Here is a 46220-nt window from a genome sequence, read left to right as displayed (position 1 = left end):
GAGACAGCGGTGAGAACGAGGACATCGGTGCGCGTAAAGCACTCGATCTCAAGGATCTTTCCTGCGAAGTTGCCGACTGGTTCATCCTGGCCTTCAATCCGCACCGACTGTGAGATATCAATGCCACTCTCCCGACGCGAGTCACGTCGCGTCGGCGGCCTGCCGGGATGTGCTGCCAGCTTCGGTCCGTCGCCGCAGGTGGTTGCGGCGGCGGGATGTGACCGCGATACCCAGCAGGCCGAGCGTCGCGCCGAGGGCCGCAGTCGCGATCCACCACAGGTGGCCGTCCGCCCGCAGGCTGTTCCAGAACGGCAGCAGCACCACCAGGGCGACCAGCCACAGAATCGTACCGACAGTCACTGACGCCACACCGTCATAGGGCAACGGTTCCAGCTCCCGGCGTCCAGCCGGCGGGGTCACGCTCATATCTGCTGACGCTACCCGCCGCTCCGCACGAACTCCCCGGGCCGCGAGCCATCCAGATCATGATCTACACGCCCGAATCATGATCTGCGCGAGTTTGTCGCTAGGTACGCGTATCAGGCCCGAAAGCGTACCGTCCGACAAACTCACGCCGATCTTGTGGCAATCCGGGATGCTCAGTCCAGCAGGTCGGGCTGTTCCTCGACGATGATCTGGTATAGCGCCTCAAACGACCAGCGGGCGCCCGTCTCGCTGGAGAGCTGGCCGGCGGTGAGCCGGGCCGTCTCGTCGTCGAGAATCCGCAACGTGCCGGCGGCCGAGGCGATGAGCTGTGCCTTGGCCGCGCGTTCCGCAGCGATGAACCAGTAGGCGGCCGATTCCACCGAGGTACCGACCGACAGCAACCCGTGGTTCGCGAGGATCGCGAGTTTGCGCCCACCGAGTGTCTCGGCGATGCGACGTCCCTCGTCCGGGCTGAGCACCACGCCGTTGAAATCTGCGAAGATCACATGATCCTCGAAGAAGGCGCAGGCGTCCTGGCTGATCGGGTGCAGCGGTTCACCGATGGCCGACAGCGCCTTGCCGTACAGGGCGTGCGTGTGTGCGGCGGCGACGACGTCCGGGCGGGCCGCGTGGATCTGGGAGTGGATGGCGAACGCGGCCGTGTTCAGCGGCCCGGTCCCTTCGACGATCTCACCGACGTCGTTGACCAACAGCAGACTGGACACGGTGATCCGCCGGAAGTCGATGCCGAGACGGTTGACCCAGAAGTGGCCGGGCAGCTCCGGGTCACGCGCGGTGATGTGGCCCGGCAGTCCTTCGCCCAGACCCAGCTGACCGAAGATCCGGTAGGCGCCGGCGAGCCGCTGCTTGCGGTACAGGCGTTCCTCGACGACGGTCCGTTCCGCTTCTGGCCGCGGCCAGGGTCCACCGACCGCGGGCGCGACGATGTTCGACTGGTCCCAGCTCGATCGGTCCGACGAGCCCGCTGCCCGCGCGTCCGTGAAGATGCTGATGTTCTCGCCACTGATGTTCTCGCCACTGATGTTGTCCGTGCCGATGTTCTCGGTACTGATGCTCATCGTCTGGTCCTCTCTGCCGAACGAAATGTGCGTTTAACGGGCCAGCAGGGCTCGGCCGGCCGCGGCGTGGACGGCATCGTCCTGCGGGGTGTGCACGCGTCCACAGAGCACGTTTCGATAATTACGCTCCAACGGGTTCGCGCGGGTCAGGCCGGGATTTCCAATCAATGCGACCGCCGCGCCGACCGCGCGGATCGCCGCATTCGTGACCGTCGACTTCACCGCGTTCGCGCGGGCGGCGGCAGCCGCATCCCCGGCATCAACCCCATTCGCGGTCGTTTCGACCAGCACCCGGGCTGTCGTCAGCGTGACGTCGATCTCGCCGACGGCGGCTTGGAAGCGTGGCAGGCTCGCCAAGGGCTTACCCAGGTTGGACGGCACCCGCTCATGCAGAAAACCGACGAGCCAGTCGCGGGCGGCCTCTGCGACGCCGAGATAGATCGTGGAGATCGCCAGGCCACCCCAGGCGACGATCGAGGGGTCGATCGTCAGGTCGCGCAACGCGCTGACCGGCCTGAGCCCCAACCCGGCGTCGGCGCTCAGACGGACCCGGTCAAAGACCACGTCATGGCTTTCGGTCGCCCGCATCCCGAGGTGGTCCCACGTACGGACGATCTCGATGCCCGCCGCGTCGGCCGGTACCAGGAAGTTTCCTACCCGTGGTTCAGCGGACGCCGGCCCGGCGGGGTCGGCGGCGGGGTCGGTCGCCGCCCACACCAGCATCCAGCGCAGCACCGGCGCACCGGTCGAATAGATCTTGTGACCGGTGAGCTCCCAGCCGTCCCCGGTCCAGCGGGCCGTCGTGGCCGGCAGCCCACCACGTGCGGGGGTGCCGAGGTCGGGCTCCACCCGCAGATGGTTGACCATCGCACCCTCCGCCACGGTGGAACGCGCGACCCGCGCGTACGCCGGCTCGGGCCATCCCGCGCTGCGGCTCGGACGCGCGTGGGCCAGATAGGTCATCGCGAGGACGAGCGCGGTCGCGGGGTCGCCACGGGCGATCGTGCCGAGCACGTCGACCACGGTCGAAAGATCCGCGTCCTCACCACCGTAGGCGACCGGAACGGTGAGCCCGACCAGCCCCGCCTCATGCAGCCGCACAAGGTTCGCGGCCGGGAAGGTCCCCGTCCGGTCGTGTTCGGCCGCGGTCGTGGCGAACTCCGCGGCCAGATCGGCCAACAGGTCCTGACGGGGTGGAACAACGGACGCCGACGCGCCGGGACTCGACATGGGTGACCCTCCGGTGGAAGAACATGGTTTGCCGGCGTCAGGTGCCGAATTTCTCGATCTCGGCGTTGAACGCCGTGCTGAAGTAGTCGGCCACGTTCACCTTGGACTTCAGCAACTCCGCCTTGATGAAGACGTCCGCGACATCCTGTGCCGAGGCTGTGGTGGCCGGTGAGGTGGGGACGAGCCTGGTCGGCCGCTGCGCTTCGCCGTTGTTGAAGGTTTCCAACGCCTGGGCCACCGGTTGCTTCGTCTGCTCGGCGGTGATCTTCGCCCAGTCGTCGGGGTGCGCCCGGGACCATGCGTAGGCCTTCTGCTGCCGGCCGAGGAAGTCTGCGATGGCGGCGTGCACGGCCTGGTCTGCGATCGCCTTCGGTGTGGCCTCGTAGGCGTAGTTACCAGAAAGAATCTTCTCGCCGCTACCCAACGTCGTCGCACCGCGCTGCTTGGCGGTGATGACCGCATTGCCATAGGTGGCCAATGCGTCGACGTTGCCCGACAGAAGCGCGGTGACACCGTCGGGAACGGTGAGCTTCACCGGCTGGATGTCGTTCCAGCCCAGGCCCGCCTGCTCCAGCAGTTTGAAAAGAAAGTAGTGGGCGGTCGTGCTGGCGACGTACCCGACCTTCTTCCCCTTCAGGTCGGCGATGCTCTTGAGTGACGACCCCTTGGGGATGAGCACCTCCTGCAGCAGAGTCGTCGCCTGCATCACCGCTACGACCCTGAAATTGCCGCCACCCGCCGACTGGCTGGCGAAGATGGGCGGGATCTCGCTCGATTGCGCCAGGTCCAGATTCCCGGCGGCTATCGCCTGGAGCTGGAGAGTGCCGCTGTCAAACGTCGCGTACTCGACCTTGTACGGCGTGTTCGCCAGACCCGCGGCCTCCAGATAGAGTCGCTGCCGCTGATACCCGGTCTCACCGACTCGCAGCGTCACGCCACTGAGATCCGGCGTGCCCGTTGCACTCGCGGCAGCGGTGGTGGACGTACCCGAACTCCCCCCGCAGGCGACCGCGGTAGCCGTCAGGACGAACGCTGCAATCACCGCCGAAACAGCACTGAAGCGAAATCCATGCCGTTCAGCAGATATTCGCCCTGCTTTCTTGTGATTCACGCTTTCGCCCCCAGATAAGACTGGACAAGATGGTTCGCATACATTCGCTTCAACGGCCCCGGTGACTCATCGGAAATTATTTGTGCCAAGAGTCCCGTAGCGACCGTTGTGATAGATCAGCGGCGGCGCGTCGTCCTTCTCGACGTGCGCCTGCAACACGCGGGCCACCAGCAGACGGTGGTCGCCGGTGTCTATCCGATGTTCGAGCCGGGCCCGCACCCAGGCCGCTACCTCGACCAGCAGCGGCTCACCGGTCGGCAACCGTGTCCAGTTGGTGGGCGCAGCGAACCGGTCGACGCCCTTGGCCGCGAAGCGTTGGGCGGTGTCGGCCTGGCCGTCGGACAGCAGGTGCACGACCACGGTGTCGGCGTGGAGCAACGCCGGCCAGCTTGACGAGACCGATGACACCGACAGTGATATCAGTGGCGGTTCGAGCGACAGCGACACAACGGAAGTCGCGGTGAAGCCGACCGGCCCGGATGGGCCGTCCAGGGTCACCACCGTGACCCCGGCCGCGTGCCGACGGAAGACCCTTCGGTAGGTGTCGCGATCGACGCCCGCGCCGACTTGATCCTTCGCGGAAGTACCTGCGGGAGGGGCAGCCAGGAGCCGGACGACCGGGGCTTGCGCCACACCGTGCTCGTCCGATCCAGGGTCGGCGGGGTGTCGGGCGGGGTGGCTCATCGCGCGAGCTCCGCTTCCGTGGCGAGCTCCGCTTCGGTGGCCGCCGATGTGGTGGCGAGCACCGCGGCCGAGGCCCGGACCAGCCGGCTGTTCGCCGTGACCCAGCCCTCGACCTCGGCACCGAGGTCGAACAGCTGAGCCTCGACGATCGAGAATGCCGGCGTGGGAACGGTCGCACCGAGTTCGGCGAGGACCGGACGCAGGTGCAGCTCGGCGACGGCCTGATGCGCCGGCGCGGCCGCGAGAATCACCGGCACGGCGACTACTCCGGTCAGACCACCTGAGGGCAACAGATCGAGGAACACCTTGAGCAGACCCGTGTAGCTACCCTTGTAGACCGGCGTGGCCACCACGAGCACGCCCGCCGCCCGCGTGGACTCCAGCGCGGTGGCGGCCGAACCATGGGTGTCGGCGAACAGATCCTGGGCGATCAGGGCCAGGTCGATGTCGATGTCGATGTCGATGTCGATGTCTTCGGGGCGTGCGGTCGGTCGTGCGTCGAAAGCCGGGTCGGCGGCGAGTCCGTGCGAAATCCGTTGGGCGACGGCCCGGGCGACCGCACGCGTCCGGGAGGCTGGACGTGGGTTCCCGGTCAGCACGACGATGCGCGGAAAGGTCTGCGGCATGACCAGCCTCCATGGTTTTGGTGGAGCAGATGTGACAGGCAGTAACGACCGGTCAGGAAGTCAGCGAGCGGACGAAGTACGGGGCGACATCCAGCTTGTGATCGATCACGCCGGCTTCGGTGTACACATCCGCCGTCTCCTGCAGTTTCTTGATAATTACGTCGTCGATCGGGGGAGATTCCACCGTGCGGCGGTTGGCCACCACCGTGGCCACCGGCTCTGGCAGTTTGGTCAACGAGGCGAACAACGCGGCGAAGTCCGCTTTGTTGGTATTGGACCAGTCGAACGCCTTGGTCTGGCGGGCCAGGAAGTCCGCGATGGCTGCGCGCTTGGCGCTATCCCCGGCTGCCTGGTCCGACGCGACGGTGAACCCGAGCCCGGAGCTGATGCCGACCCCGTCGCGGATGATGTGTGCGCCCTTCTGTTCCGCAAGCGCGACATATGGGTCCCAGGTCGTCCATGCGTCGATCTGCTTGGAATCGAACGCGGCGCTGGCGGCCTGCGGAGTCAGAAAGGAGATCGTGACGTCGTCCGGGCGCAGCCCCGCTTCCTTGAGGGCACCGAGCAACAGATAGTGCCCGACGCTGCCCTTCGTGGTCGGCGAGACGGTCTTGCCCTTGAGGTCCGCGACGGTGTGGATCGGCGAGTCCTTCGGGACAAGCACCGCGACTGCCCTGGCAGAGCTTCGGGTCACGCCGACGATCTTCAAGGGCGCGCCGGCACCGATCGCATTGAGGGTGGGTGCATCACCCGCAGGGCCGATGTCCACGGCGTTCGCCCGCAGTGCCTGTAGCAGCGGGGCGGCTGCCGAGAAGTCCGACCATTCGATCTTATACGGAGCGTCCTTCAGAACACCGGCCGCCTCGAGAATCGCCTTGGTCTGACCGACCTGGTCGGCAACGCGAAGAGTCACCCCGGAAAGATCAACCTTGGCGCTGGTCACGGCAGCCTTCGGGCTCGCGGAGTCGGACCCTCCACCGCAGGCGGCCAGCAGCGACACGGCCACGAGTGCGGTGACGCCCGCGAGCAGCCGGGGTCTGGGTCTGACATGGATGAACAAGCGTGACATCAGGCAACTCCGAGGCGCGGGTATTTCCCGTCCGGAACCGGTACGGGCTGTGACGGACGGGATAGAAATGATCAATAGTGGATGACCGGAGCCGAGGAGCGCATCCACGCCCTCCTGGTCACCGGGAATTTCAGTCACGGAAAGTCAGACGATCAATGGACAACCAATGGAGCGCCGATGAGGTAGGGGCACGAACACCCTCGCCCGGGGTCACGGGGGAACCTGGGGCGGTCATCGACAGCGGCTGCTCCAGGCCCGGGCGTAATCCACGCAGCGGCGCCGCGTCAGGATCGTCTCAGCAGGCACGAAACAGCACTCTGCGTATTAACACCTTGTTCAGTCAAGTAGTGGGAAAGTAATATGCGTCACACTACCTAGCCGGTTGACGCAGGTAGAAGCCGTGTGATTCCGTTGATCTCATGTTGAAGTCGGCGTTTCTTGTTACCCGGGGTCACATCGACCTTCTCCGGGTGAAGTCCGCCGCATGTCCGGCCTACTGACCGACATGTGACGCGGAGCGCCGCACCCACCTGCACAGGTACTCCGCAAGCACGCAGTGTGATCAAAAATCACCCGAATTGACCGGGACAAACATCGGGTCCCGGCGGATCGTCCGCGACTCATGCCGCCATCCCGCCCGCCGCGTTTGGCGAACGCCAGCCCCTGCGCCGCCGGCGGCGCACAGGAACAACGATCGCGCCGCCTTTGGCGAACGCCAGCCCCAATCACCGCGGAGAACCTGTGACAACCCAGACACTTCCTGTCGAGAAGGACGCGGCGGCACGAGCGCCCGGCCCGACTGCGGCAGACGTCCCGCACGCGCCAGCCACCGGCGCATCGTCCGCATCCACCCCGACGTTGGTCACGGTCACCCCGTCAACCGCCGGGCGGCGCGGTGTGCCCCGGTGGATCCGCCGGCCGGTAGGCCCGCTGTTTTTGCTGGTGTTGTGGCAGATCGCGAGTTGGAGCGGCAGTACGTCCACCGAACTGCTCGCCTCCCCATGGACGGTGGTCACCACATTCGGCGATCTCGTCAGCAACGGAGATCTTCCAAAGGCGATCGGAGTGTCGCTGCAACGGGTCGGCAGCGGCCTGCTGCTCGGCGGGTCCGTCGGGATCTTCCTGGCGCTGCTGGCCGGTTTGTTCCGGCTCGGTGAGGATCTCATCGACGCGGCGGTGCAGATGATCCGGACAGTGCCGTTCATCGGTCTCATCCCGCTGTTCATCATCTGGTTCGGCATCGGTGAGACGCCGAAGATCGCTCTGATCGCCTTCGGTGTCGCCTTCCCGCTCTACCTCAACACCTACGCCGGCATCCGCAACGTCGACTCCAACCTGGTCGAGGCCGCGCGCACGGTCGGGCTGGGCAGGTTGGGCCTGATCCGACACGTCATCCTGCCGGGTGCGCTGCCCAACGTCCTGGTCGGCATCCGCTTCTCCCTGGCCATCGCATGGCTGGCGCTCATCTTCGCCGAACAGGTCAACGCCAACCGCGGCCTCGGCCAGCTCATGAACGACGCCCAGGAGTACCAGCGGACCGACATCATCGTGGTCTGCCTCGTGGTCTACGCCTTCCTCGGGCTCGCCGTCGACGCCTTCGTCCGACTTCTCGAAAGGGTGCTGCTGTCGTGGCGACCAGCCTTCAGCGGAGCGTGAGCACGCTGCTCGCTCCCGCCGCTCCCGCTCCGCCCCGTACGACAGCACCGGAGGGCACCCCACTCGCGGTAGGGGTCCGCAACCTACGACGCGCCTTCGGTACCAACACTGTGATCGAAAGCCTCGACCTGGATGTACCGGTCGGACAGTTCGTCGCGCTGCTCGGCGCGAGTGGCTGCGGGAAGAGCACGCTGCTGCGCATCCTGGCCGACCTCGACACCGAGATCAGCGGGGACGTCCGGGTGGCGTCCCGGCGAGCCGTGGCCTTCCAGGCACCGCGCCTGCTGCCCTGGAAACGCGTATGGCGCAACGTCATCCTCGGCCTGCCCGGACGACCGGACAAGGCCCGCGCGATCGCGGCGCTGGAAGAAGTGGGCCTGGCCCACCGCGCCGAGGCCTGGCCCAAGACGCTGTCCGGCGGCGAGGCACAGCGGGCGTCGCTGGCTCGGGCGTTGGTGCGTGATCCTGAGCTGATGCTGCTGGACGAGCCGTTCGGCGCTCTCGACGCCCTTACCCGGATCAAGGCCCAAAGCCTTGTCGAACAGCTCTGGCAGCGCCACAACCCGGCGATCCTGCTGGTCACGCACGATGTCGAGGAAACGCTCCTGCTGGCCGACCGTGCGATGATCATGAAAGATGGAGTGATCGCCCACAGCATTGACGTCACCCTGCCCAGACCCCGAAGCGTCACCGACCCGGCCTTCGTCGAACTACGGGCCGAACTGCTCGCCTGGCTCGGGGTCACCCATGACCCGCATCGGGGCACGAACGAGTCATGACCGCCGAGCGTGCACCCGCATTCGGCCCACCCGAATTCGGCCCACCCGACTTCGGCGATGTGGATCCCTTCCACCGCCGGCTCCACCAGATCACCCAGGCGAACCTGTGCCCGGACACCGCGCAGACCGGCGGAATGCTCCGGTTCTCAGCTATCAGCGGCACGACCGTCGGCTCGTCCACACTGTGGATGGGGCAGGTCCATGTCGCCCCGGCGACCGCATCCGGCGACCATCACCACGGCGACTCCGAGACAGCGATCTACGTGGTGAGTGGCCACCCGCAGTTCGTCTTCCTGGACCAGAACCTCGACGGGGAACCGGGGCCGAGCGCCGGGCGGGAGGTTCGCGTGCGGACCTCACCCGGCGACTTCATCTTCGTGCCGCCGTGGATCCCCCATCGCGAGGAGAACCCCGACCCCGACATCGAGGCCATCGTCGTGATCGCTCGAAGCACCCAGGAAGCGATCGTGGTCAACCTTGCGGGCCTGCAATGGGCCGGACCGGTCCTGACCAATGGCTCGGACGTCGACGGCTGTTCGTAGACCCCTCGCCGCTCGCATTCAGCTCGCACCCAGTTCGCACACCCATCCCCCGCTCGCAAGGAGTTCCACCATGCCCGTCGAGTTCATCGGCCTCATCTCCACCGCCCAAGGCTCGGAGACCCACCAGACATCAGGACCGGCCGTCGACCGCGACTATGTCCGCCGGATCGCGCGAGCGCACGAGGACGCCGGCTTCGACAAGGTGCTCATCGGCTACGGTTCCAGCTCACCTGACAACATCCAGGTAGCCGCCTACGCGGCCGCCAACACCGAGCGGCTGGGCTACCTGATCGCCCACCGGCCGGGTGTGGTCTTCCCGACCGTGGCGGCCCGGTACTTCGCCACCCTCGACCACTTCTCCGCAGGCCGGATCGCCGTCCACATCATCACCGGTGGCAACGACGCTGAGCAACGGCGTGACGGCGACTACCTGACCAAGGACGAACGCTACGACCGTACCGACGAGTACCTCGACATCGTCAGAAAGGCCTGGACGTCGACCGAACCGTTCAGCCATGACGGCCGGTACTACAAGCTGGACGACCACCTGGCCACCGTTCGTCCGGTCCAGCAGCCGCACATCCCGCTCTACTTCGGCGGCTCGTCGCCGGCGGCCTACCGGGTCGGTGGCAGACAGGCGAACGTGTTCGCGCTGTGGGGTGAGCCGTTGGCCCAGACCGCGGAGCAGATCGCCGCGGTCAACCAGGCCGCGGCGAAGGCTGGCCGCCCCCGGCCCGGGATAAGCGTGTCGTTCCGGCCGATCCTCGGCCCCACCGAGGAGCTGGCCTGGGAACGGGCCCACCACATCCTGACGACCACGCGTGCCAACATCGACGCGCCCAACAGCATCTTCCGGCAGTTCCGCGCGCGCTACAGCCCCGATGTGGCGCCGCAGAACGTCGGGTCACAGCGGTTGCTCGCCGCGGCTGCCGCCGGCGAACTGCACGACCGGGCCCTGTGGACGCCGCTCGCCGCCGCTACCGGCGCCGCCGGCAACTCGACCGCGCTGGTTGGAACGCCCGACACCGTCGCGCAGGCGCTGCTCGACTACGTCGACATCGGCGTGACGACCCTGTTGATCCGTGGCTACGACCCGTACAACGACTCCATTGACTACGGCCGCCACCTCATTCCGCTCGTCCACGAGGAGGTCGCCCGGCGTGAGCGCGGTGAAGCCGCGAACCGCACCGCGATCGAGCCGGTACCCGCGGCACTCGCGGCAAACGGCGCCACGGCGAGCGCGGGCTGAAAGGAAACACGACCATCAGCGAATTCGAGGGCAAAGTAGCCATTGTCACCGGTGGAGCCCGTGGCCAGGGAGCCGCTGAGGCACGTGCGTTCGCGGCGGCAGGCGCTGCGGTGATGATCGGCGACATCCTCGATGCCGAGGGACAGCACCTGGCCGCCGAGATCGGCGGCCAGGCTACCTATCACCATCTGGATGTCACCGACGAGTCTGCATGGATCGGCGCGGTGGCCGAGTGCGAACGGCGCTTCGGTCGACTCGACGTGCTGGTGAACAACGCCGGCATCGTCTCGTTCAACCGGATAGCCGACACCTCGCTCGAGGAATTTCAACGTGTCGTTGGAACAAATCTCACCGGAGTCTTCCTCGGTATCAAGTCGGCCTGCGGGCTCATGGGGCGGTCCGGTGGCGGCGCGATCGTGAACATCTCGTCGATCAACGGAATACGTGCCGGTGGTCGAACGCATGCCTACACATCCAGTAAATGGGGCCTTCGAGGCCTGACGAAAGCAGCCGCGGTCGATCTCGCAGATCAGAACATCCGGGTGAACGCCATCCTGCCCGGTGTGATCGACACTGCGATGGTGCATGGCGGGGACGCCAGTACAAGCGAGATCGAGGCACGATGGCTGCCCAATCTGCTCGTCAAAAGGCTGGGGGCTGTCGAGGACATCGCGCAGGCCGTTCTCTTCCTTGCCGGTGATCGGGCAGGTTTCATCACCGGAGCCGACCTGGTCGTCGACGGCGGCTGGACCGTTCCGGTACGACCCGGCGAAGGCTGACCGCACGACTGTCCGGCTTCCTTCGGCGAAGCCGCGCGACGACGGGACATGTGACGGACCATCAGCTGCCGACCAGCTACCGACCAGGTCGGCGCTGACCCGCCCACCACGCACCTGAACGAGGCACCTGAACGAGACACGGGGAAGGTCCAACCGCACTGGAACTTAGCGTCGCTAACAAGGTACCTTGACCTGATGGACAGTGCCACCGAAGCTCAACTCGCGTCGGTCCTCCGCCTGTCCGTGATGCGCCTGTCGCGTCGGTTGCGCCAGGAACGCTCGAACACACTGACTCCCACCCAGATCGCCGCCCTTGCGACACTGAAGCGACATGGCTCCATGACCCTTGGTGAGCTCGCGGCGCACGAACGGGTGCAGCCGCCGTCGATGACCCGGGTGGTCGCCCATCTCGCCGATGCCGGCCTGGTTGCTCGAAGCGCGCATCCCACCGACGGCCGCCAGGTCATTGCCGGGATCACCGCGGCCGGCCTCGACCTGCTTGAAGCCGACCATCGGCGCCACGACGAGTGGCTCGCCGAGCGGCTCGCGTCGCTGAGCCCGGACGAGCTGGCCGCCCTCAGCCGAGCCGCGCCCATCCTCGACGCCCTGGCCGGTTCGTGATGGCCGCGCCGCATCGGACACCCGACGCGGTCAGGGTCGGGGGTCGGGGGTCGGGTCGGCCTACAGCTCCACCCAGCCGCCGCCGGCCCGGGAGGCGTCGGCGGCGGCGAGCAGCCGGCCGATCGTCAGAAGATCGTGGAAGGTCGCGCCGCGCACCAGACCGGAGTCGTTGAGCTCCGTGACCCGCACGACGTCGTAGGTCGCCTCGACCAGACCGGGACGCGCGCCCGGCACATCGCGCATCAGCAGATCCCGCGTGCCGTCCGCGTCCTGGCGCAGGACACGACGGCCCTGCACGACCATCCGCCCGTCCGTGCCGCAGATCGTGATCGTGGCGGTGTCCAGTCGGCCGTCGGGTCGTTCGTTGACCAGCACCGTGGCGCCGCTGGACGACAGCAGCGCCAGGGTGACAGGCGCGGCATCGGTGAGGCTCGCGGCAGGCATGGCGGCCGGATGGGCACAAACGGCAATCACGTCTCCACACCACCGCACGACCAGATCCATGATCTCGGCTCGACCGGACGACCCGGCTGGGGCGGCGAACACGGTCACCTGGGTGATGCGGCCGAGTGAGGATGCTGACGCCTGCACGTGCCAGGCGGCCGGCCAGGCACGCCCGTTCATGGCAACGACGTGTGCGAGATCGGACTCCTCGGCGAGATCGGCAACGGCCTGCAACGCCTGCGGGTCAGCGGTCATCGGCCGCGACAGCAGCACGTGCAGCCCCGCTTCAACGGCCCTTCGGGCGATCACGTCGGACCCGGGCGGCGTCATCTCGATGCACACACACTCGATCTCGTCCGACAGCATCGCGACCAGATCCGCATAGGCCCTGGGTGCCTCGGCCTCCGCGGCCCAGGCCAGCGATTCCAGCGGCTCGGGCGCAAGGAGGCCCACGACGTCCACACCCGCGTCGCGCAGGACCGACGCGGTCGTGCGGTCGCTGCCATCGGTCACCAGAACCATCGCACCGGGAAGATCGGGCTGGTGCCGTCGGGCGTCACGGCGGCGCTCACGCCATTCGCGGGCGCCTGCCGGGTCGCGTGAGGCCACCAGCTCGGGAACCGTTGTCACCCCCCGATAGTGCCTGCCACCGCGGCGACCTGGAGCGTAATTCGTAACTACTCCGTCTCAAACTCTCCACGCGGGGATGTAAAAGGAACTTTGTCAAAATGATTTCTATCATTTCCCTCTTCGTGGTATGCACGATGAGTTCTGCCGTAGTCGGTTTCCCGGGAGCCGCCGGGCGCGCAGACTCTGCTGGCTATGGCTCGACTGTTCGTGGCTCTGGTTCCACCGACTGACGTTGTCGATCCGCTCCTCGCCGCCGTCAGACGGCTGCGGACCGACCATCGGCAGCTGGCGGCGGAGGTGCGTTGGGCCCCGCCCGAAACCTGGCACATCACGCTCGCCTTCCTCGGCGAGGTCCCGGCCGCCGTCCTTCCTGATCTCACCGAACGGCTCGCCGACGTCGCCCGCAAGCATCCGCCGGCATCGGTGACCATTGCCGGCGGCGGCCGTTTCGGATCACGGGTCCTGTTCGCCGATGTCGACGAGGAACCGCTGGCACCGCTGGCCGCGGCTGTAGCGCGGGAAGCGAAGCTGGCCGGCGTGGTCGGCCTCGACGACACGCGGGCCTGGCGTGGTCACCTGACCCTCGCGACCGTCGCACGATCGCATCCGGGACGCAGGCAGGGCGCATCACGATCTGGCGAACCCCCGGACGCGCCGGGGCCGGATCTGCGACCGATGGTGGCAGCACTCGCCGACGTCTCCTGTCGATCCTGGACGGCAGAGATGTTGATCCTGCTGCGGAGTGGTCCGGATCCCGCCAAGCGCTACGAGACAGCGGCCAGCTGGCCGCTGTCCGGTCGTCCGGGGGTCCGGTCCAGCTGTTGACGACAGTGGACTCCGCGGTATCTGGGGACTCCGCGGTATCTGGAAATCGCGCACACCGGCCAGTGGAACAACTTTTCCTTGGTCTTCACATGTTTTCAACAATTAATGACTGGTGACATGCCTGGGCACACCCGCAGTTACCGCGTCCCAGTCGCACAACCCCGACCACGGCACGCCGGACCGGCCACCCGGGCTCAGGTACGGCGACGTCACCGGCGCCGATACGGCAACGTTGTTCACGGAAAATCCTCCCCGCCTTCGCAGGCAGTATGCCTCCCATAGCCCAAGACAGTGGAATCACTTACTAACCGTGTCATGTTACGGACACGGAGCATTAACACTGAACAGTATGTAACGGGTGTTGTAGGACACGCCGGGCGGACGGTACCGATCGCGGGCGTGTGATGGCGCGAACCGCGAGACTTGGGGGCAACCGTTGCCTACCGCCGAACCGGCCCAAGCAGTCCGGACCCGGACGCCACAGCCAAGGCGCACGCACACCGATGTGATCGCTACAGCGAGAGGAGCCCGGCATGTCCGAGCAGGTCAGTACCCTGACCGTCACCGATAACCGCACCGGTCAGACCTATGAGATCCCGATCGCCGATGGCGCGATCCGTGCCACCGCCCTGCGGTCGATAAAGGTTGACGAAGGCGACTTCGGTCTGATGACCTACGATCCCGCTTTCACCAACACGGCGAGCTGTCGCAGTGCCATCACCTTCATCGACGGAGATGCCGGCATCCTGCGCTACCGCGGATTTCCGATCACGGAGCTGGCGGAGCGGAGCAGCTTCCTCGAGGTCGCCTACCTGCTGCTCGCCGGTGAGCTGCCGACAGGCACGGAGCTGGCGGTGTGGGAGGACGAAATCACCCACCACACCCTCGTCCACGAGTCGATCAAGAAGTTCATCGACGGCTTCCACCACGACGCGCACCCGATGGGCATGCTGTTGTCGACCGTCGGCGCCCTGTCGACGTTCTATCCGGACGCGAAGGAAATAACGGATCCGGGCCTGCGACGCCTACAGATCGTGCGCCTGATCGCGAAAATCACGACCTTGGCCGCGTTCTCCTACCGGCACTCGATCGGGCTGCCCTACGTCTACCCGGACAACGACCTGTCGTACGCGGGCAACTTCCTGAACATGATGTGGAAGGCCACCGAGCTCAAATACGAGCCGGACGCGAACCTCGAACACGCGCTCGACGTGCTGTTCATCCTGCACGCCGACCACGAGCAGAACTGTTCGACGAACGCGATGCGCGCGGTCGGCAGCTCCCAGGCCGACCCCTTCTCCGCGGCCGCGGCCGCGATCTCCGCACTGTACGGCCCGTTGCACGGTGGCGCCAACGAGCAGGTACTGCGGATGCTCACCGACATCGGTTCGGTGGAGAACATTCCCGCCTTCATCGCGAAGGTGAAGGACGGCAAGAAGAAGCTGATGGGCTTCGGGCACCGGATATACAAGAACTACGATCCACGCGCCCGGATGATCCGGCAGGTGGCCGACGAGGTGTTCAAGGTCACCGGAACGAACCCGCTACTCGACCTGGCCATGGAACTGGAACGGATCGCGCTCGAGGACGAGTACTTCATCAAGCGCAAGCTGTACCCCAACGTCGACTTCTACACCGGCATCATCTACCAGGCCATGGGCTTCCCGGTCGAGATGTTCCCGGTGCTGTTCGCGATCGGGCGGATGCCCGGCTGGCTCGCCCAGTGGGAGGAAGGTCTGCTCGACCCCGAGCAGAAGATCGCCCGGCCACGCCAGCTCTACGTCGGCTACGACGAGCGTCCGTACACGTTGATCGAAGATCGCTCCCCCGACATGGGCGGCGAATCCGACTCTATCGCCGCGCTCGCGGCCCAGGCCGCTCCGACGCGTCCGCGCCGATAGCCCTCCCCTGCCGGAAGGCGCTCAGCCCGCTCAGCCCGCCGGATGTCTGGTAGATCCACTACTTGCGGATCTACCAGACATGAGCCAAGGCGATGATTTTTCGAGGTTCGTGCGATCAACAAGGCCTTCTCCGTCGACCAAACCTCGAAAGATCGTTGTGTCGGGTCGAGCCGGTTACGGATCCGAGCCGGTTACAGGTCGGAGCCGGTTACAGATCCGAGCCGGTTACAGATCCGAGCCGGTTACAGACGTTCGACGACGTAGTCGATGGCGCCGGTCAGTGCCTGGATGTCGGCCGGCTCAACGGCCGGGAAGCAGGCGACCCGCAGCTGGTTACGGCCGAGCTTGCGATACGGCTCGACATCCACGATGCCGTTCGCGCGCAGGGTACTCGCGACAACCGCCGCGTCCACGCCGTCGAAGTCGATGGTGACCACGACCTGTGAACGCTGTGCCGGATCGGTGACAAACGGTGTCGCATAGGGCACCTTGTCCGCCCAGGTGTAGAGAATGGACGACGACTCGGCCGTCCGCCGCACGCACCAGTCCAAGCCGCCGCGGGCGAGCATCCACTCGACCTGGTCGGCGAACAGGAACAGGGTGGCCACCGCCGGGGTGTTGTAGGTCTGGTCCTTGGAGCTGTTGTCCCGGGCGGTCGTGAGGTCCAGGAACGGCGGGATCCACCGATCGGACGCGGCGATCTCAGCCAACCGTTCGATCGCGGCCGGTGAGAGCAGCGCCACCCACAGCCCGCCGTCGGAGGCGAAGCTCTTCTGCGGCGCGAAGTAGTAGGCGTCGACCTCGCGGATGTCGACGGGTAGCCCGCCCGCGCCGGAGGTCGCGTCGACCAGGTGCAGCGCACCCTCGTCCGCCCCGACCGGCCGGCGGACCGGCTTCGCCGCGCCCGTGGACGTCTCGTTGTGCGGGGTGGCGTACACGTCGATGCCCGGCTCGGGTGCCCAGTCGGGATGACTGCCGGGCGCCGAGGTGATGATCAACGGCTCGGCCAGGAACGGCGCGCCCTTCGCGGTGTCGGCGAACTTGCCGCCGAACTCCCCGAACACCAGATGCTGCGAACGTTCCCGCACCAGGTTGAACGCGGCCGCATCCCAGAAGGCCGTGGAGCCGCCGACGCCGAGCACCACCTCGTAGCCGTCGGGCAGCGAGAACAGGTCGGCGAGACCCGCGCGGACGCGTCCGACCAGGTTGCGCACGGGCTTCTGCCGGTGCGACGTCCCGAGCAGGGACGTTCCGGTCGCGGCGAGCTGGGCGACCGCCTCGGGCCGGACCTTGGACGGGCCGCAACCGAAGCGCCCGTCAACGGGACGCAGCTGCCCGGGGATGACGATGCCGTCAGGCATGGACGTCACCCAGCGGTCGCGGCGCCGGACCGATGTAGCGCGCGGACGGGCGGATGAGGCGTCCGGTGCGCTTCTGCTCCAGGATGTGGGCGCTCCAACCGGCGGTACGGGCACAGGTGAACATGGACGTGAACATGTGCGGCGGCACCTGCGCGTAGTCCAGCACGACAGCGGACCAGAACTCGACGTTCGTCCGCAGCGGGCGGTCCGGGTACCGGTTCGTGAGCTCCTCGATGGCCGCGGCTTCCAGCGCCTCGGCCACCTCGTAACGGTGTGAACCAAGGTCGCGGGCCGTCCGCCGTAGCACCCGGGCACGCGGATCCTCCGCGCGGTACACCCGGTGACCGAAACCCATCAGCCGCTCCTTGCGGTCAAGCGCGCGGCGTACGTAACCGACCGGGTCGCCGGTGCGCTCGACATCGTCCAGCATCGCGAGCACCCGGGACGGCGCCCCGCCATGCAGCGGACCGGACAGCGCCCCGACCGCCGAGGACAGTGCGGCCGCCGCGTCCGCACCGGTGGAGGCCACCACCCGGGCGGTGAAGGTGGACGCGTTCATACCGTGCTCAGCAGCTGATACCCAGTAGGCATCCACTGCCTGGACATGCTTGGGATCCGGCTCTCCCCGCCAGCGGATCATGAAACGCTCAGTGATCGTGCGGGCCTTGTCGACTTCCTTCTGCGAGACGGCGGGCAGACCGAGACCGCGTGCCGCCTGCGCGACGAAGGACAGCGCCACCACCGACGCCCGCGCCAGGTTGTCCCGGGCTTCGGCGTCGGAGATGTCGATGAGCTGGCCGAAACCCCAGTAGGGAGTGAGCGTGGCAAGCGCGCTCTGCACGTCCACCCGGATGTCGCCCGAGTGCACCGGCAACGGGAAGGGCTCCGCCGGCGGCAGGCCGGGCTCGAAGGAGGAGTCGACGAGCAACCCCCACACATGACCGTAGTCAACCTTGCCGACGAGGTCCTCGATGTCGACGCCGCGATACCGCAGCGCGCTACCTTCCCTGTCCGGCTCCGCGATCTCGGTCTCGAAGGCGATCACGCCTTCCAGGCCGGGCTTGAAGTCGCTTGTCCTGTCGGCCATCGAAGTCCGGGCTCCGCTTCCTGTCCCCGGCCGGTGCCGTTGGCGGTACGCCGGGTCATTCCCGAGCACCGAACGCCAGCCGTAACTGATGTGAGCTGCTTACATCGGCATACCCAATTGCCTGTCTGCATCCTGCCCTGTTGTCGGGGGTAGTGCCACATTCGCCCAGGCCAACCACAGGGCGGCGCCGGCCCGGCACAGAACCGGCAACCTCCGGCACCGGTGAACCCTACCCATCGGACGGACGTGCCCGACACCACGCCACCTGGTGCCATCCACTCGATGTGTCACAGCTCACAACTCGTCGCTGCGGTTCCGCGATCGGATGCCGATTCCCAGGTGCCGCGGTCAGCCGGGTGCCAGGATCGGTCAGGTGTCGCAACACCCGAACCGCGATGCGCCGCCGGCCGTTGCGGACCCGGCGACCCAGCGGCGCGAGTACGCCACCAGTGGGCTGTCCGAATCCGATCTCGCCCCTACCTGGTTGAGTCAGTTCGCACGATGGTTCACCGAGGCGTCCGCCACCGCCGCCGAACCGGGATCGGCACTGGTCGAACCGAACGCGATGGTGTTCGCCACGGCCGACGCACGCGGCCGGCCCAGCGCCCGCATCGTCCTGCTCAAGGCGTTCGACGAACGCGGCTTCACGCTGTTCACCAACTACACATCCCGCAAGGGCCGCGACGCGGCGGCGAACCCCTACGGCTCGCTGGTCTTTCCCTGGCATGCGCTGGGACGCCAGGTCGTCGCCGCCGGTGCGCTCGAACGGGTGTCAGGCGAGGAGACCGCGGCCTACTTCCACACCCGCCCGCGTGGGTCCCAGCTCGCGGCGTGGGTGAGCCACCAGTCCGAAACGATCAGTTCCCGGGATGTGCTTGAGCGGCGCCGGGCAGCCCTCGCCGGCCGCTGGCCCGAACCCGGGCCGATCCCGGTACCGCCGTTCTGGGGCGGGATACGGCTCGTCCCGGACAGCGTCGAGTTCTGGGCGGGCCGCCACGACCGGCTCCACGACCGGCTCCGCTTCCGCCGGACCGGCGCGGATGAGGCGTGTCGCCCGGCCCGCGGTGAGCGCTGGGTGATCGAACGCCTGGCACCGTGAGGAAGCCCGACACCGTGGTCGGCACCGGTGCAACCGCCGGGCAGACCGACGGGCAGACCGACGGGCAGACCGACGGGCACTCGGCCCCGGAGCCCGACCACGTGACGTCCCGGGGACGGACCCCGGGGCTCGGCCGGCGGATCGCCGCCACCGTCCTGACCGACATCGGGCCACTGCGGGCCTACCCGGCCTACCGGCGGATGTGGGCGGGCGAGACCGTCTCCGCGGTCGGTTCAATGATCACTACTACCGCGGTACCGCTACAGGTCTACGACATCACCAGGTCCTCGTTCGCGGTCGGACTGACCGGCCTGGTCGCTCTGGTGCCACTGGTCGTCTTCGGGATGTTCGGCGGGGCGATCTCGGACGCCGTCGACCGCCGGCGACTTGCGCTGGTCTCCTCCAGCGGGCTGGCCGCGGTGTCGGTCGGGCTGTTCGCTCTCGCGCTTGTCGACCTGCATACGGTGTGGCCGCTGTTCGCCCTCGTGGCCGCCCAGTCCGCGCTGATGTCCGTCGACCAACCGGCCCGGCGATCGATGACGCCGAACCTCGTGCCGCTGCGGGAGCTTCCCGCGGCCACAGCACTGCAGCAGATCGGCTGGAACACCGCCCTGACCGCCGGTCCGCTGCTTGCCGGGGTGGCGGTCGCGGCGTCGGGCTACACCCTCGCCTACGGGATGGACGTCGTGACCTTCGGGGCCGCGCTCTATGCGCTCGCGCGGCTGCCTTCGATGCCGCCGACGGGCGGCGGCACCCGAGCCGACATCGCGAGCGTCCTCGACGGACTACGCTTCCTACGCGGCCAACCGATAGTGCTCATGACGTTCGCCATAGACATCGTCGCGATGGTTTTCGGAATGCCGCGGGCGCTGTTCCCCGAGCTCGCCGGGACACAGTTCGGTGGCGGGACGCAGACCGCCGGGCTGCTCTACGCCGCGGTCGCCGCAGGCGCGCTGGCCGGGGCGGTGGTCGGCGGCTGGTTCGGCCGCATCCGGCGCCACGGGCTGGCCGTGGTCATCGCCGTGATCATCTGGGGTACGTCAATCGCCGGATTCGGGCTCGTCCACAACCTCGCCGCCGGTGTGCTGCTGCTCGCCACCGCCGGCGCCGCCGACATGGTCAGTGCGGTGTTCCGGAACTCGATGCTCAACGTCGCCACACCGGACGCGATGCGCGGACGCCTTCAGGGGGTGTTCATCGTGGTCGTCGCGGGCGGCCCGCGCCTGGGGGACCTTGAGGCGGGAACGGCGGCAGCCCTGGTCTCGCCGATGTTCTCAGTGGTCAGCGGCGGGTTGGCATGCGTTGCCGGCGCCGCGTTGCTCGCGGCGGCTGTTCCGTCGTTCATCCGCTATGACTCGCAGGACGCCATCACCGCAGCCGAGAGCCGCGAAGTGGTGCGGGAGCCGGACGAGCGGCCGCACTGACGAACCCCGACCGACGATCCCCGACCGACGAACCCCGAAAGGTGGGCGGTGGGCGAATAAGAGCGCCCGGCAATAGGGGCGTGGATCAAGGAGCGGGGCTGGGGTGCGTAGATCGCGAGGCGGAGGAGGGAGTCACCCTGGTGTTGGGTGGCGACCGACGACAACGATGCGAGGTGCGTGCCCCAGCCCCGCGACGCCGCGTCCCCTATTGCCGGTCGCTCTAAGCCGTGGCCGGTGACTTTTTCAGCTACCAGCTGATCATGTAATCTAACTGACCGAGCCAGACTGACAACCTACGAGACCAAAACATACTCACACGTCTACAACACACTCACACGTCTACGGGTCCTTGTTCATCGCATGCGACCCCGCCCGCGAGCCCCGAAAAGCGCGTTGGTATGGTTCCCCGGAAATGCGGCTGTGACGGTGGCCACAAGCCCTGTAGCCAGCCCACCTGACGTCTGAGGGGACACACACAATGCGTTTGGGCAGGACGCGACTGGCTCTGGCCTGCGTAATCGGCTCGATAACCGTCGGGCTGGCCGCGCCTGCGGCCTGGGCGACAAACGACACCGACGCAGCGAACACAACGCCCGCAGCCACCGCAACTGCTGGCGCGCCGGCACCGGCCGGACCGGATGCGGTTGACACCGCTACGCCGGTCCCGACGCCGCCGGCCGGGTCGGTAGGGAGTGCGACGCCCGCGGTACCGCCGCAGGGCCAAGATGCACTGCCGTCCCAGCCACCGGTGACCAAGCGGCCGGGTGGCGTGTCCCTTCCGTCGGGCCTTCCGTCGCTTCCCGGAATGCCGCTGACCGACCTGGACAAACGACTTGTCGATCTCGCTCCCTGGCTGCCGGATGACGTGTCCCTGGCTGACCTGGTGCCCCAGCCGCTGGTGGTCAGCTTCACCTGCGGCCCGAAGGGCCCTGCCTGGACGCTCAAGAACACCGCCGCCAAGGCATACGGCTTTGCGTGGATCGACACCAACGTCAACTACAACTTCGGTGCGATCGGGGCCGGCAAGACCATCTCGCTGGATTCGTCGGCCGATGCCGTGATCGCGGGCGCAGTCGACGTGGAGACCGGAGACGTCGTGCTGGCGATCCCGGCCTTCGCCATCGCGCACTGCGCGACCACCACCACGGCGTCCCCCACCGCGACCTCGACGAGCGGCGCGGGTGGCGGCGGGACCGTGCCGGTGTCGACGACGACCGCGCCGGTAGCAGCCCCGGCAACGGCTGTCGTCACCGACAAGGTTCACTACACGGGATGACCTCCTCAGCTCTGATCGGACGCCGTCGCCCCGGATCCGGGCCGACGGCGTCCGCCATATCGGTTTCCACCGATCACCGTCCAACCGATCACCGTCCAACCGATCATTGTCCAACCGACCACCGTCCAACCGGCAGGCGCATGAAGATCGCGCTGATCGTCGTCGTCGTCGGCATGGTTGCCTTGACCGGCTGCGGCGGAGGGGGCTCGAAGGCCCAGGCACAGGCGTCCGCGACAGCCCTTCCGGATCCGGTGAGCAGCCAGCTCGCGGCCGTGACCGCCGTCAACGCCGACGGGATGAACACGGTCGTGACCGCGACCGGCGCGGTGGTGGACATCTACAAGACCCCCACGGCGAAAACCGCGTCCTCCCAACTGCACAGCCCGAACCCGGCAGGTGCTCCGCGGGTGTTCCTGGTGGTGGCGAAACTCCCGAACTGGTGGCACGTCCTGCTGCCGGTGGAGCCCAACGGCAGCACCGGCTGGGTGAAGGCGTCCCAGGTGAAGGCCAGCCTTACGAGCTACCACATCGTGGTTGCCCGCAAGGACCACCGCCTGCGGGTCTATGACCGGACCACGGTCGTCGTGGACGAGCCCATCGCCGTGGGCACAACTGACACCCCGACGCCCGGCGGTCACTTCTACCTGACCGAGTTGCTACAGCCACGCAACCCGGCCGGCGCCTACGGTCCGTACGCCTTCGGGCTCAGCGGGTTCTCCACCACCCTCGACTCCTTCGACGGGCAGGCCCCGGTGATCGGTATCCACGGAACGAACCAGCCCAACCTGATCGGGCAGGATGTCAGCCACGGCTGCATCCGGGTTCGCAACGATGTCATCACCAGGCTCGCGAAAATGCTCCCGCTGGGTACCCCGGTGGAAATCGCGGTCTGATCCACTGCTGCTGGCACCGCTGCTGGCACCGCTGCTGGCACCGCTGCCGCGAACGATGTGGATCCAGCGCTGTTCCGACAGCACCGGATTCACATCGTTCGGAGGCCTTCGACGTAACCGATGCATACTGGACCAACCGGTGGGCGCTCAGGCCAGCGGTGAAGCGATCATGGATTTTCGCGCTGTCGGAGACCATGGCAACGGCCGAACCGAACCCACGGCGGCATCCAGGGGGTACACAGGTGATGGGGACGTTGCTGGCGGCGCGGCGCGGGCGGGTCCAGGCCCTCGGCCTCGGTCTGGTCTGCGTCCTGCTGGGGCTCGCAACCAGCTCCTGCGGAGGCGGAAAAGTCCCTGGTCCGGCCGCGGTGGGAACCGATCCCGTGCCCCCGACTCAGGAGGCGGCCGCCCGTACGTCGCTGCACGCCGACGACTATGTGCTGACCGAGGGGCCGGAGACGACCGGTTTCGGGGCCAATACGTCGCTGGACAACCGTGGCGCGCTGTCGGTCGCCGCGATGACCAGTTTCGCCTCGTGCATGGGTGAATCCAGCGCCGGGTCGAAGGTGGAGCCGCTGGACTCGGCCAAGGGACCGTACTTCACCACGAGTGACAGCCAGGTCTTCATGGGATCCGTGGCGGCGGTCTATCCAGCCAACGTGATTGCGGGTGCCGTTCGAGTCGCCGCCGAGTCATCCTTCCCGTCCTGCGTCGGCCAGCTGCTCCAACGCGAGTACGCCAAGGCCGCTGACCTGCCCGCCAGCAGCACGTTCACGGTTGGGGCAGCGTCAGCCCGCAAGCCGCCCCCCGGCGTCAGCGCACTGACCAGGGTGAAGGCGACCATGACTCTGGACGGGCCGCCGATACCGATGACCTTCGATCTGATGTTCGTGTTCCACGGCCAGGTCCAGAGCTCCTTCGTCGTCGGCCGCGTGTTCGACGACCCCGACCAGGCCGTGGTGAACCGGGTCGCACGGCAGATCGTCCGGAAGATCGCCAGTCAGTAGTCAGTTCATGATCGTCAGATACTCCCCCGCCAGGCGGCGGTCTGCGAACAATCATGTGACACCCACGCCATGCGCATCCACGGACGGACTACACGAACGCTACTTTCCGCGCCCGTGTGGCAACATGGTGCGATCGTTACCGATGAGGTGTGCTGTTTCGGTGCGTGCGGTGGGCAACCGGTAACGATCGGTAGACAGCGATCGTCAGGTGACAATGCGCCCACACGCACGAGTGACCAGTGCACGAGTGACCAGCGCACGAGTGACCAGCGCACGACCGACCAGGGCAGGACCGACCGGTGCGCAACCGACCTGGGGCACGACCGTCGCGATGAGAGTGGGGACTATTGGCACCGCAGGCCGCCGGGTGGAATGAGGGCTTATCGGATGTATGGTCATATTTTGCCCAGATCGTGCCAAAAATCGGGGCGTTCGCGTTCATCATGTTCGCTGGCGGCCTGGCCGTCCGCGCCGTCATCAGAATCATCAACCATCTCCTTGACCGCGCCGGCGCCGACAACCTGCTCGACCGGGGTGGGCTCACCCGCGCGCTCCGCCGGCCCGCCCACGAGCTGCGCGTCGGCGTGTTACGGCTGGTGTTCGCCGTTGCACTCCTTGCGCTCTTCCAGTTGGCCCTCGGCCTGTTCGGCACGAACCCCGTCAGCGACCTCGTCCGCGACCTCACCATCCTGCTCGCGCACGCGATTCTCGCCTGTGCGGTGCTCGTACTCGGCGTCACCCTTGCATCGGCCGCCCGCGCCTTCGTCGGCGAGGCGCTGACCGGCCTTCACTACGCGAACACCGCAGCGACCACCACAACCGTGCTCATAATGATCGGATTTGGCAAGGCAGCCCTCGACGAACTCGGACTTGCCACCGCAGTGACAACCCCGATGCTCTACGCCCTGCTCACGACGGTCACCGGGGTGACGGTGGTCGGGGTGGGTGGTGGCCTGATTCGTCCGATGCAACGCCGCTGGGAGGAGGTTCTACGCCGTGGTGGCCCGGAGCTGACGACCGCCAGGTCCACCTGGCGGGACAACCGGGCTCGTGCCGCCGCCGAGGAGCCGGTGGTCGTCCCGGTGAGCGACCTCGTCAGCGCCCCGGCCGGTGACCCGGTCGGTGATCTGGCCGGTGACCCGGTCGGTGATCTGGTCGGTGATCTGGTGGCGGCGGGTCACGGCAACGGCGGGCAGACGGCGGACCCTGCGGATCCGATCCCCGAGCACGAACGGGACACGTCCACGGCAACCGGCGGATCAGGCCTCGACCCCGAGCCGGGGCAACCGTCGTGACAACCTGGCCGCAGGAGAACCTGACCTCGTAACGACATGACTTCGTAAAGATATGACATGGCAGTCACAGCTGGAACGATGCTCACACTCGGCAATCACGAACACCACGCCATCAGACCCAAGGACCACCCAAACCATCCGAGATCCCCACGACGCACCCATGCTCCTTGTGCGAACTGACGCACGCGAGGGATGTGGGTGAGGCACTCTGGGTACGACGGAGTGTCGCGACCAACGGCGGCGCCGGTCCCGTCGCTCCGCCATGCGGCGCGCTGGATTCGGCCTGCCGGACGGCCTGGGTCCCCAGGCCGTCCGCGGCCGCAGGCCACCTGCGCGGAGCGCGGGAAGCGGGGGAGACATTTCGGTGGACATGCCATCAGACCTGGAGCGCTCCCGGTTGCTCCTTGTCTGGCTGCAGGCCCGTCGCGCGGTCGACCGCTGCCTGTCGGACCTTCTCGCCGCCGGACCAGCCGGTGAGCGTCGTGTCCGCGAGCAGCTCGAACTGGTCGACAACCTGGAGAACCGCGCTCAGGAGGCGTTTGTCCGCTATCGGCGCGCCGCCGCCGCGATCAGCCCGCGGCCAGAGCGTCCTGATGAGGCAGCCGCGTCGGATACAGCCGACCTGACAGATGCAGGTGATGTCGAGGTAGCTGATATAGCCGGCATGGCCGATGTCATCGATATTACCGATATCACCGATCCGGTAGACCGGACCGGCCCGACCGACCGACCCCGTCTCGGCGTGGTCAGGACAGACGGGCACGGGCCCGGCACTGACATCGTCCGGAGTCGAACGAAAGATCACATGTCGGCGTCCACCCCAATGCCTGCGGCCACAACCCCAACGCCCGCCACAACCCCAACGACACTGCAGACACCGTCGGGATGCGGCCTGGGTAGCCAGGGCGCGGCACCGGAGTCAGGCGTCTTTTCGGCCCTGCCCGGATCCACCACGGGTCCCGCACCACACACCGGCCGGGATGGCGAGACGAGCGTCATCCGTGGCCTTCGCAGTCCACGAGGAGATCAACACCGACACCGATGACAGGCCCGTCTGGCGGGCGGGACAAAATCCGAGTGGTGCCATCCTCGCGTCGCCGCACCATGCTCAGCCTCATCACCGGGTTCGTACTTGTCCTGACCTGGTACCTGGCGGGGTGCGCCACCGTGAGCCGGTCTCACCGGACGCCGATCACGCCCGTGGCTGGCGCCGCCACCCCGACGATCGGACCGGACGCCTACGAACGGTCAGGGCGAACGCCGCAGCTGCGCCTCACCCTGCCGCCGGCCACATCCCCGCGGCCCTTTCCGCTCGTCGTCGCGCTGCACAGCCTTGCGAACGACGGTCGCGAGCCCCAGGCGAAGTGGGGCATCGATGCCCTGGCCGCCAGTGCCGGCGTCGCCGTGGCCTATCCCGATGGTCTGGACAAATCGTGGGACGCCGGCACCTGCTGCGGGCAGGCCGCCGCCGAGCATGTCGACGACGTCGGATGGCTGCGGGCCCTCATCTCCCATCTCGAACAGCACTATCCCATCGACCGTCACCGGGTGATTCTGGTCGGCTTCTCCAACGGTGGGATGCTCGCGTACCGCTACGCGTGTGAGCACCCGTCCGAAATCGCCGGCATCGCCGTGGTGGCAGCCAGTCGGCAGATCACAGGCTGCACACCGGCGGCCCCGATCGGTGTGGTGGCCGTGCACGGACAGCTCGATGAACGCGTTCCCTACGAAGGCACCGCCTGGTCCGATGTGCTGGGGGCATCGCTCACATCGGTCGAGGACAGCCTGAAGCCGTTCCGGGCCAGAGCCGGCTGCCCTTCGCCCCCGCAACCGGACGACAGCGTCAGAACCGACGCCGACGGGGTACCGACCGAGGATGCGGCCGGTGGCCAGGCCACGCCCACGCCCACAGCCCCCGCCACAGCCGCATCCCCGGCCGGCGGCCATTACTCGGCGACAAGAAAGGAGACGAGCTGCTCGTCCGACCAGCGGGTCGTGGAGTTCCTGCTTCCCGGTGTCGCCCATGGCTGGCCACCCAGCAGCGGTCCGGCACAGTTCAACACCGCAGAGGTGCTCTGGCGGCTGCTCGCGCCAATGCGGTCGCACCGAGCCGGACCCAACCTCTGAAACGCGTCGGTCAGGCCGGGGTGGACCGGCGTCGGTCAGGCCGGGGTGAACGACGCCCGCAAGCTCGCCATCAGGGTCGTCGCGGTGTCCGCCTGTGCCGATGACGACCGGGCGATCAGGACATAGACCGCGTCCCCGGCCGACAGTGCCCGCATCACGTAGGTGACTCGTTGCCCCTCGCGCAGGTAGGAGCCGACCAGCTCCTGGCTCGGTGCGGCGGTCGTGTCCGTGACCTGTCCGGACCTCTCCTGGGTGAACCCAGGCTGAGTGGCGAACTCGGAGTCCTGGACGGCCTTGAGCGCCGCCCGCTGATCCGTAGCCGCGACACGCGCGACTCCGATCATCCGAGGCCCGCCCGTCGCCGTCCCGGATCCCGATGCTGTTCCAGATCCCGATGCTGTTCCCGCCGGGGCCTCGATGAAAAAGACGGCGGTGTTGTCTCTGCGTTGATTCCACCCCGGCGGATGAGAGAACTTCGCCCGCTGCTTCGCGTCGGTGACGGCGACCCAGTCAGCCGGTACCGTCACGGGGGCCGTTGTGGTGCCCGGGCCAGCGGCGGGGCTTGCTGATGCCGACGGCCCCGCCGCGGCGGCCGTGCCGCTCGGCGCGGTGGCCGGCCGGGCCGCGGTGGCGGCCTTACCGGGATTGATCTTCTGCCAGACGAACCCGGCGCCACCCCCGACGGCGAAGGCGACCGCGAGAATCACCACCGCGTACAGCAGGCGCCGCAGCAGTGGCGTGCCTGCGACGGCGTTGCGGGGCTGTGCCCGGTGCGAACCGGTGTCCTCAATCGAGGATGGCGCGCTGCCATGGTCATCCCGACGTCGGCCACGCACGCGTTCGGACCGACCGCGGCCAGCCTGGTCGGGCGTGACCGAGCTCGCGGATCGCTCCGTCCTGACGGGCCGGTCCGCTCGGTCCGCTCGATCCGCTCGATCCGCGCCCGGACGTCGGGCGCCGGTGCCGGCAGCGTCGGCGCGTGCTCGGGTGGTACGCGGCGGGGCGACTCCCTTCGGCCGGTCGGTAGCCTCGGTGGTCTCACGGGTCTCACGGGGGCGCCGTACACCGCCTGTACCGGCAGATCCGTCGTCCATCCCCGATTCCCGCACCGAGGCCCCCGCCGCAGCCCCCGCCGATCCCCTGGGGGGCGTCGAATCCGCGGGATGGCGTGGCATCGGCCCCGTGGACCCAGCGGATGGCTGTCCCCCGGCGCGGCCCTGGTAAGCCTGCTGCGCGGGGGGACGTCCGCCCACAGTCGTGGTATCCACATCGGGCGACGCGATCGGCGCGGCCCCGTTGCGCGGCATGTTCCCGCCACGGGCTTGCGGGTACCCCGGCCCGAAGTCCGCCGGCGGCTGTCCCGCGCCTAGGCCACCGGACCGGTAGCCCCCGGTGTCGGGTGGATAGGGCCGACCCTGGGGATGCCGGTCCCCGTGCTGGGGGTGGGACACCGCGGTCTGGTGCGGACCGGAAGTTGGCCCTGGCCCTGGCCCGCCAGGCCCGCCAGGCCCGCCTGGCCGTGGCGGCGCGGAACGGTAGGCCGGCGCGCCGCCACGGGAACCGGGATCGACCGGTGGTGGCCCTGAGGGCGCGGCCTGTGGGGCGTATCGGGTGTTCTCACCGTAGACGTCGGTCGGCGATCGACCGGCCGGCGGGTATCCGGGCGCGACCGGACCGTGGCCACGGGGCGCCGCCTCGGCGCGGTAACCGGCGTCGTTGCCGGGGCCAGCCGTCCGATCATTGCGAACGTATTCAGCCCGTGGCGCAGCGCCGTTGCCCGGGTGGGGACCAGGCGCGCGCGAGTCCGGCGCCGGATATCCGCCAGCCGGTGGGTAGGGATCCTGGGCCGGGGGCCTGTCCGGCCGCGGACGGGAACCGGCATCCCGATACGAACCAGGGTTCTGATATTGACCGGAATCCTGATATTGACCGGAGCCCTGGTACGGACCCTGGTACCGGTCCTGGTACCGGTCCTGGTTCGGGTCCTGGTTGCGGTGCGGCTCCTGGTTGCGGTGCGGGCCCGGGGGATAGCCGTCCCGACGGTCGGGAACCGCATGTGCCGGGGCCGCGCTTCCATCGGGGTATGCCGGCGATTCCGGCGTGCCGTCCACGGCCCCTGGTCGACGCGGATTCGCTGCATCAGACCGTCGCACGCCGTCCGCCACCGACTGACCTCCCATCGCGGTCCGCACCAACCAAACGTCCCCATCGGTGTATCACGGCGTTGCGCTCGCGTTGCGCGCGCCCAGTTGACAACCACCAGAGTAAGAGATCCCGGCCGCGAGGGTTCCAGCGCATGTTGCGAAAGCCATCTGTCCAGCTCACAAGGCCCGGGCGCCGGTCCGCACGATTGAAGATCTGCCGCCCACTTAGTGGTCGGCGCCGGAGGTCGGGGTTCCTGCCGGATTGGCGAAGCCGATCTGGGAGGTCCGTCGGGGGGTGTCGGCGCCGCCCACTTAGGATTTGGGGACTCGACAGACACGCTCAAGCAACAGCCCGCCGACGACGAGCACCGCAGCGGCTCCGATTCCCAGACCGGCGGTGATCGTATCCGTGCCAGCGGTGAGGAACTCGTCCGAGCGTGGCAGCACGTAACCGAATACCGACGCCCACGCCCCCGCCAGCGCCGCACCGGCGAGGCTGCTGGCCTTGGCCATGGCCGCCAGCCGGGCGACGGTCAGCGGCAGGATCGGCCTCGTCCCCGGCCGCCCCTGCAACCGACGCCGGGTGATCGACGCGGTCTGCGCCTCCACCAATCCGACGATCACCAGCGACAGCGGTGCCGTGTGTGGGAATCGCGGTAGATTCTGATAATTGAAGATCATGAAAACGTAGGTGAACGCACCGGCCACCACAGCCGCCGCCACCAGGTCACGCGCCCGGGTCGGCTTCACCGGCGCAGACTCCACGGCGTTCGGTGGACCCCGGAGGCATCCAGCCCGACCACCAGATCGGCTACCCGACCATGACCGGGCAGCACCGCGTCCGGATCGACGTCCAGCCATGGGACGCAGACGAACGCACGGGTGTGGGCACGCGGATGTGGGATGAGGATCTCCGGATCGTCACTGACCAGCTCGCCGCAGGCGATGACGTCGACATCCAGGGAACGCGGCCCCCACCGTACCGTCCGCACCCGCGATGCAGCCCCCTCGGCCGACCGCACGGCCGCCAGCAGGGCCCGCGCCGGCGCCGCGGGGACCAACACGACCGCGTTGAGATAATTGTCCTGGTCGGGTCCTCCGACGGGCGTGGTCTCGTACACCTCAGACATCGCCAGGGCGCGCAGCGCACGGACGGCGGCACGAAGCCGCGCAAGGCGGTCACCCAGGTTCGAGCCCAGCGCGAGAACCGCGGTCGGCGGCCCCGGCTGCGGTATCGGCCCGGTCACGCGGGCTGGTCCCGGGTCACGGTGACCGCGACGTCGGTGAACGGCAGTGGGATCGGCGCCGCGGGCTTGTGCACGGTCACCTGGACCCGGGCAACGCGGTGGTCGGCCAGACACGCGGTAGCCAGCCGGTGCGCAAGCGTCTCGATCAGATCCACCGGTTCGCCGGCCACGATCCCGGCCAGGGTCCGGGCCAGCGTCCCGTAGTCGACGGTGGCGGTGATGTCGTCGGTCCTGGCCGCCGGCCGGGTATCCACCCACAGAACGGCGTCCACGATGAACTCCTGACCCAGCGCGCGTTCGGCCGGCAGGACGCCATGGCAGCCGTGGACCCGCAGGCCGGTGAGGGCGATCCGGTCCGGCGCGGCGGCCAGCGGACCGTCGGCCCCGGGCCATCCCGCTCCCGGTGGTCCACCGGTCATGCCGCACCCGCCGGTGGACGTCCGGGCCCGCCCGGGTCAGAGCCGCCGGCTGCGGACCGGGTGCGCGCATCGCGCGGCTGCCAGGGGGCGCGGGCGCCCTGCCATGCCTGCACGACCCGGACGGCGTCCGCCGCCGCCCGCACCGCATGCACCCGTACCGCCCAGACCCCGGTGGCCGCCAGTAGCGCCGTTGTCGCCTGGGTGGCGTCGTCGCGGTCAGCTGCCGGCCGGGACCGACCGTCGGCGTCCGCGAGCAGGCTGCCGAGAAACGACTTGCGCGACGTACCGACCAGCAGGGGCTGGTCCAGCGCGGCAAAGGCGCCCATGTGCGCGAGCAGGGCCCAGTTGTGCCTGGCCTTCTTCGCGAAGCCGATCCCCGGATCGATGATCACATTTTCCGGCGCGACACCGGCTGCGACTACGGCTCCAAGGCGCTCACGCAGCTCGGCCACGACCTCGGACACGACGTCACCGTAGACCGCCCGCGTGGACATGTTCGCACTCGCACCCCTGGCATGCATCAATACGTAGGGAACGCCCCGCTCGGCGGCGAGCGTCAGCAAATCGCGGTCGGCCGCGCCCGACACGTCATTTATGATCGCAGCACCGGCTGCCAGCGCGGCCTCGGCGACCGTCCGGCGAGTCGTGTCCACGCTGACGGCGACCCCTGCCGCGGCCAGCTCGGTCACAACCGGCAGCACCCTGCGCAGTTCCTCGTCCGGATCGACCCGGGCCGCACCCGGTCGGGTCGACTCACCGCCGACGTCAATGATGTCGGCGCCGTCGGCGGCCATCGCCAGCCCGGCCCGGACCGCTGCAGCGGCGGTCGAATAGGTACCCCCGTCGGAGAACGAATCCGGGGTCGCGTTGATCACGCCCATCACGCGGGTCCGGCCCACCGGCTCCAAGAGACTGTGACTGGCCTGCTCGGGCGTCATGGCTCCTCGATGATCAGCGTGGGGACACATCCGGACCGCCGACAGGATGATGATGTCGTCGGTAGGAGTACCGATAGACGGGTCGGAACCCGAGCGCGCCGTACAGCCGGCGGGCCGCGGCGCTGGTCTGTTCCACCTGCAGGTAGGCGCGCGACGCACCCGCGTCGGCAGCCCAGGTGACAAGCCCGGCAAGGACGGCACGCGCCGCCCCCCTACCGCGCGCGCCCGGTACGGTCGCCATGCTGTAGACGCCGAGCCAGTCTCCGTCGAGGACCCCGCGGCCGACCGCGACCGGCACACCGTCGGCCACACACATGGCGTATTTCGCCGCCACCGTGAGATTCGCCAACACCTTGAGGGTGCCGGTGCGCTGGTCGGCAAAGGTTGACAGGACCCGCCCGGCAACGTCGAGCCAGGTGTCGGCGATGCCATCGAACATGATCGTTTCGGCGAGCGCGGCGGTGTCCAGCCGTTCGGCAAGGTCCGCCAGATCGGCGGTGCAGACATCGGTAGGACCTGTGTCGTCGAACCCGGCCGCGTCCAGCGCCTGGTGGATGCCGGCCGGCACTGACACCGGGGTGATCTGGATTGTCGGGCGAAGCCCTGCCGCGGCGTAGAAGCCGCGGACCTCGTCGAGCGCGACAGTAAGATCAGAGACGTCTCCACGAGCCCAGACCGAGTTGCCGCGCCGCGAAGAGCCAGCCGACGCCCGCAGCACCCAACCACCGACGTGGCGCTCACGCAACGGGGGCCACGCACGATGGGCAAGGCCCTCCAACTCACGACTGAGGGCTACATCGACCTGATCGCCGACACCCGGCGCCGCCAGCGCATCACGTCCGGGGCTGCTTGCGGCAGGCTCGGCAACCCCGCCCTGCCGGCCGGCTGCCGTCCGCCGACTGCCGCCCGAAGACGGACCCGCACTGACCACACGTCTGAGGCTACCGGCCTGTGAACGACACTTTCTCGCTCGCCTCTCGCCGCTCGCCGCTCGCCTCTCGCCGCCGCACCCGACGCGGTGACACCCGACGCGGTGGCATCCGACGCCACGGATGCGCAACGGCGGTGGATTGATACCCTCGGAGAGCGTCACGGGAAGCAATGGGGATGCACCGGCCAGCACATCATGTACAAATAGCGCAATCAGCCCGCAGGCATCCACCGGACCGCGGGCGATCTGACTACTGGGCGCAAACTTTGTTACCTCGCCGTAACGACCATTCAACCCGACGGGAACACCGCAGCTCTACCGTTTTTTACGGTAACGTCAGTTGTACCACTGCCCGACAAAGGAGCCGGGCTCCTCCCTGAAGGGCATGGAACGAAAAGTGATGGTGAACCCGCCACGCGGTGCCGTTTTGGCAGGTGTATCCGGTGAGGCGACCCAGCCACACGAGGTGCTGGTCAAATGGACGTCGCTTCACGACTGTGAGTCGTTGAAAGGCCGCCCATGAGCAGACTGGTCACACTCGTCGCCGCTGTCGACGCCCAGCCTACGCTGGAACAGACGGATTCAATTCTTGCCGAGCTGGGTCAAATGCCCCGTAATCCCATTGTCACGGGTCTGATCGATGCCTTGCTGGAGTACCGGACACTCCTGGTGAGCCTGACACCATGATCTTCATGTCGACGAAGATCATGCATGCCGCCGGCCGTGCGAAAAAGGCATGATCGCACGGCCTTTGGCCAGATACCGACGATCCGGCATGCCGCCGGCCGTGCGAAAAAGACATGATCGCACGGCCTTTGGCCAACTTGGAAAGTATGCTGGTACCTGAACCAGTCAGGTGGTCTCCTGATACTTGGTGGTGAGACCACCTGACTGGTCCATATTTCGCGCGAAGACAATCTCGCGCAGTCATGGCACCTGGCCGGCGGCCGTGCGATCATCGCTTCGCACGCCGCCGCGGGTGTCAGGACAGGTGGCGGTGTATCACCGCCACGACGGCGGGACTAGCGGCCGAACGGCTGGCCCTGCTGGCCCTGCTGCCCCTGCTGCCCCTGCTGGCCCTGCTGGCCAAAGCCGCCCTGGCCGCCGCCCTGCTGCTGGCCGCCGAACTGGCCGCCGACACCAGCGCCCGCGCCGACGAGCTCCTGCAGCCGGGTCTCGACGTAGCGCTCGCTGTGGTGAGTCTTGTCCGCGATCCGCTGAACGAGATCGTTGACGTCACGAGCCGCGTCGAGGTCCGCGGTGCCGACCTGTCCGAATTCATCGAGAAGTCGGTACCGGATCTGCTGCCAGTTCTGCCGCAGCTGCTGTTCGATTTGCTGCTGCTGCTGCTGCTGTGCCATCACGTTTTTTCCTCTCGCCGGGACTGACCGAACAAGAAGTGACCCTACTCCACTGGACGCTCACCCGGTCAACCCCGCCGGATAACTTCGTCCGTGTAATTTCGAAAAGTCTCCTTATCGCAAAATGAGGTCATGCCGCAAAAAGAGAAGTAATACTGAGGGAACGGGCACGTATCATCTGGTCCATAGAACTCGCCGCCGTCGGCCGGGAAGGCACCGATATATCCGGCGGCAGGCCTCCATCGGGCCACCGAGCGACGCCGGACGGCCACTTTCGGCACGCGCGACACGGTCCCACCGATGGATTCCGGGTCTGGTGACGGCGGGTGCGCCCGCCCGCGACTGCGCTATTCTGACCGACCCGGTGCCCGGGATTTCGACCCGGCGGCGACCGCGACAACGATAGTCGACGAATTCTCATGGGAGCCGCGGCAACTCTTTTCTCCCGCCCGGACCGTCGCCTTTCGAGTCGACGACGAAGCAGAAAAACGCCAACGGGGAGAAGGCCTGCATGAATCGGTGTACCCATGCTTTCGGCGCGCTCGGGTACATGATTTTCCGGCTCATAGAACCTGTTCTTGTTCTTAGCACGCCCAGCAATAGGCACGCGGCGTCGCGGGGCCGGCCCCGCGGCCTACCCGGGTCGGCACCCAGGCCGTCTGGTTGGGCTTCCCTCGCCCGGCGGGACGAGACTGGGACGTCATGGGAACCCGACAGCCCTCGACGGGGAAGGGTGATGATCCACGGGCCAGGCCTCGGCCGCGGCTGTCAGCAGGGCTGTCGGCATCGGACCCGCCGACCCGTCCGCGATCGCCAGCTGCTGCGCGAGCCTGGTGGATCGCAGGGACCTGCGCGGGGCTGTTCGTCGTAGTCACGATCGTGGTAAAGGCCCGCTGGGCGCCCCTTGCCCACGCGGACACCGACACGGCCGCGGACCTCAACGCCGTCGTGGCCACCCGGGGTTGGCTGATCGACGCCGCCGATGTCCTGAGCATCCTGATCGCCCCGTTCATCCTGAGAGTGGCCACCCTGGCCGTTGTGGTGGCATTGTGGACTCGAGCGCGCCCCGGGCGGGGTGGAAACGCCCGTGGTCTCGGCCGGCTCGATCCAGCCGGCCTCCGCTGGCTGACCCTGTTCATCGCAATCACCGTCGGGATCGGCGGAATCATCGGCAGTGCCGTCAAGGTACTGGTCAATCGGGCCCGCCCGTCCGTCGCGGCGCCGGTCGCCACAGCCCACGGGACGAGCTTCCCGTCCGGGCATGTGGTCGGAGTGACCGTCGCGGTGCTGGTGGGGCTGACCGCGCTGGCCGCGGTCCACGGGCGACGGCCACCGGTCGTCGTCGCAGCACCGACAGTGTTGATCATCGTGGCGGTCGGAGGTGCGCGTCTCGCCCTCGGTGTGCACTATCTGTCGGATGTCATCGGCGGCTGCCTGCTCGCGGTCGCCTGGACAGCGACCATGATTGCCGTATTCACCCGACGCATCTTCGAAGGATCTTCTTCGGACCTGTCTTAGAACCAGCTCCAATGGTCACCCTGTCGACGGTGCCGATCCCGCTGGACAAGGCCGACCAGCTCAACGACTCCGATATCGAACCCAATCTCCACACCGCCCGGACACGACTGCCAACGGTGTTCCGATACGATGGCAACATCAGCCGCCAGATTCACATCCCGAACAGGACGACGGACCCTGTTCAATCGCGGGGAACAGCGGAAATCCTGGCTCGAAGAACTATCAGAAAACTGATAGGAGTCAGGAATACGGCAGCCAGCGGACGCTTTCGTCCGCATAGCGCAGGCTCGCCAGGCGGACGGCGAACTGCGCTGCCACCCGCGGATTGCTCGCAAGAATCGGCACAACGCTGGTCACCAGCTTCAGTTCCCGCAGGGCCCGCAGGACCTCAAATCCCGACCAACGCGTCACATCGAAGCCGTACTCCGACGCAAGCACCGCGTGCTGTTCCGGCGGGTAACCGAAGCGCAGCTGCCCGACAGCCACCGGGATCAGGTCCCATTCGGTGGGTCCGTAGCAGGCGGAATCGAAGTCGCACATGACCACCCGTCCGTCGTGGCATCTGATCAGGTTGCCGAGATGGGCGTCGCCGTGGACGATACCCGCCGGGAGGTCGTACGTGACACCCTCGAGGGCGGCTTGGAGCCGGTCGGCCATCCGCCGGAGAAACGCGAGGTCAGCGTCGGTGAGGCCCTCCGCATCGGCAAGACGCCTGCGAACGTCGTCCAGCGGGTCCCATGGGGGTAACGCGGTGTCGGGTTGTGGTAGCGCGTGGATCCGCTGTAGAACTACAGCGAGATCGGATGCGGCCGGAGGGTCGCCGTTCACCACCCGTTCACCCGTGGTGGAGGCACGTGAAGCCGATACGTGCGCTGTCGAGCCGAGTGCTGAGGCGCCGAGTGCTGTCGAACCGCGTGTGGTGGCGGCGTGTGTGGTTGGCCCTCGAACGCCCAGCAGGGGCTGGTTCTCCTGAAAGTGGCGACCGGGCGGCTCGACCAGTCGCGGCTCGGCCTGAGCGTCAATCCACAATGTGGCCACGACGCTACCGAGGAGCAGCGGTGCCGGCAGACCCGGCGCAAGGCGCACCGCCGGCACTTCGTGTCGAGCCAGCCAGCGAGCGACTTGGACAACCTTGTGCGCGCGGTGCGCCATCGCCTGCGACCCGCAGATCCGGATGACCAGCCTGGCCCGCGGCAACCGGAACACCGCGTTGGCGGTAATCTTGATGACCTCGGCATCCCGGTCGTCCAACCCGACCGCCGCGCACATCTCGCGGAGAATCGACCATGCGTTCGCCACGGTGAAGCGACCATCGCACCCCGTGACTGCCATCCGACATCGCTCCGATCCTCATTCAACCCGGAGCGTCGTCAGGCGAGTTCCTCCGAACGTACCCACCTCGCTCCGCGCCCTTCCGTGTCCTCATGACACACGGTCAGTGCTGCTGGTTCGTCATGCACGTTCAGCGACGGGCTCCACCGCTGGCCGATATCCACGGCTCTGAACGTCTACGGCTCTGAACGTCTACGGCCCTGACACGTCTACGGCCCTGACACGTCTACGGCCCTGACGTCCATGACGATGCCTTTTCGCCCTCCCGCTGCCAGTCGCGTACGAACGCCGCCAGCTCCCGCACGGCGCGGACATCACCGTGTGTTCGGGTTATCGCCAGCAACTCATCGGCCCGATTCGACGCCGACGCCACCGTGCGTCCCCAGGAGATAGTGATCGCCTCGGTGGCGAGCGCGCAAACCCGGTCAAGCTCGAGCCGTCCCTGGCGGACCAGGGCCAATGCAAGATCCAGCCTGATCACCGAACGGAAACCCGGGGTGTTCATCGCGTCAAGCCGGGGCATGGCGATCTGTGCATGTTCCTCTGCGGCACGGGGCCGGCCAAGCAGGCACAACGCCGTGGTCGCGTTGTAGGAGACCTCCACCGGATGGAAGGTGTCAAAGCCCGGACCGGGAGATCCCCATTGTTCCACGGGAATCATGTCAGCAAGATCGTAGGCAGTATCCAGCGCCAGTGCGGCGCCACGGACGTCGCCGAGGGCCGCGAGTGCGCGGGCCTCCTGACAGACCAGGCGCGCCCGTACCGGACCGCCACTGACGTGGCGCAGCCCGTCCCGCGCGAGCTGCAGGGCAACCGCCGGACGCCCGCCGTAGAACTCGGCCACCGCCGCGATCTCACGGGCCGATCCCTGCAGAGGTCCGTCACCCGCCCACTGCCCGTCGGCGTATCCCTGGGCGGCCAGGGCTCGTGCCGCATCGGGCTCGCCCAGTTTGAACGCCGCATCAGCGTGCAGAACGGCAAGCCGACCAGCGATGATCCGCAACCGACGGGCGTCCGAGGCCTGCAGGGAACCGCGGGCCAGCCGGCCCAGACCGGAGCGTAGACGAACGGCCTGTGTCGCCACCTGCGCGGGCGCCGTGTACTCGTGCGCGCGCAGCAAAGCGGCCAACCGCTCCTCGGCATGTGCAAGCGCAACCTGAAACGGCGTTGCACCACGCCCATCCACCACGTCCGCAAGCTGCCCATCGGTGAGGAAAACGCCGACGACGGTTGCCCCCGCATAGAGGTGAAACTGCCGCCGATCGGGCAGCGCCGATGTCCCGGCGATCGACATCGTGGGGATGTCGCGACGGTCGGCCCCCGTTACGGCGGGGCCGGCTTCGCCCGGCGACGACATCGGGGCGGGCAGGACATAGGAGTCCGGATGATCGTCTGGGGGGGTACGGGCGGCCGGAATCGACGCGGCCGGCATATCGGGCGGGCCTGGCTGGCCTACCTCCGCAGCCGCCGGCCAGAGGCTGGCCGAGCAAGCTGACGGGGACAGTTCGTCAGCGTGGGACATGACTACGCGCTCCCTGTGTCCTGTCGGCAAGGCCACAATGTGGCACTTTCCGTACCGATATGATCTCGTTCAGCAGCAAGAATGTGACTCAAGGTAACTCATGCGAAGCGCGTCGCGGGATGCGCCAAGGGGAGAGAGCACGCTCAGACCACGACAGGCACGGAGAGTTTGCGGGTCGGCTCACGACGACCTGAGTTACCCCCGGCGGTATCGCGCTCGCAACGCAACCGTTGGACCGAATTCTTCAGGCGCGGGCGACGCTCCCACGCAGACCGGAAAGCCAGGCCGCCGCGTTGCGGAAAGCATCGTCCGACGTGCTGGACCGCATGATTCGGAGCCTGTCCATCCGCACTCGGTCAGCTGCCGAGAAATCGGACCTCAGCGCAGATACGGTGCAGCGCCGAACGCGCCGGCCAGTGCGGCGTCGACCTGACGGACCGCGCCAAGAACGGCCGCTACGTTCGGTAATGGGTCGAGATCGACTTCATGAACGATCAGCAGAGTGAGCAACGCCGCATCGGAGAACGTGTCAGGAGGCCCGAGACAGGCCAGCCGGGTCGGTGAACTCATGCCCACGGCATCCCATCAAGGGTGGGTCTGATCGCGCGGGCCGGCGCAATCACCGCAGCGGGAGCGACCCGGACCGGATCAGCGCGTCTCACCTTGACGATCCTACGGCGTCGTGACGGACCGCATTGAAGGACCCCGATTCCAACCAGTCATCTACCGTCCGAATTATGATGAGCTGGACAGCCTAACTCCCCGTATCGTCACGCAGCGCACGCGACACCCCCCGACACGGTCCAGATCCCGCTGAAAGCTCGCCCGGGACACCGTTCACCTCTTACCCACCGTGGCGGTGCTGGGCTGTGTAGAGGTCCCACAGTCGGTAGAGGTCGTCGTCGGCCGTCCCCGTCCACACCCGGCCGACGACGTTCTCCACGTCGATCAGCCAGATGGTGTCGTCGTCCCACCATCGCGGAGCCCATGCCTGGTCACCGAACCAGGCCGGCAACCAGGTCGGATCGACCGGCGCATCGGCATTCCACCGGCCGAACAGCCAGCGCGCCCACGCTCGTCCCCTCCTTATACGGAGCCGTATACGGCCGATCTATTGCGGCACGTGCGTGCTATGTGGGCGGGTGGAACGTGAACCTGATTCCTTCCTGCACCAGGCAGCATAGGGTCGGGGGAATGGACACGGCCGATGTGCGGCTCCTGCTGGACGCCGTGGCCGCCGGCGCGGTCAGTCCGGACGAAGCCCTGAGCCGCCTCACCGCCGGCCCGCTCGGCGACGGCACCGGCTGGACCGACCTGGGGTACGCCCGTGTCGACACCCACCGCGGCCTGCGCACCGGCGACGCGGAAGTCGTCTACGCCGCCGGCAAGACGCCGGCACAAACGGTCGGCATCGTCGCCGAGCTGCGGCGGGTGGCCGGCCCCGGCCATCCGACGCTGGTCACCCGCGCGGACGCGGCCACCGTCGCGGCGCTGCTCCTCCAGTGGCCCGAGGAGCTGACCACGTCCAGTCCGCCTGCCCCGGGTCCGGGTCCAGGTCCGGGTCCGGGTCCGGAGTCCGGGCCTTCCACCCGGCTGTCCACGGTCGTCGTCGGCCCACTACCACCGGCCCGGGGGCGGGTCGTCGTCGTTTGCGCGGGGACGTCGGACGCGCCGGTCGCCACTGAGGCCGCGCTGACCGCCCGCGCATCCGGAGCGGGCGTTGAGACGATCACGGACGTGGGGGTCGCCGGGCTGCACCGGGTGCTCGCGGTCCGCGACATCCTCGCCGCCGCGGATTGTCTGGTCGTCATCGCCGGCATGGAAGGTGCCCTGCCAAGCGTCGTCGGTGGGCTCGTTGGTACGCCGGTGGTCGCGGTCCCCACCAGCATCGGTTACGGCGCTTCCTTTGGCGGGCTTGCCGCTCTGCTCGGGATGCTCACATCCTGCGCACCCGGCATCGTTGTCTGCAATATCGACAACGGCTTCGGAGCGGGAATCTTCGCCGCCCGCATCGCCCGCCGAACAGCGCCCATATCCGCACCCGCGGCACCCGCGGATCGTCCGCCGATGGGGTAGGTCATTTGGGCCGTAATAGCGACGATTTCCACCTACTGGACTGCCCGCGGACACCCGGGCGTTAGGTAGTTTTCGTTGCTATAGCGACCGTTTTGACCTACCGCTTCGCTACCGTCGGCCGCGATCGGCTGCAGGGGGCCGGGGCAGGGCGGGTCCGGGGCGCGTTCCGGCGACCCCGACCACCGGACGACAGTGGACGGGTGGACGACAGTGGACGGGTGACTGACGCCGGAACGCACCAAGCCAACAGCGCAACAGCGATGCCGACCGGACCGACCGGGTCTTCGCCGCCCCGCCCGGCACGGGTCGGGTGGCTCGACCTGTCCAGCGGGGCGAGCGGGGACATGCTGCTTGGCGCAGTGAGCGGGGCGCTCGCAGGCACAGGTCAGCGGGCCGACGTGATCGCCGACGCGGTCGATGCGCTTGGACTTCCAGTCCGCCTGGATGTCACCGTGACCCGCCGGGCCGGCATTGCCGCCACTCGCGTCCACGTCACCACCAATGATGTGATCAGCAGTGGCGGTACGACGCATCCGGACGGACTGCAGAGGATCGGGGCACCCGGCGGTGAGCATCTCCGCCGTACCTGGGCGGACATCCGCCTGCTACTTGCCGGCGCACCGCTCGCCGCGACGGTCCGCGAGCGTGCCCTGGCCACCTTCGCGACGCTCGCCGAGGCTGAGGCGACCGTTCACGGAATCCGCGCCGACGACGTGCACTTTCACGAGGTCGGCGCGCTGGACGCGCTCGCCGACGTGGTCGGCGTCTGCGCGGGGCTGGACGCGCTCGGCCTGGACCAGCTGGTCGCGTCCCCGATGGCGCTCGGCGGCGGCTCGGCCCGTACCGGACACGGTGTCCTGCCGATCCCCGGCCCTGCCGTCCTGGAACTCCTGCGGGCAAGCGGAATGCCGGCTCACGGTGGTCCCGTGGACCTGGAGCTGTGCACACCGACCGGAGCGGCGCTGGTGGCGACCCACGTGGGCGCCTATGGCCAGCTACCGGCGATGCGGGTGGAGTCGGTCGGTGTCGGCGCCGGCCAGCGCGACATCCCGGGCCGGCCCAACGTCGTCCGGCTGGTCGTCGGGGCCGCGCCACCCGCCGGGATGTCGGCCCACGGCGCATCAGAACGAGAGCAGTCGGTGTCCGCATACGCCGCCGCTCGCATCCCCCCGGCAACCGATGAACTACTGGTCGAAACCAACGTCGACGACCTCGACCCGCGGGCCTGGCCGGAGATTCTGGCGGCGCTGCTGGCGGTAGGGGCGTCCGATGCCTGGCTGACGCCCATTCTGATGAAGAAGGGACGACCTGCGCACACGCTCTCCGTGCTGGTGGCGCCAGCGCGCGCGGACCCGGTCCGACAGATGATTTTTTTCCACACCCCCACCCTCGGTCTGCGCGAGACGCCCGTACACAAGCGGGCGCTTGACCGCACTTTCCGCCCGGTGAACGTCAGCGGCGAAACCATCGCCGTGAAGATCGGCATGCTCCCGGACGGCCAGGTGGTCACCGTGCAACCCGAGTGGGACGACGTGCGACGCGCCGCCGTCCGGCTGGACCGGCCGACCCGCTGGGTCCTGGCTGCCGCAGCGGCACTCGCCTCGGAAACATCATGGGCGCCGGATACGGACAGAACATACTTTACCCATCCCGGCCAGGGCACAGATGATGACAAGGTCGAGCCCGGCATGCAATCCTGAATCGCCGCGGTGGGCCGCCCTGGACGGACAGGTGGCGTCGAGCCCTGAACCGGTATCCGGCGAGGCCGTGACTGAGCGGGAGCATGAACGGAGACATCGACATCGACGCCCGAACGGACATGCCTGACGCCGATCGCGCTCCGGCGGAAGATCGCGGCGCACGCCAGTCGATGCAGTCGCCGGCACCTTCCCATCTTCCGCCGAGCTCGACCGAGCCGAACAACGACGACCCGTATTCCTCGTTCCAGGCCTGGCCCGCTCAGTTCCCACCACCGGTGCCACCGCCCGGTGGTGAGCGCACATTCGACCCGCTGACGAGCTCCTGGCCGGGCGCTTCGGGTGAACCGCCGGCCGTGCCACCGATCGCCCGGCCGTGGACCGAAAGGTCGACCTACGACCCGCTGTTCGACCGCGACCCGTTTCCCGGCGGTTACCGGGGTCCTGGCGGCTACCCAAGCCACGTCGCGCCGATTCCGCCCCCGCCGTCCGAACCTCGACTGTCCGCCACTCCACTGCGGCACGAGGAACGCCCGAGCACCGACCAGAACGGCAACGGACGCACCACCGCACCGCAGGCAGGATCCGCACCGGGCCTCCAGCGGTCCGGCTCCGAAGGCGCCACGCTCCGGCCGGCACCGCTTTACCCGGACGACTCCTACCCGCCGGCGTTCGACTCCACCGATCCGCTCGGGGTCTCCGCCGACGTCGCGGACACCGCGTTCGAGGTACCGCCACGCCCGCCGGTCTCGGCGGACTACCCGCCACCGCCACCGCCACCACTGCAACCGTCACCCCAACCGTCGCCGCCGCAACTGCAACCGTCACCCCAACCGTCGCCGCTGCAACTGCCGCCGGCGGCCGAGCAGGCGCCGGGTTCGTCCACGGCACCGATCGCAACGGCGCCCGCCCCGGACCTGCCGCCCTACCGGAACAGCGGTCGTGCGGATGAGGGACAGCTCGGCGGTCCGCGTCCCGGCGCACCGCAACCGCCGGTGCCGTACCCGGGTGGCTCCTACCCGGATAATCCCTACCCCAGCACCGAGTACCCGGCGCCAGCACCGGAGATCCGGCCGTCCGGCCACGACGGGGCAGCCGACGTCACCCGTGCGCCCGGCAGACTCATGACCAGCGCGCTGCTGCCCACCCAGCCGGACACCGCGTCCGGAGGCTGGCGAAAACTGGTCTTCAGGGCGTCCGGAGGAGCGATCAATCCTGGGCCGTCCGCCGACGAGGCCCGCCATCGGCGCCTGGTCGCGCACATCCGCACCCCCTTGTACGACTGCCACCGGGTCGCAGTCATGTCGCTCAAGGGCGGTGTCGGCAAGACCACCACGACCGTGGCCCTCGGGTCGACCCTGGCGAGTCTGCGTGGGGACCGCGTGGTGGCGATCGACGCGAACCCCGACCGCGGGACGCTCGGTGCCAAGGTACCGCGAACAACCACGAACACCGTGCGCGATCTACTCGACAATGCAGCCTCGCTACACCGTTATGTGGACGTTCGTCGGTACCTGTCACAGGCCGACAGCCGCCTGGAGGTGCTCGCGTCCGCGAACGATCCCGAGATCTCGCAGGCGTTCGCCGACACCGACTACCTCGCTGTCGACGACATCCTGCAGCGGCACTACTCGATCCTGCTGACCGACTGCGGCACCGGGATTCTGCACAGCGCCATGCCCGCGGTCCTCAAACTCGCCGACACACTGGTGATTGTCAGCAGTTCCAGCGCGGATGGCGGTTCGTCGGCCAGTGCCACGCTGGACTGGCTGGACGCACACGGGTACGCCGCCCAGGTGCGAGAGGCGGTGACGGTCATCTCGACATTCCCGGTGAATGGCGAGTCGGTGGATATGAACACGCTCGAACAGCATTTCGCCGCCCGTACCCGGCGAGTCGTTCAGGTACCCTACGATCCCCATCTCGCCATCGGCGGACGTATCACGTTGGAAGGGCTGAGAAAAGCGACGAGGCAGGCGTTTCTCGAAATCGCCGGTGCCGTCGCCGAACGGTTCGGTTCTCCCCTGACAGACGGGGATCCCGAGCGTTTCGGCGGGTTACCACCCGGGGTTTAGAGCCTGTCCGGGCACCACTCAGCGGGCCAGGGCGCCGGTCACGGCCCGGACGCCGGGGCGCCGCAGCTGCCTGGCCACTGTCGTACGGCCGTCCACGATCCGCCCGAACAGTCCGAAGGTACCGGGCATGCAGGTCAGCAACGCGTGCAGCAGCCCGGGATGGTGTGCATAAACCGCCTGTAGCTTGCGGCCGGCGTCCATTTCGGGGCCGAGCACCGCTTCAATGCGCCTGGGGTACTCCGCGAGCGCGGACAGATCACCGACAGCGGCTCGGGCCGCGGCCTCCCCCGCGAGACGCCCCGAGCGCAATGCGAACGAGATCCCCTCGCGCGTCCACGGGTCGAGCAGACCCGCCGCGTCGCCGGCGACCAGCACCCTGCCCCGGCGCAGTGGCGAACCCGCGGCCCGTACCCTCGTCAGATGCCCGGAGTCGTGCAACGGTGTCACCGAACCCAGACCGAGCCGGCGCACCAGATCGCCGTAGTAGGAACGCAGCGCATCGCCGTCTGCCCGCGAACCGATCACACCGACGGTGAGCACCTCGCTCTTTGGGAACAGCCAGGCGTATGAACCGGGGACCGGACCCCAGTCGAGCAGCATCCGGCCGCCCCAGCGCCGTGCGGTCGGTGCGCTCACCGGGAACTCACCTTCCAAGCCGACGTCCACTTGGTCACACCGGACGCCGACGTGGGCGCCCGTCCGCCCGGACGCGCCATCTGCGCCGACGACGACCCGGGCGCGTATCTCCCGCCCGCCCCGCACCGTCACCACGACGCAACCATCCCGCGTCTGCCTGATCTCCGTGCTCCCCCTGCTCTCCCTGACCCCCCTAACCGCCGTGACCGCCGTGGCCGCCTGGACCTCGTTGCTGTCCGGTCCGCCCGGTCCGGGGACTGGTCCGGCGGTCGGTCCGGTTACTTCGCGCAGGCCGGTGACGTGGACTCCGGTCCGCAGGCCCGCACCGGCAGCGCAGGCCGAGTGCACCAGCGCCCGGTCGAACTCCGAGCGCATCACCATTGACAGCATCGGTCGGCCTGGCCGGCGCCTGGTCCGCGCCAGCCGGCCGTCCAGGGACACGGTGAGCTGGTCGATGCTCGCGTGGACCAGGCCCGAAAGGTCGATACCGGCATGGTCGACCGCCAGACCGACCAGGCCGCCGCCACAGGTCTTGTACCTGGGCAGCTCGGCCCGTTCAAGCATGCAGACGGTGACACCGGCCCGGGCCGCCGCCCGAGCTGCGCTTGCTCCCGCCGGACCGGCGCCGATCACGACCACATCGAACATCTCGCCCGGAGCGTCCGACCGGCCAGCCATGTCTACCGGCATATCAGCGCAGGGTGAGGGTCCGGCCCACGACGCCGGCACGCATCCGGCGTTGCGACGCATCCAGCGGAGTCCGGTCGGCAACCGCACGCTCCAACCGGGCACGCAGCTCCGTCGCCGGTTCCTCGCAGCTGTCCGCGTCAGCGCCCGGCGCGAGGTCCCAGACCGGAACGACCAGACCGTCCGCCCGGAAGGAGCCGACGAAACGGGACCCGACACCGACCGTAAGATCACCAGCGACGGCCAGCCGCGCGAGGGCGTCGAGCAGGGGTTCCTCGTCGTACGCCTGAACCCACCGCAGGTGCGTCCGCTCCCCCGGACTGCACCAGTAGGCCGCGTCGACCGAGGTCAACCGGACGGTCGGAACGACGGCCGCGTTCGCCCGATCCAAGGCGGCGGCGACCTCCGGAGCGGGAC

At 68.1% G+C, this 46220-nt stretch carries 44 protein-coding genes; 20 read left to right on the top strand and 24 right to left on the bottom strand.

What is annotated here, in order from left to right; all coding sequences use genetic code 11:
* Positions 1 to 141: 141 nt before the first annotated feature.
* The 7 genes from U9979_RS00865 to U9979_RS00835 all read right to left on the bottom strand — a co-directional run bounded on the left by U9979_RS00865 (position 142) and on the right by U9979_RS00835 (position 6225).
* On the bottom strand, positions 142 to 420 hold the full coding sequence (locus U9979_RS00865; RefSeq protein ID WP_416219120.1) for a DUF2530 domain-containing protein: 279 nt from the start codon (positions 418 to 420) through the stop codon (positions 142 to 144).
* A 179-nt stretch (positions 421 to 599) separates the two neighbouring features.
* Positions 600 to 1505, bottom strand: a complete 906-nt coding sequence (locus U9979_RS00860; protein ID WP_322777847.1) for a class II aldolase/adducin family protein — start codon at positions 1503 to 1505, stop codon at positions 600 to 602.
* Between the two features lie 33 nt (positions 1506 to 1538).
* Entirely contained in the window at positions 1539 to 2735 is a 1197-nt protein-coding gene (locus U9979_RS00855; RefSeq protein WP_322777846.1) for an acyl-CoA dehydrogenase family protein, read from the bottom strand.
* A gap of 37 nt (positions 2736 to 2772) precedes the next feature.
* Positions 2773 to 3777: an ABC transporter substrate-binding protein gene (locus U9979_RS00850; protein ID WP_322777845.1), complete on the bottom strand. Its 1005-nt coding sequence runs from the start codon at positions 3775 to 3777 to the stop codon at positions 2773 to 2775.
* A 135-nt stretch (positions 3778 to 3912) separates the two neighbouring features.
* A complete protein-coding gene (locus tag U9979_RS00845) occupies positions 3913 to 4530 on the bottom strand; it encodes a flavin reductase family protein (RefSeq protein WP_322777844.1) in 618 nt (205 codons plus the stop codon).
* A complete protein-coding gene (locus U9979_RS00840) occupies positions 4527 to 5156 on the bottom strand; it encodes an NADPH-dependent FMN reductase (RefSeq protein WP_322777843.1) in 630 nt (209 codons plus the stop codon). The genes U9979_RS00845 and U9979_RS00840 overlap by 4 nt, the downstream gene beginning before the upstream one ends.
* Before the next feature lie 52 nt (positions 5157 to 5208).
* Complete coding sequence (locus U9979_RS00835; RefSeq protein WP_322777842.1) at positions 5209 to 6225, bottom strand: ABC transporter substrate-binding protein; 1017 nt, start codon at positions 6223 to 6225, stop codon at positions 5209 to 5211.
* Between the two features lie 741 nt (positions 6226 to 6966).
* On the opposite strand from U9979_RS00835, the gene U9979_RS00830 reads away from it, so the two are divergent.
* From U9979_RS00830 to U9979_RS00805, 6 genes are all read left to right on the top strand, one after another.
* Positions 6967 to 7881 carry an ABC transporter permease gene (locus U9979_RS00830; protein WP_322777841.1) on the top strand — a complete coding sequence of 305 codons (915 nt, stop codon included), beginning with the start codon at positions 6967 to 6969 and terminating at the stop codon, positions 7879 to 7881.
* Positions 7854 to 8660: an ABC transporter ATP-binding protein gene (locus U9979_RS00825; RefSeq protein ID WP_416219117.1), complete on the top strand. Its 807-nt coding sequence runs from the start codon at positions 7854 to 7856 to the stop codon at positions 8658 to 8660. Before U9979_RS00830 ends, U9979_RS00825 begins: the two co-directional genes overlap by 28 nt.
* A complete protein-coding gene (locus U9979_RS00820) occupies positions 8657 to 9202 on the top strand; it encodes a cupin domain-containing protein (RefSeq protein ID WP_322777840.1) in 546 nt (181 codons plus the stop codon). Before U9979_RS00825 ends, U9979_RS00820 begins: the two co-directional genes overlap by 4 nt.
* 70 nt (positions 9203 to 9272) lie before the next feature.
* Positions 9273 to 10451 (top strand): LLM class flavin-dependent oxidoreductase, encoded by a 1179-nt coding sequence (locus tag U9979_RS00815; RefSeq protein WP_322777839.1) that lies wholly within the window; start codon positions 9273 to 9275, stop codon positions 10449 to 10451.
* Complete coding sequence (locus U9979_RS00810; RefSeq protein ID WP_322777850.1) at positions 10448 to 11230, top strand: glucose 1-dehydrogenase; 783 nt, start codon at positions 10448 to 10450, stop codon at positions 11228 to 11230. Before U9979_RS00815 ends, U9979_RS00810 begins: the two co-directional genes overlap by 4 nt.
* 195 nt (positions 11231 to 11425) lie before the next feature.
* Positions 11426 to 11851 carry a MarR family transcriptional regulator gene (locus tag U9979_RS00805; RefSeq protein WP_322769952.1) on the top strand — a complete coding sequence of 142 codons (426 nt, stop codon included), beginning with the start codon at positions 11426 to 11428 and terminating at the stop codon, positions 11849 to 11851.
* Positions 11852 to 11911: 60 nt separating this feature from the next.
* Here U9979_RS00805 and U9979_RS00800 read toward each other — a convergent pair whose 3' ends face one another.
* Positions 11912 to 12925: a Gfo/Idh/MocA family oxidoreductase gene (locus U9979_RS00800; protein ID WP_322750701.1), complete on the bottom strand. Its 1014-nt coding sequence runs from the start codon at positions 12923 to 12925 to the stop codon at positions 11912 to 11914.
* A 192-nt stretch (positions 12926 to 13117) separates the two neighbouring features.
* On the opposite strand from U9979_RS00800, the gene thpR reads away from it, so the two are divergent.
* Positions 13118 to 13750 (top strand): RNA 2',3'-cyclic phosphodiesterase, encoded by a 633-nt coding sequence (gene thpR / locus U9979_RS00795; RefSeq protein ID WP_322777838.1) that lies wholly within the window; start codon positions 13118 to 13120, stop codon positions 13748 to 13750.
* A gap of 533 nt (positions 13751 to 14283) precedes the next feature.
* Positions 14284 to 15651: a citrate synthase gene (locus tag U9979_RS00790; protein ID WP_322750703.1), complete on the top strand. Its 1368-nt coding sequence runs from the start codon at positions 14284 to 14286 to the stop codon at positions 15649 to 15651.
* 242 nt (positions 15652 to 15893) lie between these two features.
* Here U9979_RS00790 and serC read toward each other — a convergent pair whose 3' ends face one another.
* Both serC and U9979_RS00780 read right to left on the bottom strand, forming a co-directional pair.
* Positions 15894 to 17012: a phosphoserine transaminase gene (serC, locus tag U9979_RS00785; RefSeq protein WP_322777837.1), complete on the bottom strand. Its 1119-nt coding sequence runs from the start codon at positions 17010 to 17012 to the stop codon at positions 15894 to 15896.
* Complete coding sequence (locus tag U9979_RS00780; RefSeq protein ID WP_322750705.1) at positions 17005 to 18099, bottom strand: citrate synthase 2; 1095 nt, start codon at positions 18097 to 18099, stop codon at positions 17005 to 17007. Before U9979_RS00780 ends, serC begins: the two co-directional genes overlap by 8 nt.
* Positions 18100 to 18472: 373 nt before the next feature.
* Between U9979_RS00780 and pdxH the strand changes: the two genes are divergently transcribed.
* The 6 genes from pdxH (at position 18473) to U9979_RS00750 (ending at position 25093) form a co-directional block, all read left to right on the top strand.
* Complete coding sequence (gene pdxH / locus U9979_RS00775) at positions 18473 to 19198, top strand: pyridoxamine 5'-phosphate oxidase (RefSeq protein WP_322777836.1); 726 nt, start codon at positions 18473 to 18475, stop codon at positions 19196 to 19198.
* Positions 19195 to 20622, top strand: a complete 1428-nt coding sequence (locus tag U9979_RS00770) for an MFS transporter (RefSeq protein ID WP_322777835.1) — start codon at positions 19195 to 19197, stop codon at positions 20620 to 20622. Before pdxH ends, U9979_RS00770 begins: the two co-directional genes overlap by 4 nt.
* 478 nt (positions 20623 to 21100) lie before the next feature.
* Positions 21101 to 21898: a hypothetical protein gene (locus U9979_RS00765; RefSeq protein WP_322777834.1), complete on the top strand. Its 798-nt coding sequence runs from the start codon at positions 21101 to 21103 to the stop codon at positions 21896 to 21898.
* A gap of 140 nt (positions 21899 to 22038) precedes the next feature.
* Positions 22039 to 22791 (top strand): L,D-transpeptidase, encoded by a 753-nt coding sequence (locus tag U9979_RS00760; RefSeq protein ID WP_322777833.1) that lies wholly within the window; start codon positions 22039 to 22041, stop codon positions 22789 to 22791.
* A 245-nt stretch (positions 22792 to 23036) separates the two neighbouring features.
* Positions 23037 to 23798, top strand: coding sequence for a hypothetical protein (locus U9979_RS00755; RefSeq protein WP_322777832.1), 762 nt, complete (start codon positions 23037 to 23039; stop codon positions 23796 to 23798).
* 347 nt (positions 23799 to 24145) lie between these two features.
* On the top strand, positions 24146 to 25093 hold the full coding sequence (locus tag U9979_RS00750) for a mechanosensitive ion channel family protein (protein WP_322777831.1): 948 nt from the start codon (positions 24146 to 24148) through the stop codon (positions 25091 to 25093).
* Between the two features lie 376 nt (positions 25094 to 25469).
* Here the strand turns inward: U9979_RS00750 and U9979_RS00745 are convergent, their stop codons facing one another.
* Entirely contained in the window at positions 25470 to 25898 is a 429-nt protein-coding gene (locus U9979_RS00745) for a hypothetical protein (RefSeq protein WP_322777830.1), read from the bottom strand.
* A 272-nt stretch (positions 25899 to 26170) separates the two neighbouring features.
* On the opposite strand from U9979_RS00745, the gene U9979_RS00740 reads away from it, so the two are divergent.
* Positions 26171 to 27220 (top strand): alpha/beta hydrolase family esterase, encoded by a 1050-nt coding sequence (locus U9979_RS00740; RefSeq protein ID WP_322777829.1) that lies wholly within the window; start codon positions 26171 to 26173, stop codon positions 27218 to 27220.
* Positions 27221 to 27255: 35 nt separating this feature from the next.
* Here U9979_RS00740 and U9979_RS00735 read toward each other — a convergent pair whose 3' ends face one another.
* The 6 genes from U9979_RS00735 to U9979_RS00710 all read right to left on the bottom strand — a co-directional run bounded on the left by U9979_RS00735 (position 27256) and on the right by U9979_RS00710 (position 32899).
* The gene (locus U9979_RS00735; protein ID WP_322777828.1) at positions 27256 to 28056 is read right to left on the bottom strand and encodes a hypothetical protein; all 801 of its coding nucleotides are present in this window, start codon (positions 28054 to 28056) and stop codon (positions 27256 to 27258) included.
* Between the two features lie 1620 nt (positions 28057 to 29676).
* Positions 29677 to 30114 (bottom strand): DUF3180 domain-containing protein, encoded by a 438-nt coding sequence (locus tag U9979_RS00730; protein ID WP_322748939.1) that lies wholly within the window; start codon positions 30112 to 30114, stop codon positions 29677 to 29679.
* Entirely contained in the window at positions 30111 to 30611 is a 501-nt protein-coding gene (gene folK / locus U9979_RS00725) for a 2-amino-4-hydroxy-6-hydroxymethyldihydropteridine diphosphokinase (RefSeq protein ID WP_322777827.1), read from the bottom strand. Before folK ends, U9979_RS00730 begins: the two co-directional genes overlap by 4 nt.
* Positions 30608 to 31030 carry a dihydroneopterin aldolase gene (gene folB, locus U9979_RS00720; protein WP_322748937.1) on the bottom strand — a complete coding sequence of 141 codons (423 nt, stop codon included), beginning with the start codon at positions 31028 to 31030 and terminating at the stop codon, positions 30608 to 30610. The genes folK and folB overlap by 4 nt, the downstream gene beginning before the upstream one ends.
* A complete protein-coding gene (folP, locus tag U9979_RS00715) occupies positions 31027 to 31968 on the bottom strand; it encodes a dihydropteroate synthase (RefSeq protein ID WP_322777826.1) in 942 nt (313 codons plus the stop codon). Before folP ends, folB begins: the two co-directional genes overlap by 4 nt.
* 13 nt (positions 31969 to 31981) lie before the next feature.
* Entirely contained in the window at positions 31982 to 32899 is a 918-nt protein-coding gene (locus U9979_RS00710) for a GNAT family N-acetyltransferase (RefSeq protein ID WP_322777825.1), read from the bottom strand.
* 519 nt (positions 32900 to 33418) lie between these two features.
* Here U9979_RS00710 and U9979_RS00705 point away from each other — a divergent pair.
* Positions 33419 to 33586, top strand: a complete 168-nt coding sequence (locus U9979_RS00705) for a hypothetical protein (RefSeq protein WP_322748934.1) — start codon at positions 33419 to 33421, stop codon at positions 33584 to 33586.
* A 335-nt stretch (positions 33587 to 33921) separates the two neighbouring features.
* On the opposite strand, the gene U9979_RS00700 is transcribed toward U9979_RS00705, so the two are convergent.
* Complete coding sequence (locus U9979_RS00700) at positions 33922 to 34260, bottom strand: hypothetical protein (RefSeq protein WP_322777824.1); 339 nt, start codon at positions 34258 to 34260, stop codon at positions 33922 to 33924.
* Positions 34261 to 34962: 702 nt separating this feature from the next.
* Between U9979_RS00700 and U9979_RS00695 the strand changes: the two genes are divergently transcribed.
* The gene (locus U9979_RS00695) at positions 34963 to 35778 is read left to right on the top strand and encodes a phosphatase PAP2 family protein (RefSeq protein WP_322777823.1); all 816 of its coding nucleotides are present in this window, start codon (positions 34963 to 34965) and stop codon (positions 35776 to 35778) included.
* A gap of 240 nt (positions 35779 to 36018) precedes the next feature.
* Here the strand turns inward: U9979_RS00695 and U9979_RS00690 are convergent, their stop codons facing one another.
* The 4 genes from U9979_RS00690 to U9979_RS00675 all read right to left on the bottom strand — a co-directional run bounded on the left by U9979_RS00690 (position 36019) and on the right by U9979_RS00675 (position 39647).
* The gene (locus U9979_RS00690; RefSeq protein ID WP_322777822.1) at positions 36019 to 37110 is read right to left on the bottom strand and encodes an aminoglycoside phosphotransferase family protein; all 1092 of its coding nucleotides are present in this window, start codon (positions 37108 to 37110) and stop codon (positions 36019 to 36021) included.
* Positions 37111 to 37336: 226 nt separating this feature from the next.
* Complete coding sequence (locus tag U9979_RS00685) at positions 37337 to 38542, bottom strand: hypothetical protein (RefSeq protein WP_322777849.1); 1206 nt, start codon at positions 38540 to 38542, stop codon at positions 37337 to 37339.
* A 468-nt stretch (positions 38543 to 39010) separates the two neighbouring features.
* Entirely contained in the window at positions 39011 to 39202 is a 192-nt protein-coding gene (locus tag U9979_RS00680; RefSeq protein WP_322777821.1) for a hypothetical protein, read from the bottom strand.
* 274 nt (positions 39203 to 39476) lie between these two features.
* Positions 39477 to 39647 carry a hypothetical protein gene (locus tag U9979_RS00675; RefSeq protein WP_322777820.1) on the bottom strand — a complete coding sequence of 57 codons (171 nt, stop codon included), beginning with the start codon at positions 39645 to 39647 and terminating at the stop codon, positions 39477 to 39479.
* A gap of 179 nt (positions 39648 to 39826) precedes the next feature.
* Between U9979_RS00675 and larB the strand changes: the two genes are divergently transcribed.
* The 3 genes from larB to U9979_RS00660 all read left to right on the top strand — a co-directional run bounded on the left by larB (position 39827) and on the right by U9979_RS00660 (position 44480).
* Positions 39827 to 40708, top strand: a complete 882-nt coding sequence (gene larB, locus U9979_RS00670; protein WP_322777819.1) for a nickel pincer cofactor biosynthesis protein LarB — start codon at positions 39827 to 39829, stop codon at positions 40706 to 40708.
* A 260-nt stretch (positions 40709 to 40968) separates the two neighbouring features.
* Positions 40969 to 42408, top strand: a complete 1440-nt coding sequence (gene larC, locus U9979_RS00665) for a nickel pincer cofactor biosynthesis protein LarC (RefSeq protein WP_322748927.1) — start codon at positions 40969 to 40971, stop codon at positions 42406 to 42408.
* An 83-nt stretch (positions 42409 to 42491) separates the two neighbouring features.
* Positions 42492 to 44480, top strand: a complete 1989-nt coding sequence (locus U9979_RS00660) for an AAA family ATPase (protein ID WP_322777818.1) — start codon at positions 42492 to 42494, stop codon at positions 44478 to 44480.
* 18 nt (positions 44481 to 44498) lie between these two features.
* Here the strand turns inward: U9979_RS00660 and U9979_RS00655 are convergent, their stop codons facing one another.
* The gene (locus U9979_RS00655) at positions 44499 to 45794 is read right to left on the bottom strand and encodes a geranylgeranyl reductase family protein (RefSeq protein WP_322777817.1); all 1296 of its coding nucleotides are present in this window, start codon (positions 45792 to 45794) and stop codon (positions 44499 to 44501) included.
* A 13-nt stretch (positions 45795 to 45807) separates the two neighbouring features.
* The coding region (locus U9979_RS00650) for a DUF5926 family protein (protein ID WP_322777816.1) at positions 45808 to 46220 on the bottom strand (413 nt) is incomplete at its 5' end.

The sequence above is a fragment of the Protofrankia sp. Cas4 genome (assembly GCF_963555915.1).
Lineage (GTDB): Bacteria > Actinomycetota > Actinomycetes > Frankiales > Frankiaceae > Protofrankia.
Note: the sequence above shows the minus strand (reverse complement) of the source record. Positions and strands in the feature narration are given on the sequence as shown.

Excerpts from the sequence above, each read along its gene's own strand:
- U9979_RS00860 (WP_322777847.1), bottom strand. The coding sequence starts at position 1,505 with ATGAGCATCAGTACCGAGAACATCGGCACGGACAACATCAGTGGCGAG.
- U9979_RS00855 (WP_322777846.1), bottom strand. The coding sequence starts at position 2,735 with ATGTCGAGTCCCGGCGCGTCGGCGTCCGTTGTTCCACCCCGTCAGGAC.
- U9979_RS00845 (WP_322777844.1), bottom strand. The coding sequence starts at position 4,530 with ATGAGCCACCCCGCCCGACACCCCGCCGACCCTGGATCGGACGAGCAC.
- U9979_RS00840 (WP_322777843.1), bottom strand. The coding sequence starts at position 5,156 with ATGCCGCAGACCTTTCCGCGCATCGTCGTGCTGACCGGGAACCCACGT.
- U9979_RS00835 (WP_322777842.1), bottom strand. The coding sequence starts at position 6,225 with ATGTCACGCTTGTTCATCCATGTCAGACCCAGACCCCGGCTGCTCGCG.
- U9979_RS00820 (WP_322777840.1), top strand. The coding sequence starts at position 8,657 with ATGACCGCCGAGCGTGCACCCGCATTCGGCCCACCCGAATTCGGCCCA.
- U9979_RS00815 (WP_322777839.1), top strand. The coding sequence starts at position 9,273 with ATGCCCGTCGAGTTCATCGGCCTCATCTCCACCGCCCAAGGCTCGGAG.
- U9979_RS00805 (WP_322769952.1), top strand. The coding sequence starts at position 11,426 with ATGGACAGTGCCACCGAAGCTCAACTCGCGTCGGTCCTCCGCCTGTCC.
- thpR (WP_322777838.1), top strand. The coding sequence starts at position 13,118 with ATGGCTCGACTGTTCGTGGCTCTGGTTCCACCGACTGACGTTGTCGAT.
- U9979_RS00790 (WP_322750703.1), top strand. The coding sequence starts at position 14,284 with ATGTCCGAGCAGGTCAGTACCCTGACCGTCACCGATAACCGCACCGGT.
- serC (WP_322777837.1), bottom strand. The coding sequence starts at position 17,012 with ATGCCTGACGGCATCGTCATCCCCGGGCAGCTGCGTCCCGTTGACGGG.
- U9979_RS00780 (WP_322750705.1), bottom strand. The coding sequence starts at position 18,099 with ATGGCCGACAGGACAAGCGACTTCAAGCCCGGCCTGGAAGGCGTGATC.
- U9979_RS00765 (WP_322777834.1), top strand. The coding sequence starts at position 21,101 with ATGCGTTTGGGCAGGACGCGACTGGCTCTGGCCTGCGTAATCGGCTCG.
- U9979_RS00760 (WP_322777833.1), top strand. The coding sequence starts at position 22,039 with ATGAAGATCGCGCTGATCGTCGTCGTCGTCGGCATGGTTGCCTTGACC.
- U9979_RS00755 (WP_322777832.1), top strand. The coding sequence starts at position 23,037 with ATGGGGACGTTGCTGGCGGCGCGGCGCGGGCGGGTCCAGGCCCTCGGC.
- folB (WP_322748937.1), bottom strand. The coding sequence starts at position 31,030 with ATGACCGGTGGACCACCGGGAGCGGGATGGCCCGGGGCCGACGGTCCG.
- folP (WP_322777826.1), bottom strand. The coding sequence starts at position 31,968 with ATGACGCCCGAGCAGGCCAGTCACAGTCTCTTGGAGCCGGTGGGCCGG.
- U9979_RS00705 (WP_322748934.1), top strand. The coding sequence starts at position 33,419 with ATGAGCAGACTGGTCACACTCGTCGCCGCTGTCGACGCCCAGCCTACG.
- U9979_RS00700 (WP_322777824.1), bottom strand. The coding sequence starts at position 34,260 with ATGGCACAGCAGCAGCAGCAGCAGCAAATCGAACAGCAGCTGCGGCAG.
- U9979_RS00695 (WP_322777823.1), top strand. The coding sequence starts at position 34,963 with ATGGGAACCCGACAGCCCTCGACGGGGAAGGGTGATGATCCACGGGCC.
- U9979_RS00690 (WP_322777822.1), bottom strand. The coding sequence starts at position 37,110 with ATGGCAGTCACGGGGTGCGATGGTCGCTTCACCGTGGCGAACGCATGG.
- U9979_RS00685 (WP_322777849.1), bottom strand. The coding sequence starts at position 38,542 with ATGCCGGCCGCGTCGATTCCGGCCGCCCGTACCCCCCCAGACGATCAT.
- U9979_RS00680 (WP_322777821.1), bottom strand. The coding sequence starts at position 39,202 with ATGAGTTCACCGACCCGGCTGGCCTGTCTCGGGCCTCCTGACACGTTC.
- larB (WP_322777819.1), top strand. The coding sequence starts at position 39,827 with ATGGACACGGCCGATGTGCGGCTCCTGCTGGACGCCGTGGCCGCCGGC.
- larC (WP_322748927.1), top strand. The coding sequence starts at position 40,969 with ATGCCGACCGGACCGACCGGGTCTTCGCCGCCCCGCCCGGCACGGGTC.
- U9979_RS00660 (WP_322777818.1), top strand. The coding sequence starts at position 42,492 with ATGAACGGAGACATCGACATCGACGCCCGAACGGACATGCCTGACGCC.
- U9979_RS00655 (WP_322777817.1), bottom strand. The coding sequence starts at position 45,794 with ATGGCTGGCCGGTCGGACGCTCCGGGCGAGATGTTCGATGTGGTCGTG.